This window comes from Serratia sp. JUb9, from assembly GCF_014298095.1.
Taxonomy (GTDB): Bacteria; Pseudomonadota; Gammaproteobacteria; order Enterobacterales; family Enterobacteriaceae; genus Serratia_B; species Serratia_B rhizosphaerae.
Genome location: NZ_CP060416.1, coordinates 2,182,862 through 2,240,532, shown reverse-complemented (window position 1 = coordinate 2,240,532; position 57,671 = coordinate 2,182,862). Strand labels below are relative to the sequence as shown.

52 protein-coding genes, 2 tRNA genes and 3 other RNA genes (2 of these 57 running past the window's edge) are annotated in these 57,671 nt (G+C 56.4%); 29 read left to right on the top strand and 28 right to left on the bottom strand.

All coding sequences use genetic code 11. From position 1 onward, the window contains the following. Both HF675_RS10615 and HF675_RS10610 read left to right on the top strand, forming a co-directional pair. Positions 1-1,610 carry the 3' portion of an AarF/ABC1/UbiB kinase family protein gene (locus HF675_RS10615; RefSeq protein ID WP_187044576.1) on the top strand. The gene continues 34 nt to the left of window position 1, outside the view, so only the last 1,610 of its 1,644 coding nucleotides appear in the window; the start codon falls outside the window, past its left edge; it ends in the stop codon at positions 1,608-1,610. 158 nt (positions 1,611-1,768) lie between these two features. Then, positions 1,769-2,332 (top strand): lipoprotein, encoded by a 564-nt coding sequence (locus HF675_RS10610; protein ID WP_105231422.1) that lies wholly within the window; start codon positions 1,769-1,771, stop codon positions 2,330-2,332. Between the two features lie 43 nt (positions 2,333-2,375). Here the strand turns inward: HF675_RS10610 and HF675_RS10605 are convergent, their stop codons facing one another. The 4 genes from HF675_RS10605 to HF675_RS10590 all read right to left on the bottom strand — a co-directional run bounded on the left by HF675_RS10605 (position 2,376) and on the right by HF675_RS10590 (position 6,372). After that, positions 2,376-2,957 carry a molecular chaperone gene (locus HF675_RS10605; RefSeq protein ID WP_105231423.1) on the bottom strand — a complete coding sequence of 194 codons (582 nt, stop codon included), beginning with the start codon at positions 2,955-2,957 and terminating at the stop codon, positions 2,376-2,378. 43 nt (positions 2,958-3,000) lie between these two features. Further along, complete coding sequence (locus HF675_RS10600) at positions 3,001-3,738, bottom strand: phosphatase (protein ID WP_105231424.1); 738 nt, start codon at positions 3,736-3,738, stop codon at positions 3,001-3,003. Positions 3,739-3,819: 81 nt separating this feature from the next. Beyond that, on the bottom strand, positions 3,820-4,761 hold the full coding sequence (ghrA, locus tag HF675_RS10595; RefSeq protein WP_105231425.1) for a glyoxylate/hydroxypyruvate reductase GhrA: 942 nt from the start codon (positions 4,759-4,761) through the stop codon (positions 3,820-3,822). A 141-nt stretch (positions 4,762-4,902) separates the two neighbouring features. Continuing rightward, on the bottom strand, positions 4,903-6,372 hold the full coding sequence (locus tag HF675_RS10590) for a peptide MFS transporter (RefSeq protein ID WP_105231426.1): 1,470 nt from the start codon (positions 6,370-6,372) through the stop codon (positions 4,903-4,905). A 491-nt stretch (positions 6,373-6,863) separates the two neighbouring features. Between HF675_RS10590 and HF675_RS10585 the strand changes: the two genes are divergently transcribed. The 5 genes from HF675_RS10585 to HF675_RS10565 all read left to right on the top strand — a co-directional run bounded on the left by HF675_RS10585 (position 6,864) and on the right by HF675_RS10565 (position 7,797). Then, positions 6,864-6,953: transfer RNA gene (locus tag HF675_RS10585), tRNA-Ser, on the top strand. A gap of 44 nt (positions 6,954-6,997) precedes the next feature. Next, a non-coding RNA gene (locus HF675_RS10580) (RtT sRNA) lies at positions 6,998-7,118 on the top strand. Between the two features lie 259 nt (positions 7,119-7,377). Then, positions 7,378-7,467, top strand: a tRNA-Ser gene (locus tag HF675_RS10575). A gap of 43 nt (positions 7,468-7,510) precedes the next feature. Next, a non-coding RNA gene (locus HF675_RS10570) (RtT sRNA) lies at positions 7,511-7,632 on the top strand. A 43-nt stretch (positions 7,633-7,675) separates the two neighbouring features. Beyond that, positions 7,676-7,797: non-coding RNA, RtT sRNA (locus HF675_RS10565), on the top strand. A 74-nt stretch (positions 7,798-7,871) separates the two neighbouring features. On the opposite strand, the gene HF675_RS10560 is transcribed toward HF675_RS10565, so the two are convergent. The 7 genes from HF675_RS10560 to hemA all read right to left on the bottom strand — a co-directional run bounded on the left by HF675_RS10560 (position 7,872) and on the right by hemA (position 15,469). After that, positions 7,872-9,890, bottom strand: coding sequence for an AAA family ATPase (locus HF675_RS10560; RefSeq protein ID WP_255427350.1), 2,019 nt, complete (start codon positions 9,888-9,890; stop codon positions 7,872-7,874). Between the two features lie 238 nt (positions 9,891-10,128). Next, entirely contained in the window at positions 10,129-10,983 is an 855-nt protein-coding gene (gene kdsA, locus HF675_RS10555; protein ID WP_015672646.1) for a 3-deoxy-8-phosphooctulonate synthase, read from the bottom strand. A gap of 33 nt (positions 10,984-11,016) precedes the next feature. Next, entirely contained in the window at positions 11,017-11,826 is an 810-nt protein-coding gene (sirB1, locus tag HF675_RS10550) for an invasion regulator SirB1 (protein ID WP_111736956.1), read from the bottom strand. Beyond that, positions 11,823-12,221, bottom strand: coding sequence for a SirB2 family protein (locus HF675_RS10545; protein WP_105233390.1), 399 nt, complete (start codon positions 12,219-12,221; stop codon positions 11,823-11,825). Before HF675_RS10545 ends, sirB1 begins: the two co-directional genes overlap by 4 nt. Positions 12,222-12,249: 28 nt before the next feature. After that, positions 12,250-13,089: a peptide chain release factor N(5)-glutamine methyltransferase gene (gene prmC / locus HF675_RS10540; RefSeq protein ID WP_187044575.1), complete on the bottom strand. Its 840-nt coding sequence runs from the start codon at positions 13,087-13,089 to the stop codon at positions 12,250-12,252. Further along, positions 13,089-14,174: a peptide chain release factor 1 gene (prfA, locus tag HF675_RS10535; RefSeq protein ID WP_105231431.1), complete on the bottom strand. Its 1,086-nt coding sequence runs from the start codon at positions 14,172-14,174 to the stop codon at positions 13,089-13,091. The genes prmC and prfA overlap by 1 nt, the downstream gene beginning before the upstream one ends. Before the next feature lie 32 nt (positions 14,175-14,206). After that, the gene (gene hemA / locus HF675_RS10530) at positions 14,207-15,469 is read right to left on the bottom strand and encodes a glutamyl-tRNA reductase (protein ID WP_105231432.1); all 1,263 of its coding nucleotides are present in this window, start codon (positions 15,467-15,469) and stop codon (positions 14,207-14,209) included. Positions 15,470-16,026: 557 nt separating this feature from the next. On the opposite strand from hemA, the gene HF675_RS10525 reads away from it, so the two are divergent. The 4 genes from HF675_RS10525 (at position 16,027) to prs (ending at position 20,019) form a co-directional block, all read left to right on the top strand. Then, on the top strand, positions 16,027-17,178 hold the full coding sequence (locus HF675_RS10525; RefSeq protein ID WP_187044574.1) for a porin: 1,152 nt from the start codon (positions 16,027-16,029) through the stop codon (positions 17,176-17,178). Positions 17,179-17,412: 234 nt separating this feature from the next. Then, positions 17,413-18,036, top strand: coding sequence for a lipoprotein insertase outer membrane protein LolB (gene lolB / locus HF675_RS10520; protein ID WP_187044573.1), 624 nt, complete (start codon positions 17,413-17,415; stop codon positions 18,034-18,036). Next, positions 18,033-18,893, top strand: a complete 861-nt coding sequence (ispE, locus tag HF675_RS10515; protein WP_187044572.1) for a 4-(cytidine 5'-diphospho)-2-C-methyl-D-erythritol kinase — start codon at positions 18,033-18,035, stop codon at positions 18,891-18,893. Before lolB ends, ispE begins: the two co-directional genes overlap by 4 nt. Before the next feature lie 178 nt (positions 18,894-19,071). Then, positions 19,072-20,019, top strand: a complete 948-nt coding sequence (gene prs, locus HF675_RS10510) for a ribose-phosphate diphosphokinase (protein WP_015672655.1) — start codon at positions 19,072-19,074, stop codon at positions 20,017-20,019. 171 nt (positions 20,020-20,190) lie between these two features. Here prs and ychH read toward each other — a convergent pair whose 3' ends face one another. Further along, positions 20,191-20,469 carry a stress-induced protein YchH gene (gene ychH / locus HF675_RS10505; RefSeq protein WP_105231435.1) on the bottom strand — a complete coding sequence of 93 codons (279 nt, stop codon included), beginning with the start codon at positions 20,467-20,469 and terminating at the stop codon, positions 20,191-20,193. 310 nt (positions 20,470-20,779) lie between these two features. Here ychH and pth point away from each other — a divergent pair, with 310 nt between their 5' ends. After that, positions 20,780-21,370, top strand: a complete 591-nt coding sequence (gene pth / locus HF675_RS10500) for an aminoacyl-tRNA hydrolase (RefSeq protein WP_105233394.1) — start codon at positions 20,780-20,782, stop codon at positions 21,368-21,370. A gap of 484 nt (positions 21,371-21,854) precedes the next feature. Here the strand turns inward: pth and HF675_RS10495 are convergent, their stop codons facing one another. After that, on the bottom strand, positions 21,855-23,330 hold the full coding sequence (locus HF675_RS10495; protein ID WP_105231436.1) for a SulP family inorganic anion transporter: 1,476 nt from the start codon (positions 23,328-23,330) through the stop codon (positions 21,855-21,857). Positions 23,331-23,684: 354 nt separating this feature from the next. On the opposite strand from HF675_RS10495, the gene ychF reads away from it, so the two are divergent. Continuing rightward, on the top strand, positions 23,685-24,776 hold the full coding sequence (gene ychF / locus HF675_RS10490) for a redox-regulated ATPase YchF (RefSeq protein WP_105231437.1): 1,092 nt from the start codon (positions 23,685-23,687) through the stop codon (positions 24,774-24,776). 68 nt (positions 24,777-24,844) lie between these two features. Here the strand turns inward: ychF and HF675_RS10485 are convergent, their stop codons facing one another. The 11 genes from HF675_RS10485 to kbaZ form a co-directional block, all read right to left on the bottom strand. Then, a complete protein-coding gene (locus HF675_RS10485; protein ID WP_187044571.1) occupies positions 24,845-26,197 on the bottom strand; it encodes a cytochrome c in 1,353 nt (450 codons plus the stop codon). A 26-nt stretch (positions 26,198-26,223) separates the two neighbouring features. Further along, positions 26,224-28,461, bottom strand: a complete 2,238-nt coding sequence (locus HF675_RS10480; protein ID WP_187044570.1) for a xanthine dehydrogenase family protein molybdopterin-binding subunit — start codon at positions 28,459-28,461, stop codon at positions 26,224-26,226. Next, entirely contained in the window at positions 28,458-28,916 is a 459-nt protein-coding gene (locus HF675_RS10475; protein ID WP_105231440.1) for a (2Fe-2S)-binding protein, read from the bottom strand. The genes HF675_RS10480 and HF675_RS10475 overlap by 4 nt, the downstream gene beginning before the upstream one ends. 480 nt (positions 28,917-29,396) lie before the next feature. Next, positions 29,397-31,286 carry an enterotoxin gene (locus HF675_RS10470; RefSeq protein WP_187044569.1) on the bottom strand — a complete coding sequence of 630 codons (1,890 nt, stop codon included), beginning with the start codon at positions 31,284-31,286 and terminating at the stop codon, positions 29,397-29,399. A gap of 49 nt (positions 31,287-31,335) precedes the next feature. Next, positions 31,336-32,214, bottom strand: a complete 879-nt coding sequence (gene kbaY / locus HF675_RS10465) for a tagatose-bisphosphate aldolase subunit KbaY (protein WP_187044568.1) — start codon at positions 32,212-32,214, stop codon at positions 31,336-31,338. Positions 32,215-32,222: 8 nt separating this feature from the next. Continuing rightward, positions 32,223-33,377 carry an SIS domain-containing protein gene (locus HF675_RS10460; protein ID WP_187044567.1) on the bottom strand — a complete coding sequence of 385 codons (1,155 nt, stop codon included), beginning with the start codon at positions 33,375-33,377 and terminating at the stop codon, positions 32,223-32,225. Between the two features lie 85 nt (positions 33,378-33,462). Then, positions 33,463-33,897, bottom strand: a complete 435-nt coding sequence (gene agaF / locus HF675_RS10455; protein ID WP_105231445.1) for a PTS galactosamine/N-acetylgalactosamine transporter subunit IIA — start codon at positions 33,895-33,897, stop codon at positions 33,463-33,465. A gap of 16 nt (positions 33,898-33,913) precedes the next feature. Further along, entirely contained in the window at positions 33,914-34,795 is an 882-nt protein-coding gene (agaE, locus tag HF675_RS10450; RefSeq protein WP_187044566.1) for a PTS N-acetylgalactosamine transporter subunit IID, read from the bottom strand. Beyond that, positions 34,785-35,564 (bottom strand): PTS N-acetylgalactosamine transporter subunit IIC, encoded by a 780-nt coding sequence (agaW, locus tag HF675_RS10445; protein WP_187044565.1) that lies wholly within the window; start codon positions 35,562-35,564, stop codon positions 34,785-34,787. Before agaW ends, agaE begins: the two co-directional genes overlap by 11 nt. 10 nt (positions 35,565-35,574) lie before the next feature. Further along, a complete protein-coding gene (gene agaV / locus HF675_RS10440; protein ID WP_105231448.1) occupies positions 35,575-36,048 on the bottom strand; it encodes a PTS N-acetylgalactosamine transporter subunit IIB in 474 nt (157 codons plus the stop codon). A 19-nt stretch (positions 36,049-36,067) separates the two neighbouring features. Beyond that, on the bottom strand, positions 36,068-37,363 hold the full coding sequence (gene kbaZ, locus HF675_RS10435; RefSeq protein WP_105231449.1) for a tagatose-bisphosphate aldolase subunit KbaZ: 1,296 nt from the start codon (positions 37,361-37,363) through the stop codon (positions 36,068-36,070). Between the two features lie 250 nt (positions 37,364-37,613). On the opposite strand from kbaZ, the gene HF675_RS10430 reads away from it, so the two are divergent. Next, complete coding sequence (locus tag HF675_RS10430; protein ID WP_105231450.1) at positions 37,614-38,426, top strand: DeoR family transcriptional regulator; 813 nt, start codon at positions 37,614-37,616, stop codon at positions 38,424-38,426. 15 nt (positions 38,427-38,441) lie between these two features. Here the strand turns inward: HF675_RS10430 and HF675_RS10425 are convergent, their stop codons facing one another. Next, the gene (locus HF675_RS10425) at positions 38,442-38,996 is read right to left on the bottom strand and encodes a hypothetical protein (protein ID WP_187044564.1); all 555 of its coding nucleotides are present in this window, start codon (positions 38,994-38,996) and stop codon (positions 38,442-38,444) included. 219 nt (positions 38,997-39,215) lie between these two features. Between HF675_RS10425 and HF675_RS10420 the strand changes: the two genes are divergently transcribed. From HF675_RS10420 to HF675_RS10395, 6 genes are all read left to right on the top strand, one after another. After that, on the top strand, positions 39,216-39,539 hold the full coding sequence (locus tag HF675_RS10420) for a cupin domain-containing protein (RefSeq protein ID WP_187044724.1): 324 nt from the start codon (positions 39,216-39,218) through the stop codon (positions 39,537-39,539). Positions 39,540-39,664: 125 nt separating this feature from the next. Then, on the top strand, positions 39,665-40,507 hold the full coding sequence (locus tag HF675_RS10415) for a class I fructose-bisphosphate aldolase (RefSeq protein ID WP_111736942.1): 843 nt from the start codon (positions 39,665-39,667) through the stop codon (positions 40,505-40,507). Between the two features lie 127 nt (positions 40,508-40,634). Next, positions 40,635-42,236 (top strand): sensor histidine kinase, encoded by a 1,602-nt coding sequence (locus HF675_RS10410; protein WP_105231454.1) that lies wholly within the window; start codon positions 40,635-40,637, stop codon positions 42,234-42,236. Positions 42,237-42,240: 4 nt separating this feature from the next. After that, positions 42,241-42,957 (top strand): two-component system response regulator DcuR, encoded by a 717-nt coding sequence (gene dcuR, locus HF675_RS10405; RefSeq protein WP_105231455.1) that lies wholly within the window; start codon positions 42,241-42,243, stop codon positions 42,955-42,957. A gap of 455 nt (positions 42,958-43,412) precedes the next feature. Continuing rightward, positions 43,413-43,988: a hypothetical protein gene (locus tag HF675_RS10400; RefSeq protein WP_105231456.1), complete on the top strand. Its 576-nt coding sequence runs from the start codon at positions 43,413-43,415 to the stop codon at positions 43,986-43,988. A 150-nt stretch (positions 43,989-44,138) separates the two neighbouring features. Further along, positions 44,139-44,978 (top strand): alpha/beta fold hydrolase, encoded by an 840-nt coding sequence (locus tag HF675_RS10395; protein WP_105231457.1) that lies wholly within the window; start codon positions 44,139-44,141, stop codon positions 44,976-44,978. 69 nt (positions 44,979-45,047) lie between these two features. Here HF675_RS10395 and HF675_RS10390 read toward each other — a convergent pair whose 3' ends face one another. Further along, positions 45,048-45,470: a hypothetical protein gene (locus tag HF675_RS10390; protein ID WP_187044563.1), complete on the bottom strand. Its 423-nt coding sequence runs from the start codon at positions 45,468-45,470 to the stop codon at positions 45,048-45,050. A gap of 249 nt (positions 45,471-45,719) precedes the next feature. Continuing rightward, on the bottom strand, positions 45,720-46,268 hold the full coding sequence (locus HF675_RS10385; protein ID WP_187044562.1) for a helix-turn-helix domain-containing protein: 549 nt from the start codon (positions 46,266-46,268) through the stop codon (positions 45,720-45,722). A 103-nt stretch (positions 46,269-46,371) separates the two neighbouring features. On the opposite strand from HF675_RS10385, the gene HF675_RS10380 reads away from it, so the two are divergent. From HF675_RS10380 to HF675_RS10365, 4 genes are all read left to right on the top strand, one after another. Next, the gene (locus HF675_RS10380) at positions 46,372-47,040 is read left to right on the top strand and encodes an AzlC family ABC transporter permease (protein WP_187044561.1); all 669 of its coding nucleotides are present in this window, start codon (positions 46,372-46,374) and stop codon (positions 47,038-47,040) included. Beyond that, positions 47,040-47,360 (top strand): AzlD domain-containing protein, encoded by a 321-nt coding sequence (locus HF675_RS10375; protein WP_187044560.1) that lies wholly within the window; start codon positions 47,040-47,042, stop codon positions 47,358-47,360. The genes HF675_RS10380 and HF675_RS10375 overlap by 1 nt, the downstream gene beginning before the upstream one ends. A 161-nt stretch (positions 47,361-47,521) precedes the next feature. Next, on the top strand, positions 47,522-48,655 hold the full coding sequence (gene ampC, locus HF675_RS10370) for a class C beta-lactamase (protein WP_187044559.1): 1,134 nt from the start codon (positions 47,522-47,524) through the stop codon (positions 48,653-48,655). Between the two features lie 331 nt (positions 48,656-48,986). Continuing rightward, positions 48,987-50,015, top strand: a complete 1,029-nt coding sequence (locus tag HF675_RS10365; protein ID WP_187044558.1) for a fatty acid desaturase — start codon at positions 48,987-48,989, stop codon at positions 50,013-50,015. A 74-nt stretch (positions 50,016-50,089) separates the two neighbouring features. Here HF675_RS10365 and HF675_RS10360 read toward each other — a convergent pair whose 3' ends face one another. Next, on the bottom strand, positions 50,090-50,611 hold the full coding sequence (locus HF675_RS10360; protein ID WP_105231463.1) for a hypothetical protein: 522 nt from the start codon (positions 50,609-50,611) through the stop codon (positions 50,090-50,092). Positions 50,612-50,785: 174 nt separating this feature from the next. Between HF675_RS10360 and HF675_RS10355 the strand changes: the two genes are divergently transcribed. From HF675_RS10355 to HF675_RS10335, 5 genes are all read left to right on the top strand, one after another. Further along, positions 50,786-51,160 carry a VOC family protein gene (locus HF675_RS10355; RefSeq protein ID WP_187044557.1) on the top strand — a complete coding sequence of 125 codons (375 nt, stop codon included), beginning with the start codon at positions 50,786-50,788 and terminating at the stop codon, positions 51,158-51,160. 1,257 nt (positions 51,161-52,417) lie between these two features. Further along, complete coding sequence (locus tag HF675_RS10350; protein WP_187044556.1) at positions 52,418-54,004, top strand: tryptophan halogenase family protein; 1,587 nt, start codon at positions 52,418-52,420, stop codon at positions 54,002-54,004. After that, positions 54,004-55,089 carry a monodechloroaminopyrrolnitrin synthase PrnB family protein gene (locus HF675_RS10345; protein WP_187044555.1) on the top strand — a complete coding sequence of 362 codons (1,086 nt, stop codon included), beginning with the start codon at positions 54,004-54,006 and terminating at the stop codon, positions 55,087-55,089. Before HF675_RS10350 ends, HF675_RS10345 begins: the two co-directional genes overlap by 1 nt. A 43-nt stretch (positions 55,090-55,132) precedes the next feature. Continuing rightward, the gene (locus HF675_RS10340) at positions 55,133-56,836 is read left to right on the top strand and encodes an NAD(P)/FAD-dependent oxidoreductase (protein ID WP_187044554.1); all 1,704 of its coding nucleotides are present in this window, start codon (positions 55,133-55,135) and stop codon (positions 56,834-56,836) included. A gap of 24 nt (positions 56,837-56,860) precedes the next feature. Further along, positions 56,861-57,671: the 5' portion of a Rieske 2Fe-2S domain-containing protein gene (locus HF675_RS10335; RefSeq protein ID WP_105231468.1), read on the top strand. The gene runs 281 nt beyond the window's last position; the window shows 811 of its 1,092 coding nt (coding positions 1-811); the start codon lies at positions 56,861-56,863; its stop codon lies beyond the right edge, outside the window.

The window sequence follows — 57,671 nt, the reverse complement described above, 5'->3', positions numbered from 1 at the left end:
GGGCGCGGCTGGCTGAAATTTCTGCGGTGCTGATCCGCTACGGTCTACAGGATGTGGTGCGTCTGCTGGGTTTAAGCCCGCTGCTAACCGCCGGCAAAGGCACCCCGCAGACGGATGACAGCCCGCTTTCACTGCCCGAACGTCTGCGCGCGGCGCTGGAAGCGCTGGGGCCGACCTTTGTCAAATTCGGCCAGATACTGGCGACCCGCTCCGATCTGCTCGACGCCGGCTGGACCAGCGAGCTGGACAAGCTGCACAGTCAGGCGTCCACACTGCCCTGGCAAACGCTGGCCGGTCAGGTGCATGCCGATCTGGGCGGCGACCCGCAGCAGATCTTTGCGCAGTTCGATACCCAACCGCTGGCGGCGGCATCCATGGCGCAAATTTATCGCGCCAGGCTGCACAGCGGCGAAGCGGTGATCGTCAAAGTATTGCGTCCGGGCCTGGCAAAAACCATTCAGGCCGATGTCCGTCTGCTGCGCTATCTGGCCGAAACGGTGGAACAGCAAAGCCCGGCGCTGGCGCGCTATCGCCCGGTGCAGATGGTGCAGACGCTGGCCACCGCGCTGAATAACGAGCTGGATCTGACCCACGAAGGGAATAACTGCGAACAGGTCGCGCAGCGCTTTAGCGATCGGCCAGAGGTGAAGATCCCGAAAATTTACTGGCAATGGTCAGGTAAACGGCTGCTGGTGCAGGAGTTTCTGCCCGGCATCGCGCCGGAAAACCCGCAGCAGTTGGCGGAGGCCGGCTTTAACGGCCCGCTGCTGGCACAGCGCGGCGCGCAGGCGTTTATGCGTATGGTGCTGGAACACCGCCTGTATCACGCCGACCCGCACCCCGGCAACGTGATGGCGCTTGACGGCGACCGCGTGGGTTTTATTGACTTCGGGATGGTCGGGCAACTGTCAGCAACGCGGCGCAATCAGCTGTTGCGCGTGCTGCAGGCAATTGCCGAGCGGCAGAGCGAAGGCATCGTCAACACGCTGCTCGCCTGGTCAGACAGCAATAACCCCGACGTGCAGGATCTGGAACTGGCGGCGCAGAACTATCTGGACAAACAGGGGTTCGGCACCTTAACGCTCGGCAAAGCGCTGACCGACCTGCTGGCGATGTCCCGCGAACACCAGCTGGCGCTGCCGCCCGATCTGGCGCTGCTGTTTAAAGCGCTGATCACCGCCGACGGCGTGCTGCACCGGCTGGATCCAGACTTTGACATTATCAGCACCTTGAAACCGATGCTGCAACAGCTCACGCTGCAGCGTTACGCGCCGGAAGCGCTGCGTCAGCGCATGTTTGCGCTGGGTGCCGACGCGCTGGATGCCAGTGATGAACTGCCGCAAAACCTGCGCCTGCTGCTGCGGCGTCTGACGCGCGGCCAGCTCAATGCCGACATCAACGTCAGCAATCTTTCACAGCTGAGTAAAGCATTGGAACGTGCGGCGGTGACGCTGGCTATCGCCATTGTCACCGCCGCCTTTGCGCTGGGCCTGGCGCCCTACCTGATGCACGTCTCCCCACGCTTATGGGGCGTGCCGCTGTTTCCGCTGCTCGGCGGTTTGGCTTGCATCGGCGGCATCGTCCTTCTGGTTCTGCGGCTGCGGCGATGAGAAGCAGGAGATTCGGCGTTATCCGATAGGCGCACCGCCGATTCCCGCGCACTATCAACGCGCGCGGGGTTTATCGCTTGGGTTGCGAATGCGCGCATGTTTATAATGATAATCAATTCATTATTGGCATTTTTATTAGCAGTAGTTATGAGGCACGTATGAAAAAGATGGTTATGGGCGCAGCCGCCCTGATGTTTGTCGGCGCGCTAGCCGGCTGCAACAAGCTGACCCAGTACACGCTCAGCGAACAGGAAGTTAATGACTACCTGCAGAAACATAATGATTACCAGAAGCAGATCGGCGTGCCAGGGCTGGTGGATGCGCATATCGTGCTGACGCAGCTGCAGAGCCAGATCGGCCGCAGCGAACCGGGCAAGGTTACCCTTTCCGGCAATGCCAAAGTGGACATCACCTCGATTCTGGGGCCACAGCAGGCGGACATGCAGCTGACGCTGAAGGCGCAGCCGACCTATGACCGTGAGAAAGGAGCCATTTTCCTGAAAGATATGGAGCTGACCGACTATAAAGTGCAGCCGGAAAAAATGGATACCGTGATGAAGGCGATTTCGCCTTATCTGAATCAGTCACTGAAAAGTTACTTCAACCAGAAACCGGCCTATGTGCTGGACCCGAACAAGAGCAAAACCGAAGCCATGGCGCGCAAACTGGCCAAAGGGCTGGAAGTGAAGCCGGGCGAACTGGTGATTCCGTTTACTGATTAAATTCAGCGCATGAAGGCGCAGCAACCGCTGCGCCTGACAGGTTTTACGCCTGCTCGTCGTCTTCAGAGCCTTCCTGCTCTTCATACTCCGCCAGTTCATCGCGCATCGCCTGCAATGCATCACGGGTAATCATCGCCAATGTGCGATAAAAACCGCTGGTTGCATGGGCTTCAACCTTGCCGAGGAAACGTCCGCACCACGGCAGCAAATATTCATCAAACAGCGTAATTTGCGCCTGCGCCTCATCTTCCTGCGACTGATCTTCCAGCCAGGATGCCGCCAGCAGCAGCGAGCCGAAGTGATCCGCCGGCGCCTCGCCGAGCGGCATACCGCGCTGCTGCAGGAAACTGCGCACTTCGCTTTCCGTCGCCCCCTCAACATAGGTTGAGCGCAGCGGCGATACGCTGCATTCAGCGCCAACGAACAACGCGTTAAAGTCGGCAGCCAGCAGGTGCGGCTCGCAGCCTTGCTGTAAACGCTGGAGCAATTCATCCTGCTCCAGCGGCCAGTGCTGCTGCAGTTTACCCTCTTGAATCAGGCTGAACAGCGGCACCAGCAGCGGGTCCTGCGGCTGACGGTAAAACAGCGTCCCCAGCACGCGGCAGACGATGGAAAACTCATTCATGATGAAATCCTATGCAAAGGCGGAAATTTTTTCCGTGACGATGTCACAGATCGGCCAATTCCGCAATCGCTGGTTTGCCGCGTTGCTCAAGAAAGTTCAGTAAACGACGCGGACTGACGTTGAGGATGCGATCCTGCGGGAATTCAACCTCGGCAAGGATGCGTTCACAGTGCTCAAAACCTCCCAGCGAAAAGGCAATATGCGAGTCTGAGCCCAGCGCCAGCCAGCCTCCGGCATCACGCACCGCAGCGGCGATCGCCCGGCAGTTGGCTTCACTGCCCTTACGTGAATGCGTAAACGATGAGTTGTTCAGCTCAAGCGCCACATTATAACGCGCAGCGGCGGCGGCAACCTCCGGGATATCAATCGGATAACGCGGATTGCCCGGATGACTGATGATGTGGACATCGCCCTGCGCCATCGCGGCAATCATCGCCTGCGTATGGGCAGCCCGATCCTGCGGTGCAAACACCGGCTCATGGAAACCGGCGATAATCACATCAATGGCATCCAGCATCGGGCCGGTGCAGTCAATATCGCCGTCCAAATTCTTAATGTTGGCTTCAATGCCGCGTAAAATGGCAACGCCGTCCACTAACCGCGGCCAGACGCGCATATTCATAAAGTGCCAGTAGTGCGGCGCATCGGCCATATCCGGGCCGTGGTCGGTAATGGCAAACAGCTGGATGCCCTTCTGCTTGGCTTCGGCGACATAATCATGCAGCGTGCTGTAGGCATGGGTGCTGGCAACGGTATGCATGTGTAAATCAACGGGGTACATTGCTTCTCCTTATTCGTGGGTCAGCCGCCATGCGCAAACGGCGGGCGCGGTTGCGCCTTAGCATAGCAGTTAACCGGCTCATTAATAACCTCTGCGAATATCCACAATTCCCGTCGGCGTCTCTCCGGCTTCGATCGCTAAAATATTCTGGGCAACCCGATCCATCGCCTGTTCAGGCAAGGTAATCGCGGCAATATGCGGCGTGATGGTAACGGCGGGATGACGCCAGAAGGCGTGCGCCGGCGGCAGCGGCTCTTGCACAAAGACATCCAGCGTCGCCGCTTTAATCTGCCCCAGCTCCAGCGCCGCCAGCAGATCCTCCTCAACCAGATGCGCGCCGCGCGCCAGGTTGAGCAGATAAGCCTGCGGCGCTAAATGGGCAAACATCTCACCGTTGAGGATCCCCTGGGTTTCCGGCGTATTGGGCAGCAGGTTAATCAACAGCTTGACGCCGTCCAGGAATGCCGGCCGCTGCGCCTCGCCGGCGAAACTGCTCACGCCGTCAATCTGCTTGGCGCTGCGGCTCCAGCAGCGGACGTTAAAGCCGAAGTCCACCAATTTTTGCGCCACCGCCCTGCCCAACACGCCGGCGCCGAGAATACCGATAGTGAAATCCTGTAGCTGATGCGGCTCCAGCGGCTGCCACTCTCCCTGTTGCTGCTGCCGCTGGTACTCATCGAAACGGCGGAAATAGCGCAGCACGTAACTCAGCGCATACTCCTGCATCTGCTGCGCCATACCGGTATCTTCCAGCCGTAACAGCGGTACCCCCGCCGGCAGCGTACCGGGATGTTGCCTCTCCTGCTGCAAAATGGCGTCAACGCCGGCTCCCAGGGCGAACACGCCTTTCAGCTGATGACGCCCGGCCAGCATTTCATACGGCGGCAGCCAGACCAGCGCATAGTCTGCCGGACGATCGTCCCCCGGCTGCCAGATGCGCAGCGTGGAACCGGGCAAACGCTGCTGCATGCCCGCCTGCCACTGCTGCGCATTAAACGTAGGATGGTAAAACATAATGTTCATGGTAAGAGAGGCTCCTGCTTGTTCGCTGTTATTGTCCCCTCAGGTTTCCGTGAATCGTCAGAAGATGCAAGAGTAAAACCGACAAATAAAAACAGCCCCGACCAGTGGGGCTGTTTCGCTCAGGCTAGTGCCGCTGCGCCGTCAGACGCGCTGGATCAGGCGGCGCAGCAGTGGTATCAGGATCAACAGCACCACGCCCACGCCGGCCGCTCCCCACCCCAGCATGCTGAAGACATGGCTGTAGCCGGGGTTGGTTAACAACGGCGTACTGCCGCTGTTTTCCGGCATCAGGCCGGATACATAGCCCGCCAGCACTGAGCCGACGCCGGTCACCATCATCCAGCAGCCCATCATGACGCCCTGGTAACGCGCCGGCGCCAACTTGCCGATCATGGCGTAACCGATGGGCGAAATCAGCAATTCGCCAATGCTCTGCAACACGTAACTGATAACGATCCATTTAAACGCCACCAGTCCGTCGCCGCCCGCCAGGCTGATGCCCAGCGGCAGCACCAGCATCCCCAGCCCCATACAGAACAAGGAGCCGGAAAACTGCAGGGGAATATCAATCTTGCAGCCGCGGGCGCGCAGGCGGTTAAACCACCAGGCCAGCAGTGGGCCGCCGATGACGATCACCAGCGTGTTGATGTTCTGGATCCACTGCGGGGCAACATGGATGCCATACGGGTTCAGATTGATATTGTGCTCCGAAAACAGCATCAGCCCCATCGGCGCCAGCTGATACAGCATCCAGAAGACCAGCGATCCCAAGGCCAGAATCAGGTAGGCGCTCATCCGCCGACGCTCATCGCGCGGATGATGGCGTAGCGTAACGAGACATAGCAGCAAGAAAATGGCGCATCCCAGGCCAATCACAAAGTAACCGCTGAATTCAGCATGGGTCAGCATCAGACGAATCACCGGCACCAGAATCACTAATACCGCCAGACCGGCCAACAACCGACGGCGATACTGCGACGGCGTCGTATCAAGCAATGGGGTATTGATATCGGCCAGCATGCGCCAGCGCAGCGCCGCAACGATAATCGCCCCGGCGTTGCCCAGCGTGGCGAACAGAAACAGCGTGCGGTAACTTTCCGTCAGTTGGAAATAGCCGGCGGCACTGTAGCCAACAAAAAAACCCAGGTTCATCGCGGCATAGTTCCACAAAAACGCCATCTCGCGCCGGTCATCCTCGGGCTTGAACCGCTGCGTCAGCATCATATTAATGCAGGTGACGTTCAGCCCGCTGCCGGTGAGGAACATCGCCAGCCCCCAATACAGCCCCCAGACGCCGGCCAGAGCAATCGTCGCGCACCCCGCCACCTGCAGCACCATCCCCAGGACAAACAGGTTGCGGTTGCTGAGATAGCGTCCGCCCAGGTAGCCGCCGAACAGGTGCAGGCCATAGTTGAACGCGCCGAATACGCCCATCATGGCGTTGGCGCTGCTTTCGCTGAACCCCAGACGCTTGGTGGCATACAGCACCAGCGTGGAGTACAGCACGGCAAAGCCTAGCGTAGCGAAGATTTGGATAAAGAACAGCGCTCCCGCGCCGGAAGGGGCAACATGGCGTGACGACGCCGCCAGTGTGGAATCTGAGTCAGTCAAAGCAAACCTCTACTGCATTATTATTTGATGGTTTTATCCCTGTCTGCGCTATCTGCCCTACGCCTTCGCTACACGCGGCGGAGAGCCGGTGCAACCGATAAGGAAATGGCATCAATAGCGCGGTAAGCGGCGCGGACGTTGATGTTTCCTTGCAAAAATCCCCACACGCTCGTCACTCCATTTAGCGGCATATTTGACTAATAATCCAGTATTAATGAATACATTGGCAATACGACATAACGAAACGGTGGAATATTAATCTACAAATGGATAATTTGCTCAAATAACAAACCAGACGACAGTTCCAAGTTTCTTATCGGCCATTCTCGGCGGCAGGTGAAGAATAAATAGCTGATTATTGTGCGTGAAATCAGCAAATTGCTGCAAGTTTAGCTAAACAAACTGAAAGCGTAAAAAGAGTGTTGACGCTGGGATCAGTTTCTCCTACATTAGCGCCCGTCGACAACGCAAGGCGCTGACGATGACAATATGGTGAGGTGTCCGAGTGGCTGAAGGAGCACGCCTGGAAAGTGTGTATACGCGAAAGTGTATCGAGGGTTCGAATCCCTCCCTCACCGCCATATTCCAAGAGAAAGCCTGAACTCATGTTCAGGCTTTTTTGCTTTATATTCCCCGTCCGGGAGGGTGAGACCCTCGACAGGGTTCGACAAAACGCAACGCGTTTTGCACAGCCGTCAGGCTGCCCGCAGGGTGAGCGCAGCGAATACATCCCTCCCTCACCGCCATATTCCAAGAGAGAGAGCCTGAACTCATGTTCAGGCTTTTTTGCTTTATATTCCCCGACCGGGAGGGTGAGAACCCTCGACAGGGTTCGATAAAACGAAGCTTTGGACGGTAACCCCCAATAACTTTGTCGGACTTTCAGCCAAAAAGAACACAACTTAACCACCCGTTACGAAACCAAAAAAATATGCTTGACCCACCCGCCCTCACTCCCTATAGTAGCGCCCCGTTGCCCTGACGCATTCAGCGCAACGACAATATGGTGAGGTGTCCGAGTGGCTGAAGGAGCACGCCTGGAAAGTGTGTATACGCGAAAGTGTATCGAGGGTTCGAATCCCTCCCTCACCGCCATATTCTAAGAGAAAGCCTGAACTCACGTTCAGGCTTTTTTGCTTATATTCCCCGTCCGGGAGGGTGAGAACCCTCGACAGGGTTCGACAAAACGCAACGCGTTTTGCACAGCCGTCAGGCTGCCCGCAGGGTGAGCGCAGCGAATACATCCCTCCCTCACCGCCATATTCTAAGAGAAAGCCTGAACTCACGTTCAGGCTTTTTTGCTTATATTCCCCGTCCGGGAGGGTGAGAACCCTCGACAGGGTTCGACAAAACGCAACGCGTTTTGCACAGCCGTCAGGCTGCCCGCAGGGTGAGCGCAGCGAATACATCCCTCCCTCACCGCCATATTCCAAGAGAAAGCCTGAACTTATGTTCAAGATTTTTTACTTTATATTTTTCTTCCTTGCACTAATAGCCAATTATGAGTTGACAAAAAAACATTTTATTTTATTCACCCATAAATCCTCACTTCTAATTACAACTTTTCCCGGGTCTCGATTGTACTCATCAGCAATAATTTTTTTCATTCTATCTGTCGTTATATATTCATGGAATTCTTTCATTCTTTCATAGGAGTCTTTGGTTTTTTTACTTAAGAATTCCATACCGTTACTTATGTTTGTAAATTTAACCCCCTTTTTAAATTCATACAACCTCATAAAACCCTGTAAAATACTATCATCTTTTGATATTTTTTCTAATGATGAATAAAATAACTCAGGATCTAACAAGTCTTCAATCTCGGTATTTGTTGCATCAGTTGATGCAATACTGATGAGATTAGATTCATCATTTCTAATCGACAGTCTGAAAAAACCAAGTTTTCTATTATACCGTCCGTGATTATACCCTTCCATTCTGATTAAATTCTTTGTATCTGTATCTATTAAGCATAGTACCTTCCCCTTTATTAATTTATTTTCTTGCTCATCGGAAAACGGAACATGCAGAAACTCAAAAATCTTCTTGATATTACCACAACCATTAAATGGAAGAATAAATAGATTAGGGATCGAGTCCTTTAAATAAGAATTTAAGTATAAACAATCTTCACTTCCTTCGCAAAATATCCAATTGTATTCATTTTTCTTCAATAAACTTAACATTGATGCCATCAAATCAAAATAGCTTTTAATTTCTATTGAATTGGGAAATGCCCTTCTACCTTCTTGGATGTTTTGCAATGGAAATGCATCTATCACAACATTATTATTAGCCTCCCCTCTAGAAATATAATGTAATGACGCATGCATAGGTCTTAACACCAACCCATACCAATGAGTTGTTATAAATATTTGTCTACCATACCTTTCAGATAAATTTATTAAACTACAAAATTGTTCAAATCTATGTGCTGGCTCCAATGACACTTCAGGTTCATCAATTGCAAGAATAACCTCTTTATTTTTAGGCGACTCGGTAGACAATAGAGCTGTCGCCACATCGATTAGCGCTATACGCTGCTCTCCAGAACTTAAGTTTTTAATGTTCTTTGAATCTTTTGATAATGGTCTAAACGTAAAATACCTCAAGAAGATAGAATCTAAAATATCAGTTGGCTTTATTGGCCGCTTAATTGCCCCTTTATATTCAAATTTATAACCCTCAGGTATTTTTTTATTAATTTCATCAATATATAAATCAAGCTTGCTATTAATAATATCAATCACACTATGCTTCTTTGTTTTTCCTTTCCCCTTATTTAAAGGATGATCTTCAGATAGATTATGCTCTTTGTTAGATAAAAGCATTCTGATTTCATCAGAAATCTCCCTATCCATCATACCCTGCATTTCATACGCCTGAAGAGACAATATATCACTTGTTTTATTCTCCACTGGAATATAGACAAATTTATAACGATCCAATATCCTCTTAAAGATACTGGTTATTTTGTCTTTCGAAACACCATCTTTCTTTGTCGCATCCGTTATTTTTTTATGAAAAGTACTTGTTAACAGCACTGCACCATCAAAGTTCTTACCAATAGATATTAAAAAATAATCATCCGGGGAATACCAATCTCTCAGACTATCTCGATATGTAATATATTTCTTTGTAAACTCAGTGTTTGACACTTCAAGAAAATTAAAGTTCCAAAAATAATGGGAAATCCTCTCCATCTGCTGAATATCATCACCAAGCCATTCTGATTTTTTAATAATGAATAATGGGAATATGTTGACGCGATCTTTTTTCTGTCCAATCGAGTATGCCCACTCCCTGCTATCAACATTATTCATTAAACAGTCGATACTTTCTAGTATCGCAGACTTACCGGCGCCATTATCGCCGGCAAAAATTGTCATGCGATCGCTTCCTGACGTTAAAAATGGTATGAAATTGATATTTTCATAATTTTTAAAGTTACGCAAAAAAAGGCCACAAATCATTACATAATCCTTTGCAATAAAAACCACAAAAAATAAAATATACATGATGTATCATTGGTTGGCATATTCCATTTGGTTATATTAATGGCAAAATTAATTGAGTGGGCGGAATAAAGATAACGACGTATAGAAATAAACCGATACTATACGTATGATAAAGTAGTAACAAATAGATAAACATTCTACTTTTTTATATCTTTTTAGCTGCGAACTAAAGCCGGCTCAACACCGCAATAAAAAAGCCCGACGTCATGTCGGGCTTTTTCCATTCAACAGCTGGGAATCAGTTGCTGGTATCGAGTTCCGGGAAACTTTTCACCAGATCGTCGATCGCCTTCATCTGTACCAGGAACGGCTCCAGCTTATCCAGCGGCAGCGCTGACGGGCCGTCGCACTTGGCGTTGTTCGGATCCGGGTGCGCCTCAATAAACAGGCCGGCCAGGCCCACCGCCATACCGGCGCGCGCCAGTTCAGTTACCTGAGCGCGACGACCGCCGGAAGCGGCGCCAAACGGATCGCGGGTTTGCAGCGCATGGGTCACGTCGAAAATCACCGGATGGCCGCCGGTGGCGTTCTTCATCACGTTGATGCCCAACATATCAACCACCAGGTTGTCATAGCCAAAGTTGCTGCCGCGGTCGCACAGAATAACCTGGTCGTTGCCGCCTTCTTTGAATTTCTCCACGATGTTGCCCATCTGGCCCGGGCTGACGAACTGTGGTTTTTTAACGTTGATCACCGCGCCGGTTTTCGCCATCGCTTCCACCAGATCGGTCTGACGCGCCAAAAACGCAGGCAGCTGAATAACATCAACCACTTCCGCCACTGGCTGAGCCTGAGCAGCCTCATGCACGTCGGTGATGGTTTTTACGCCGAAGGTTTGCTTCAACTCTTCAAAAATACGCATCCCCTCTTCCAGGCCCGGCCCGCGATAAGAGTGAATGGAAGAGCGGTTGGCTTTATCAAATGAAGCCTTGAAGACGTAAGGAATACCCAGTTTTTGCGTCACCGTGACGTAGTGTTCGCAGATGCGCATCGCCAAATCGCGCGATTCAAGCACGTTCATACCACCGAACAGCACAAACGGCAGGTCGTTCGCTACGTTGATGTCGCCAATGCTAATCACTTTCTGTTTCATGCTTTCGCCTTTATTGAGGGTAAGTCGCCAAAATTAGTGCAGCGTCACCTGTTTGGGTTCGATCGCGTGGATCTGTACTTTGATCACTTCGCTGACCGGATCTTCAGGACACTGCTCGATAAAATAGTTGAGGTCAGAAATCGCCACATGGTTGCACTCCAGCTGCGCATAGATTAAACCACGGTCACGAATTTCATACGGATCGTCCGGGTCAAAGCACAGCACCGTTTCACTGGCGCGCAGCGCCATTTCCATCTGCTTTTCTTCCATCAGGGCGGCTTTCAGCGTATCGAGCATCTTACGCACCACCATATTATTCTCCGCTTCATCCAGATCGTCATCTTCCAGTTCGGCGGATAAACCCAGATTGCCCCTGATCCAGGCCTCAAGCGTATGCTCATTCAGCGTTTCGCCGTTAAGCGGATTGATTAGCCACATCTCATCATCCATCCAGTCGGCCCGCAGGATTAACTGGGTCGGAAAAATTACCGGCATCAGCGGTAAACCGAGCTGATGGGCGATGTGCAAAAAGATAGTGCCCAGCGATACCGGCGTACCCTGGCGCCCTTCCAACACCTTATCCAGCCAGATGGCATCAGAAAGACGGTAGACGCCGCTCGCCCCGCCAAACCCCCAGGTACGGTAAAACAGCTCAATGAGTGCCTCTAATCGCTGTTCCTGACTGAGATCGTCCGGCACTGCCGCCCGCGCTTCTTCAGACAATCGCTGCAGTTGGCGCGCCACGTCGGCAGCAGGAAAATCTCGCCGCACGCGCTGAGACACCAGAATGACCCCTGCGCTCAGCGGTGAAGAATTAAATTCAAAATCAGCAATGCTACTCATAGGTATCCCATCAGAAACGGTATTTTCGTCGTGGCAAGTTTAATAATCAGGTAGAGACAGCCCAGAGCCAGAATAAACGCCGACGTGCGTAACCCCGCGCTGCGGACTTTCTTGCTCAGTGCAACGTAGCCCAGCAGGATATAGATAATAACGCCAAACAGCTTTTCGGTCAGCCAGGAGTCCATGCCCAGCAGCGGGTAAAGCTGGAACATCACCACCAGTGCAATGCCGCTCAGAAACAGCACGGTGTCATTAATATGCGGCGCTATCTTCACCCAGCGCCGGTTCATCATCGCCGAATCACGCCATTTCCAGAAAAAACGCAATACAAACAAAACAATACTGATGGTTACCGTCAACAGATGCAAATTTTTTAACGCGGCGTAGGCTGTCATGGTCATTCCCTTTGCTTTCCAGTAATTATTATTGGGCCGGCAGATACTGCCCCAGCGTTACCCGCTCGTTGCCGCCATAGTCACGGCGGCTCTCCACGGCGCCAAAGCCCGCCTCGGCCAGCAGTTCACGCACGCTGGCCGCCTGTTGCCAGCCGTGCTCCAGCAGCAGCCAGCCTTGCGGCAAAAGATACTCCGGCGCCTGGCGCACGATGGCGCGTAAGTCCGCCAGGCCGTTCTCCTCCGCCACCAGCGCGCTGTCCGGCTCAAAGCGGACATCCCCTTGCGACAGATGCGGATCGGCGGCGTCGATATAAGGCGGGTTACTGGCAATCAGCTGGAAACGCTGCCCGGCCAGCGGCGAAAACCAACTGCCCTGAACAAACTGCGCATTGGTAATCGCCAGTTTTTGCGCGTTATGGCGCGCCAGCGCCACCGCTTCAGGCTGGAAATCAACGCCGGTTACCGTACAGTCGGGACGTTCGCTGGCCAACGCCAACGCAATGGCGCCGGTGCCGGTACCCAGATCGAGAATGGCGCAGGCGCCGGCAGGCAGACGTGCCAGCGCCTGCTCGACCAGACATTCGGTGTCCGGCCGTGGAATCAGGGTTGCGGGGGAAACAGACAGCGGCAGCGACCAGAATTCACGCTCGCCCACCAGATAGGCAATCGGCTCGCCGCGCGCCCGGCGCGTCAGCAATATTTCCAGCCGGGCGATCTCCTGAGGGGTCAGGCAACGCTCGCCAAACGCCAGCAGATAGGTTCTGGCGCGCCCGGTGACAAACCCCAACAGGATTTCCGCGTCCCGCCGGGCGCTGTCGCTCTCCGTCAGCCGGGCCGTTGCCGCCTTCAGACAGCTTTGATAATCCATCACTCTTGCTCGGCGGACAACGCAGCCAGCTGATCCGCCTGGTATTCCTGCACGATAGGTTGGATCAGCATATCCAGCTTCCCTTCCATCACTTCGTCCAGCCGGTAGAGCGTCAGGTTAATGCGGTGATCGGTCACGCGGCCCTGCGGGAAATTATAGGTACGGTTACGATCGGAACGGTCACCGCTGCCCAGCAGGTTACGCCGCGTTGATGCCTCTTCCTGCTGGCGTTTGGCCACCTCGGCGGCACGGATGCGCGCGCCCAGAACCGACATCGCTTTCGCTTTGTTTTTATGCTGTGAGCGCTCGTCCTGACACTCCACCACAATGCCGGTCGGCAGGTGGGTAATACGGATCGCCGAATCGGTGGTGTTAACGTGCTGACCGCCGGCGCCGGAAGAACGGAAGGTGTCGATTTTCAGGTCACCGGGGTTGATATCCGGCAGTTCAGCCTCCGGCACCTCCGGCATCACCGCAACGGTGCAGGCCGAGGTGTGAATGCGCCCCTGAGATTCGGTTTCCGGCACGCGCTGCACGCGATGGCCGCCAGATTCAAACTTCAGCTGGCCGTATACGCCCTCGCCCGAGACTTTGGCGATCACTTCTTTAAAACCGCCGTGCTCGCCTTCGTTGGCGCTCATCACTTCTACCCGCCAGCGGCGCGTTTCGGCATAGCGGCTGTACATCCGGAACAGGTCGCCGGCGAACAGCGCCGCCTCGTCGCCGCCGGTGCCGGCGCGAACTTCGAGGAAGCAGCTGCGCTCATCGTCGGGGTCTTTCGGCAACAGTAACAGCTGCAGCTGTTGCTCCAGCTCTTCGATCACCGTTCTGGCCTGTTTAATCTCTTCCTGCGCCATCTCGCGCATTTCCGGGTCTTCCAGCATCATCTCGGCGGTCGCAAGATCGTCTTGCACCTGGCGCCACTGCAGGAAACAGTTGCTGACATCGGTCAGCTGCGCATATTCGCGCGACAATGCCCGGAACCGGTCCTGATCGGCAATAACGCCGGCATCGCCGAGCAGCGCCTGAACTTCTTCATGGCGCTCTTGTAACGCTTCCAGTTTGGCAACAATAGAAGGCTTCATGCGTGGTTTTAAACCCTGTAAATAGAGAGAAACTAGTGCTGATCCAGCCCGAGGCTGTCGCGTAATATTTGTAACCGCTCCACATCGCCGTCGCCGGCAGCCTGCTGGAGGGATTTGGTAGGGGCATGAATAAGACGATTGGTCAGATTATGGGCCAATTTATGGATCACCTGCTCCACATTGGCACCCTGCGCGATGGCCGCTAACGCTTTGGCTTCCATTTCGCTGCGGATCTGATCGGCCTGCGAGCGGTAGTCGCGAATGGTTTCCACCGCACCCTGCGAGCGCAGCCAGGCCATAAAATTGGTGCTTTCCTGTTGAACGATGGATTCCGCCTGCACTGCCGCCGCCTTACGCTGCGCCAGGTTGTTCTGAATAATCGCATGCAGGTCGTCAACGCTGTACAGATAGGCGTTCGCCAGCTTGCCGACCTCCGGCTCGATATCGCGCGGAACGGCGATGTCCACCAGCAGCATCGGCTGATTGCGGCGCGCCTTCAGCGCCCGCTCAACCATGCCTTTGCCGATGATCGGCAGAGGACTGGCCGTCGAACTGATAATGATGTCAGCATCGGCCAGGCGCGCGTCAATTTCCGGCAGCGTAATCACCTCGGCGCCGACTTCATCCGCCAGCAGTTGCGCCCGCTCGCGGGTACGGTTGGCGATGATCATATGCTTGACCTGATGTTCCCGCAGATGACGCGCAACCAGCTCAATGGTTTCGCCCGCGCCCACCAGCAACACGTTCAGATCCGCCAACGACTCGAAAATCTGGCGCGCCAGCGTACAGGCGGCAAACGCCACGGACACGGCGCTGGCGCCAATCTCGGTTTCGGTACGCACGCGCTTGGCGACGGAGAAGGACTTTTGGAACAGGCGCTCCAGCTCACCGGATAGCGACTGCTCACGTTGGGACTCGGCAAAGGCTTTTTTCACCTGGCCAAGAATCTGCGGTTCGCCCAGCACCAGTGAGTCCAGACCGCTGGCAACGCGCATCAGGTGGCTGACCGCATCATTACCGTGATGCCAGTACAGGCTCTTTTTCACCTCTTCCGGGCTCAGCTGATGGTATTCACACAGCCAGGCCACCAGTTGCTCGTGAATGTGCTCCTGCTGCTCCACGCTGAGGTACAGCTCGGTGCGGTTACAGGTGGACAACACGACGCCGCCCTGCACCAGCGGCTGCTGGAGCAGACTATTGAGCGCCTGGTCAATGCTCTCTGGAGAAAAGGTGACTTTTTCCCGCAAAGCAACCGGTGCGGTTTTGTGGTTAATGCCTAAGGCAAGCAGGGTCATTGCTTCAAGTAATACTTCTGTTGGTACGGGTTTCGTTGACGGCATTCTACTTGATGCGCGGCATCAATAAAAGCAACAAGCGCATCTTACGCCCAATCGCTGCCATCGTCGGCACACATCAAACAACCGCTTAAAAACAAACCATTAATTTATAATGACGATCAAAACTAAAGAACCGACGCCGCTGGCCGATTAAATCAGGTAACGATCGCGTGTTATGTGTAGTTTAGCGCTTTTTGCCGGCCAGATAAAACTCGCCGCGCCATGGCGCTCCTGCGCTGAACCTGTACGGATATTAATCAATAGTTAGTTATGATTATAACCACTGGCAACCTTCCCAATTGTTATTATTGAATTTCTGTCCGCCTGTTCGCATAATTCCGCGCCGTATAAATTCGTACATAGCGAATAATATCGGTTTATCCGTTCAGCCCCGATAACATCGGCGCCCGAAGTGATAATGCATTATATAAAGGACGCCGCGGGTGGTTTGAGCATCGGTGCGAACCATTCGTCGGAATTAAAAAATTGTATAAATATAAAAAGCAGGTATGGATATGGCACATAAAATTAGTCGTTTAGCCCGCGGCGTGGCCGTTGGTCTGATAGCTGGCTGCACCGCCTTTGCCGCGCAGGCAGAAATCACCTTACTGAAACAGGATCCGCAGGCCGGCGATCCGCTGAGCCGTCTCAACTTCACCGTCGGCGGCAGCATCCGTCCACAGTTCAATATGATGACCGGCGACGGCGATAAAGGCTCTTACAAACGCAACGGCTTTGACGGCGGCACCCGCTTCCGCTTTGCCGCTGACTACTACCTGTTCGATGACATCAGCTGGATCAGCTACTACGAACTGGGCGTCAACATCCCGGCGCTGTTTGACTGGGACAACCACTACGCCGACGGCGCCAACAACACCAGCCGCCGCATGCTGTACACCGGCCTGAAGAGCAATACCTGGGGCCAGTTGACTTTCGGCCAGCAAAACAGCGTTTACTATGATGTGGTCGGCGCCAAAACCGATATCTGGGATTACGACATGCTCGCCCAGGCACCGGGCAACGGCATCAACGGCGACTACGACGGCTCTTACCGTTCCCGCAAAATGCTGAAGTACAAGAAGACCTTCGGCGATGCCGACGTCTACGCCTCTTACCTGTTCAACGACAGCGACTACCTGCCGGGCAACGGCCTGCGTTATAAGCGCAAAGGCGGCGGCTCACTGGGCGTCGATTACCATCTGACCCGCGACCTGACCTGGGGCACCGCGTGGAACTACACCCGTGCGGAAATGCGCGATCCGACCGGCGGAGACAGCAAAACCTACGACCAGAACATCCTGGGTACGGCGCTGAGCTGGAAGCCTGACAACTGGACCTTCAGCTTCGGCGGCGGCTGGTACAATAACTTCCTGACCACCAAGCAGACCGACGTGCACAATTACTTCGCCGGCGACGCCTGGGGTATTGAATACTACGCCGGCTACACCGCACCGGTCGGCCAGTATGCGCTGAAATCCGTCACCCCTTATGTGATGGGCGACCGCCTGGAATACGTCAGCGGCCGCAACTATCAGCGTATCGATAACGGTCTGGGCGTCACCTTCCAGTTCGACTACGGCTTCCGTACCGATGTGGAACACGTGTTCACCTCCAGCACCGACAACCTTGGCGATATGACCGTCGTACGTCTGCGTTACGACTTCTGATCGTACGGGCGCCCGCCTTGCCGGCGCGGCGCCCCGTTTTCTGAGAAAAAACCGCATTTTTCATCTTCTTGCTACATCCTTCCCCCTATCTCCGCGTACACTATGAACATTCGTCCGCCCTGACGCCGACGCGCTGAATCATAATATTGACGCTGCGCGCCTGTGCCGTTAGCGTGGTGGCAAAAATGGGTGGCGTCACGTCAGCCCGCCAGGACAAAAGGACAAAAAATCGTTATGCCTATCCGCAAAGTCAGTTTGCTACGCCTTATCCCGCTGGCCAGCCTGGTGCTGGCGGCCTGTACCACCACCAGACCGACCGGCCCGGCCACCAGCCCGACGTCTCCTGAGTGGCGAGCCCATGAGCAAGCGGTGCAGCAGTTAAACCAGTATCAGACCCGCGGCGCTTTCGCCTATCTTTCCGACAGCAAAAAAGTCTACGCCCGCTTCTTCTGGCAGCAATATTCGCCGGATCGCTACCGTCTGCTGCTGACCAACCCGCTCGGCAGCACCGAGCTGGAGCTGAACGTGCAGAAAAACGTGGTGCAGCTGACCGATAATCAGGGCAAACGCTACGTCAGCGACAATGCCGAGGAGATGATCCGTAAGATGACCGGCATGGCGATTCCGATGAATAATCTGCGTCAGTGGATGCTCGGCCTGCCCGGAGAAGCGACCGACTTTACCCTGGATGACCGCTACCGCCTGAGCAAACTGAATTACCAGCAGGAAGGCCTGAGCTGGAAAGTCAGCTATCAGGACTATAACAGCGATATTCAGCCCCAGTTGCCGAGCCGTCTGGAGCTGCAGCAGGGCGACCAACGCATCAAGCTGAAAATGGATAACTGGACGCTCAAATGATTCAGCAGTGGCCCTCGCCGGCAAAGTTAAACCTGTTTTTATATATCACCGGCCGTCGCGCAGACGGCTACCATCAGCTGCAGACACTGTTTCAATTCCTTGATTACGGCGACACGCTGACCATCACTCCGCGTCAGGATGATAAAATCTGCCTGCTGACGCCGGTTGACGGCGTTGAGGATGAGCACAACCTGATCGTACGCGCCGCCCGCCTGCTGCAGCGTTACTGTGATGAACAGCAGATCGCCACCCCGCCGCGCGGCGCCGACATCCGGGTTGAGAAAGTGCTGCCGATGGGCGGCGGCCTGGGCGGCGGCTCATCAAACGCGGCGACGGTGCTGGTGGCGCTGAACAGCCTGTGGCAGTGCGGCCTTAGCGACGAACGGCTGGCCGAACTGGGTCTGAGCCTCGGCGCCGACGTGCCGGTGTTCGTGCGCGGCCACGCCGCGTTCGCCGAGGGCATCGGCGAACGGCTGCAGCCTGCCGATCCGCAGGAAAAATGGTACCTGGTCGCCCACCCCGGCGTCAGTATTCCTACACCGCTGATTTTCGGCGATGCCGAACTGAAAAGGGATACGCCGGTGCGCACGCTAAATGAACTGTTTCAATTACCGTACGCCAATGATTGCGAACCGATCGCAAGAAAACGTTTTCGCGAGGTTGAACAGCTTCTTTCTTGGCTGTTACAATACGCGCCGTCACGCCTGACCGGCACAGGTGCTTGTGTGTTTGCAGAGTTCAACACCGAGTCCGAAGCCCGCCAGGTGTTAAATCAAGCCCCGGCGTGGTTGCGTGGTTTTGTAGCGCGTGGCGTTAACATTTCACCACTACATCGTACCCGTTCCGGGCAAATTTGAGTCGTAGCTCGACGTTTCGTTGCGCAGGGCCCGTTTTATTCGGCCCTGTATCCCTGCGCTACTACGCCTCATAGTTTTACATACCCGTATGTCTATTGCGTCAGCCATGCTCAACAGCCCCCTGTGCTGGCCGACTGTCAATAGCATCTTCTCTGGACGCAAGCCTGAGGTTCTTCTCGTGCCTGATATGAAGCTTTTTGCTGGTAACGCCACCCCGGAACTAGCACAACGTATTGCCAACCGTTTGTACACCAGCCTTGGTGACGCCGCTGTAGGTCGTTTTAGCGACGGCGAAGTGAGCGTGCAAATCAACGAAAATGTACGCGGTGGTGATATTTTCATCATCCAGTCCACCTGCGCTCCCACCAATGACAACCTGATGGAACTGGTTGTCATGGTCGATGCCCTGCGGCGCGCTTCTGCAGGCCGCATCACCGCCGTTATCCCCTACTTCGGCTATGCCCGTCAGGACCGTCGCGTTCGCTCCGCGCGTGTGCCAATCACCGCTAAAGTGGTTGCCGACTTCCTGTCCAGCGTCGGGGTTGACCGCGTGCTGACCGTGGATTTGCATGCTGAACAGATCCAAGGCTTCTTCGATGTACCGGTTGATAACGTCTTCGGCAGCCCGATTCTGCTTGAAGATATGCTGCAGCAGAACCTGGAAAACCCGATCGTTGTTTCTCCGGATATCGGCGGCGTCGTGCGCGCACGTGCAATTGCCAAGCTGCTCAACGATACCGATATGGCCATTATTGATAAACGTCGCCCACGCGCCAACGTTTCTCAGGTGATGCACATCATCGGTGACGTTGCCGGCCGCGACTGCATTCTGGTCGATGACATGATCGATACCGGCGGCACCTTGTGTAAAGCGGCTGAAGCGTTGAAAGAACGCGGTGCCAAGCGCGTATTCGCCTACGCGACGCACCCGATCTTCTCCGGCAACGCCGTAGACAACATCAAGAATTCCGTGATTGATGAAGTGATCGTCTGCGACACCATCCCGCTGTCACCAGAAATCAAGGCACTGAAAAACGTACGTACTCTGACCCTGTCCGGCATGATGGCTGAAGCTATCCGCCGTATCAGCAATGAAGAGTCAATCTCTGCGATGTTCGAACATTAATTCTCCGTCGGCGCGGGCATTCCGCGCCGCCGTTGAACATGGTCAGACGCAGTAAAAGAAAAACCCGTTGGCGCCTCGGCAACAACGGGTTTTCTATTTTAAAGCGCTCATAGCGTTAAACCTGGTTACGCGTCACAGTACCTGTGCCCCTCTGTCTCCCTGACGTAATGACTAATGCGATGAACGATGATGGCTATTGCGGCAACGCTTATCAAAATGTTTTACCCACCAATAGCGATCCGCAACCTGTTCACGTCCGCCGATACGCGCGCCGGCCAGCCACAGCAAGGCGCCGATAAAGATACTGAATATCGCTCCGTGGGAGAAAAACTGCGGTAAATTGAACTGAGAGACCTCGGCGACAATGGAATAGCCAACGCCGCCAATCATCACCAACAGCCCAAGCCCCATCAGAGCGTTACCCATCACATCCGCGTTTTTACGTTTCATATGTCACCTCCATAGCGCTAAATGCCAGCGGGATGAATAAGTCATTGTTAACTCCCTGCGATGAATTAATTATAGACACTCCCGGGGCAAGGGTATTGCGTTGGCGATCACAGATGTGTAATTAACACTGACAAATCTTTACTTTAGAAGCAGCAACTAGCTATAAAGTTGAACTATAACCCGTGTGCATTATTCACTTTTCAAAGTAAAGGGCTGTCGTTTATTACCGAACACGACGTGTTTTGTCATTCGGCGCAACGGAAGGTAGACTAATGCCCTTTCCATTATTTTGAGCATAGTGAATCTCTCCGTGAGCAGTATCAAATTGATTGTCGGCCTGGCCAACCCCGGCGCCGAATATGCGCAAACGCGCCACAATGCAGGCGCCTGGTATGTAGATCAACTGGCGCAACGCCATAACCAGGCGTTGAAAGAAGAAGGCAAATTCTTCGGCTATACCGCACGCCTGAACCTGGCCGGAAACGACGTCCGGCTGTTGGTGCCAACCACGTTTATGAATTTGAGCGGTAAGGCCGTGGCGGCCATGGCGTCGTTCTATCGCATCCAGCCAGATGAAATCCTGGTCGCTCATGATGAGCTTGATTTGCCGCCGGGCGTCGCCAAGTTAAAACTGGGTGGCAGCAACGGCGGTCATAACGGCTTAAAAGATATTCAGAGCAAGATGGCGAACAACCCGAACTTTTATCGTCTGCGTATTGGCATCGGTCATCCGGGCGACCGCAACAAAGTCGTGGGATTCGTACTGGGCAAACCGCCGGCCAGCGAACAGAACCTGATCGATGAAGCAATAGACGAGTCGCTGCGCTGCACCGAAGTGCTGTTAAAAGACGGTATGACCAAGGCCATGAACCGTCTGCATGCATTTAAAGCTGGCAACTGAAGTCAGTCTCAGGCTGCATGGTTAACCATGCAGCCTCACTTTATTTCTCACAAAACAAGACGCCGACTTGACGCTTCGCCGCAATTAACGGCCGTCTGACATTGCCTAGGACTCAATGTCAGTCAGGCAATGCCTAGACGTCGGCGGATGGAGCGGCGTTTTTTCCTGATTGAGTGACGTAGTACAGGCTTTTCCCTTAGCATATTACGGCTATGCAGTGAAAAAGAAAGTAAAGATAACATTAATAATGTTGGCGTTATATAAATAAACATTCCATTCATTTAACCTATCCTCCTTGACATCCTCCAAACGCAAAAAAAATGCCGAGCCGGAGTAACCAGCCTCATTCAATGCAACAATAAAACACATCTAAAAAATTACAAAAAAAATTAATAATACCAAAGAGATAAATGGAACATTCTTGTTATTTATCAGCTTTAATTCAGAAAAACCCCAATAATCTTTATTATTGGGGTTTGGTATTTTAGTCTGCGGCAACGCGATAGGTGGGATCGTCCAATTCATGAAGACAGAACGGACCAGCCTGCTTCAGCAGACTGACGCAGTCAGCGCTTAGATGACGCAGACGCACCGTCTTGCCGGCGGCCAGGTAGCGCGCCGTGAGCTTATCAATCGCCTCTACGCCGCTGGAATCCATCACCCGGGTCTGTGCAAAGTCTAAAATAACCAACGCCGGATCGTGTGCAGGGTCAAAGAGCTCGGCAAAGTCCGTCGTGGATCCGAAAAAGAGCGGCCCCGCTAAAGAATAAACAACGGTGTTGTTTTCTTCTTTTTTATCACGGATAGATATTTTTGCCTGTTTCCAGGCAAAGACCAACGCCGAAATAATGACACCGCTGATAACCGCCACGGCCAAATCTGCAAATACCGTAATAACGGTGACGGTCAGCAGAATAAAGGCGTCTTCTTTCGGCATTCTTTTTAAGCGGCGCAGCGAACTCCACTCGAAGGTGTTATAGCACACCACCAGCATAATGCCGGCCAGCGCGGCAACGGGAATATAACCGATGTAGGATGACAGGCTGACCACAAACAGAATCAGCAAAATAGCGCCAACCGCTGCAGAGATGCGGCCACGGCCGCCGGAGGTGAAGTTGATGATCGACTGGCCGATCATCGCACAACCGGCAAAGCAGCCAAACAGCCCGCAAATAGTATTCCCTGCCCCCTGGGCGATGCTTTCACGGTTGCCGTTGCCTTTACTGTTGCCCATTTCATCCAGCACCGTCATGGTCAACAGCGATTCAATCAAACCGACCAGCGCGATAATCACGGCGTATGGCAGCACCACCTTCAGCATATCGAGCGTAAACGGCGCCATCGGCAGGCTAAAGTGCGGCAGACTGCCGGAGATATCCGCCAAATCCCCCACCCGCAGCGTATTCAGTCCAAACCCGATCGCCAGCGCCGACACCACGATCAGCGCCGCCAAAGATGCCGGGATCGCCTTGGTCAGACGCGGGAAGAATACCACCACCAGAATCGCCAGCAGCACCAGGCCGTACATCAGCGGCCCCTGCCCGGCGACCATATGCAGCTGCGCCAACATAATAACGATCGCCAGGCCGTTGACGAAGCCATGAATCGCCGGCAGCGGTACCAGACGAATAAATTTCCCCAGGCGGAAAATGCCGATCAGGATTTGAATCACGCCGGCAAAAATGGTCGCCCACAGCACGTAATCCATCCCGTGCTGGGCCGCCAGGCTCATTAACACCACCACGATGGAGCCGGCCGCGCCGGACACCATGCCGGGTTTACCGCCGAACAGCGCCGTGGTCAGGCCGATAATAAATGCGGTATGCAGGCCGACGATGGGCGACAGCCCGGCGACCAGAGAGAAGCCGACGGCTTCCGGGATCATGGATACCGCGACAACAAAGCCGGCCAGGACTTCATTCTTGACGTCCGCCAGCCTGAAGTTGCTCAGGTTAAGCATAAATTTTCCAGATAGTCTGAGATTGCAAAAACAGTGCATGCCTGATGCAGGCAGCAAAAAACATCAGCGCCGGCGCAAGGCCAATGCTGTTACAGAGAGAGTAAGCGGGCGGGAAAACTCAGGGTGGAGTAGGCAAGAAGTACATCCGCGCGTTTCCTGTTGGTTAAAGATAGTAAACAGTATGTTGAAACGTGAGCAAGATCTCAACACAAACTTCGTAAGCAAAGCTCTCCGCCCTCACGCCGGGATCGTGATAGATGCGCATTACGTGTATAATGACGCAATTATTCTGCCCTTTATGCGGCCAGTTAATGCTAACTGGTTGTTAGTTAAGATATTTAAGGTGATAACAACATGGGATTCAAATGCGGTATCGTCGGCCTGCCAAACGTAGGCAAATCCACCCTGTTCAACGCGTTGACCAAAGCGGGTATCGAAGCAGCCAACTTCCCGTTCTGCACCATTGAACCGAACACCGGTGTGGTTCCGATGCCCGATCCGCGTCTGGACCAGTTAGCCGAGATCGTCAAACCCCAGCGCATCCTGCCGACCACCATGGAATTCGTCGATATCGCGGGCCTGGTGAAAGGCGCCTCCAAAGGCGAAGGCCTGGGTAACCAGTTCCTGACCAACATCCGCGAAACCGAAGCGATCGGCCACGTGGTGCGCTGCTTTGAAAACGACAACATCATTCACGTTTCCGGTCAGGTCGATCCGGCATCGGATATTGATGTGATCAACACCGAGCTGGCGCTGTCCGACCTGGATACCTGTGAACGCGCCATGCACCGCATCCAGAAGAAAGCCAAAGGCGGCGATAAAGACGCCAAGGCAGAGTTGGCCGCATTGGAAAAATGCCTGCCGCACCTGGAAAACGCCGGCATGCTGCGCGCGCTGGATCTGAGCGCGGAAGAGAAAGCGGCCATCCGCTACCTGAGCTTCCTGACGCTGAAGCCGACCATGTACATCGCCAACGTGAACGAAGACGGCTTTGAAAACAACCCGTACCTCGACAAAGTGCGTGAAATCGCCGCCGGCGAAGGCTCCGTGGTGGTCGCCGTCTGTGCCGCCGTCGAATCCGACATTGCCGAACTGGATGACGAAGAGCGCGACGAGTTTATGGCCGAACTGGGTCTGGAAGAGCCAGGCCTGAACCGCGTGATCCGTGCCGGTTACCAGTTGCTGAACCTGCAGACCTACTTCACCGCCGGCGTCAAAGAAGTGCGCGCCTGGACCATCCCGGTCGGCGCTACCGCACCGCAGGCAGCCGGCAAGATCCACACCGACTTCGAGAAGGGCTTTATCCGCGCGCAGACCATCGCCTTTGACGACTTCATTACCTACAAGGGCGAGCAAGGCGCGAAAGAAGCCGGAAAGATGCGCTCTGAAGGTAAAGAGTACATCGTCAAAGACGGCGACGTAATGAACTTCCTGTTTAACGTCTGATAGATAACCTCTCCCCATAAAAAACCACGCTAACGCGTGGTTTTTTTATTCATCATCACCGCTCGTCCTTAACGCATCTGCAGGATAATAACGTTGCTGCTGGCGGGATCGGTTTTCTCGCGTAGCTCCCCAACCGCCTTGGCATCCGTCTCCGCGCCCTGATTCCCCCATGAGGTACGAATAAAGTTCAGCACGTCGGCGGTCTGCTGGTCGGTAAGCTGTTTACGGTACGGCGGCATACGGTAGGCATCCGGCACGCCGTCGGCCACAATACGCGCGGAGCCGTTCAGCACCACGTTGATGGAAGACGACGCATCAACCTGCATTGACGTCGCGCCGGCCAGCGGCGGGATCCACGGCGCCTGACCACGACCATCCGCACCGTGGCAGCTGCTGCAGCGCGCCATATAGGTCTGCCTGCCGGGATGACTCCCGCTGCCGCCCGGCGCAGCAGCTGAGGCTTCTCCTTGCGGATATCGCCAGGCGTTGCCGCTGTTATTACTGCCGGCCGGCAACGCCTTCAGATAGTGGGCGATCGCGCGCAGATCGTCATCGCTCATAAACTGGGTTGAGTTGTTGAACGCATCAGTCATTGAGCCGAACACCACGGCGTGCTGGTTGCGCCCCTGCTTAAGGAATGTCACAACGTCCTCTTCGCTCCAGCGGCTGATGCCGGTATTGGCATCGTTACGCAGACTTGGCGCATACCAGCCGTCCAGCAGCGCGCCGGCCAGATACTCCTGGCTGCCGGCGTCCAGCGCCTTCTCATTAAAGGCCAGCCCGCGCGGCGTATGGCAACTGCCGCAATGCCCCGGCCCCTCCACCAGATACGCGCCACGGTTCCACTGTTCGTCCTGGCTCTCCTGCGCCTGATAAGGCCCGCCGCGGGAAAACGCCGCGCTCCACAGCGCCAGCGGCCAGCGCATATTCAGCGGCCACGGAATTTCTGTCGGGCTATTCTGGCGGGATACCGGTTTAACGCCCTGCATCATAAAGGCATACAGCGCCGCCACGTCCTCATCGCTCAGCTTCTGGTAAGAAGGAAACGGCATGGCTGGGTACAGGCGATGGCCGTCACGTGCGACGCCGTGGCGCACCGCGCGATCGAAATCGGCCAGCGTGTAGCGCCCGATGCCGGTCTCGTCATCAGGCGTAATGTTGGTGGTGTAGATTTTCCCTACCGGCGTCGCCATCGCCAGGCCACCGCTGAAAGGCGCGCCGTCCGGCGTGCTGTGGCATGCCACACAGTCGCCGAGCCGGGCGACATACTCCCCCTGGCGAATCAGATCGGCGGAGATTGCCGACGTGTCCGTCGGCTCATGATCAAACGTTGAAGCAGGCGTACGCAGCAGCCACACGGTCGCCACCGCGGCGACGCCCACCAAACCGGCCACTATCAGGCCGAGCCTTTTCAGTTTCATGATTCTTTCCCTTAAGCGCCTGCGGCTCAGCTGAAGTTAAAACGTGACAGCGGCATGGAGCGGATCCGCTCGCCGGTCAAGCGGGAGACGGCGTTCGCCACGGCCGGCGGTATGGCGGGCAGTGGCGGCTCACCAATGCCGCCCATTTTGGCGCCGCTCTCCACAATGCGTACCTGCACCGGCGCCATGCGCGAGGGCGGCAGAATCGGGTACATATCGTAATTGCGCGCGACCGGCTGGCCTTTTTCATACACGCTCTCTTCTAGCAGCACCTGAGATAGCCCAAGGGCAACAGCACTATTGACCTGCGCCTCAATGATTGCCGGATTAACAATGCTGCCGGGATCGATCGCCTCCCAGACCTGATGCACCTTAACCTGACCATTCTCGATGGAAACCTCGGCAATGGCCGCCGCCTCAGAGCCAAACGGCGAGGCCATCGCCACCCCACGCGCCCGGCGGCTGCCGTCAGGCGCGGTATAAGGGCCGGCCTGCCAGCCGCCGGACATCTCCGCCACTTTGTTGAGCAACGTCGTCAGCCGTTGATTCCCCTTCAACAAATGCAGTCGCAAGGCGAAAGGATCCAGCTTGCTCTTATCGGCGATCTCATCGAGGAAACACTCATAGAGAAAATCATTCATTGAGTTGCCCACCGAGCGCCAGTAACCCAGCTTGACCGGCCCCTTTTTATAGATCTGCGCGATACGCACGTTGGGAATGGCATACGCTTTACCCGTCAAGCCTTCCAATGCCGTGGGATCCAGCTGCTCGCCGTGTTTGCCTGCCTGCCCTTCCGTCGGCCCTTCGCAGATGCTGACCGCCTCCAGCGCCACGGGGTAGCCCTGCGCATCCAGCCCGGCACGGAAACGCACCGCGGCCATCGGCCGGTGGGTGTCGCGCAGAAACTCCTCCTCCCGGCTCCAGATCAGCTTGATAGGCCGGCCAACCGCTTTGGCCAGCGCAATGGCCTGCGGATACACCATCGCGGTGTCATAGACAAAGTGGCGGCCAAAGAAACCGCCGAGCAGCGGTGAATGGATAATGATTTTTTCAGGGGCGAGTCCGGTGCGTTTAGCCACGTCGGCCTGAAACATTTCCGGCGCCTGATTCGGTATCCACAGCTCCAGGGTGCCGTCGTTATTAAAGCGCGCCAGCGCGGAAGGCGGCTCAAGCTGGGCATGATTGAGATACTGGCTGTGATAGGTCGCGCTCAGCGTGGTTTCCGCCGCTGACATTCCCTGCGCGATATCACCCTTCACTTCCGCGTCTTCGCCCTTGCCCGGCTCCTGCGCCAGCACGGCGGCAAACGCTTCAGAGGAGAAATCGGCAGGCATATAGTTACCGTCCGGCGTGTCAGGCTCCAGCCACTCAACCTGCAGCGCTTCGGCGGCGCGTTTCGCCTGCCACCAGCGCTCCGCCACCACGGCCACCGCCCCCGGCAGTACATGTACCGAGTGCACGCCTTTCATCGCCTTGACCTTATCTTCATTACGCAACTTGCCGGCATGCAAGCCAAGCCGTGGCGCATGCTGGACGGCGGCATGCAACATGTCGTCAACGCGGCAGTCGATGGTATAGACGGCCTTGCCCGTCGACTTTTCATGCATATCGAGGCGCTGAACCGGTTTGCCGATCCAACGGAAGCGGGCAGGATCTTTAAGCGTCACTGAATCCGGCGACGGAACGGATAAATCGCGGGCGCGGGCGGCGAGTTCGCCATAGCTCAGCGAACGACCGGAAGCCGCATGAATAACCCGTCCCGGCTCGGTCTGCAGCTGTTCAACCGGCACGGAAAGCTCCGCCGCTGCTGCCTGCAGCAGCATCTGCCGCGCCAGAGCGCCGAGACGACGCATGGTGGTGTAGCTGGCCCGCACCGACTGGCTGCCGCCGGTGATGCGCATCCCGCCCTCCATCACCTGATATTGTGAACCGGCCGGCGCATTCTCGACGATAAAGGTCGCCGGATCGGCATCCAGCTCCTCACCAACTATCTGCGCCATCGCGGTAAATATCCCCTGTCCGCCCTCGATAAACGGCGAAAGGAATTTCACCGAGCTGTCGGGGCGGATTTCTAGGAATGCCGGCACCCGCGTCCCCGGCGCTAAAACGGCTTCAGCCGCCTGAGCGCGGCTCTGCCCAATCGGCAAACCGACGCCCAGCACCAAAGCGCCGGCAAGGCTGCCGCCGGCCAGCAGAAAACGACGCCGTGAAAGGTTAACCGGTTGCTCATCCAGAGCTGTCAGATCGTGATCGCGTCGTTTCATGCGTTGTCTCCCTCCCCCGCAACCTCATGAATGGCGGCGCTGATAGCGTTGTAGGTACCGCAGCGGCATAAATTCACCATCGCCGCAGCAATCTCCTCGTCCGAAGGATGAGCGTTATGCTTTAACAAGGCGGTTGCCGCCATCACCTGGCCAGACTGGCAATAACCGCATTGCGGCACCTGATGCCGAACCCACGCCGCCACCACGCGCTTGCCGACGTCATCACTTTCGATCGCCTCAATGGTGGTGATTTTTTTCCCGGCGACGGTCTCCAGCGGCGTCACGCAGGAACGCACGGCCTGGCCGTCCACCATAACCGCACAGGCGCCGCACTGCGCCAGGCCGCAGCCATATTTCGTGCCGGTCATGGCCAGATCGTCGCGGATAACCCATAACAGCGGCGTATCCGCGTCCGCATCGGTCTGATAAATCTTGTTGTTGATATCGAGTTCCATCGCTAACCGCTCCAGATAAAATAGTGCTCACAATGACGGCTGTTCAGCTTGCAGGCTCAGGCAATGGCTACCCCGCAATGCTGATAAGGGTGGGTACGTCAGAAAAATGACGGAGATGAAGAAGACTTTTTATATTTACAAATATTAGACAAATAATTAACAGTTTCCTGCTCAATGTGGTTATGAAAAAAATTCACAAATCGCTACGTCGGATGCGTCAGCGCGCCAGGCCGTTTCCCGTGGCCGAAGCGCAGCCCGCGCTGTTTAAGGCGCGGACATCATGAAATGGAGGTCGGGGATAAGGGACGGGAAAATTAGCCTGTGCCGGTGAACAAGCGTTACCGGCCACTTTGCATTGGAAACCCACGTGGCGCACATCGCCAAACGCATCCGCGAGGTGATTGGCGGCGAACGGGTCTGAGCCGATAGTAAAAATCCACGCCGCAGCGTGGATTTTTACTAGTCGGAATTAAGCTGCGCCTATTTGACCGGCGTCGTCTCAAACACCAGCGTTTCCAGCGGCTGCAGGGTAACCACCAGCGCCTGCTGATACGCCTGCGGGAAGGTGGCATTGTTGCCGTAAACCGGCTTCAGGCTAAAGCGGGTGGCGGCGCCCTGCGGGATTTCAAAGTCTTTACTCAGGTTCAGGTAATAGGCCTGCGGCTTATCCAGCGGGTTACGCAGGCCGAAAATCGCCTTCTCCGGTTGCCACGACGCCCAACCGTATACCTCCAGCCGCGTCGGGTCACCGCCGATCCAGTGGGTATCGACCAGCACATCGGCATTATCCCGCGACCACGTCGCCGCCTGCGCCAACGTATCCCACTTATGGTCGTTCAGCATCGACGGGGTGATATACAGCTCCTGCAGCTGCGTACCGGTGGCGAAGAAGCTCCACACCTGGTCGTCAAAGTCGTCGTCGCTCTGTACTTTCTCCAGGCCGTAGTAGGCATTTGCCGCGCTGATAATGCCGTGATACATCAGTGAATTCAGCGGGAACAGCGGCCCTTTTCTGACGATCGAGCGATAGGTTTCCGCATCGCGGTAGGTCATCCACCGCTGCACCGGCGAACCTTTGCCGTACAGATTGATATCATCCCCCTGCCGCCAGATGGAATCGGCATAAAACAGCCAGGACGGGCTGGCGTTGGTGCCGGTGGTCAGGTTGATAAACTGATTCGGATTGGCGGCGCGCATAGAGTCCAGCAGCGCGATCGAAGCATCAAAATCCGAGGCGAACGGACTGCCGGCAAGATGCGCGTTGGCGTTGCCCATGCCGTCCAGCTTGAACGAGGTGATATGCTCGTTCTTGATCAGCTTGACGATCTGCTGATTAAAATTCTTAAAGTAGTTCGGGCCGGACAGAGCCAGCTTGCCGTCAACGGTTTCAAAGCCGTACTCTTTGGCGTGGGAGACGCGTATATCGCGCGGTGTGTTATAGCCGCCCCACGGCGACAGCCACAGGCCGACCGAACTGTGCAGACTTTCCGCTTTCTTTTTCACCGTGCCAAAGCCGTGGCGGAAGGCCGGGCCGAACAGCCAGCGTCCGGTGCGGTCATCCCAGCCGTCGTCCAGCAAGAACGCGTCCAGCTTCACGCCGCGCCCGCTGATAAAGGCTTTGTCCCACTCGTCCATCCGTTTCAGCACATCCTGTTCGGTATAGGTGGTGAAAAAGCCGATATCCATCCAGCTGTTGTAGTGCAGATAAGGCTGATACGGCCGCGCGCGCACCGTATTAATGAACTGGTTGACGCTGCGGCGCAGCTGGCCGACCTGCGGGAAGGTGCCGAAATAGATACGATAGCTGACCGGCGTTTCCGGCTGTATCGGCGTCGCCAGTTCCACATTCAGGTTGGTGGTGGCCTCGTAGGCGTAGGTATTGACGATCGGTTTTTCCGGCATGATAAAGAATGAGTCGGCGATAATCGGCGAACTGTTAATCGCACCGTCAACATACGGGGCCTGGGACTGCTTCTTCGTCGGGAAGAACGTGATCTTCGCCACGCTGCGCGCCTGCTTCAGCGCCGTAATCTTATAATCGATGCGGGCATACTTGCCGTGCAGCGTGTTGAGCGTCACGCTGACGTTGAAGTCCGGGCGCGTATACGCCAGCACGATCGCATCGCCCTGCTGGCTGACGCTCTTCAGCGTGAAATCCGCAGCATGAATTACCGTTTCATCCGGCAACGTCAGAAAAAACAGCTCCTGCGGCGCCAGCCGGCTTCCGCCGGCCTTATCTTTAATCGCCAGCGCCGATTTGCCCTCGTCAAAGGTTACGGCAATCTTCTCATTGTCGAGCGCATATTGCGCGGCGGTCGCGCCGTTGGCAACCAGCAGCGCCAACAGCGCCACGCGGGTGACTTTCTTCATTCCAGAGGTCCTTATTGTTGTTATCGAAGGTAACGGTAATAACGGCGCATTACGCCGTCAGCGCCGTCTCCGCGCCGATGCGACCCGCCGAGCCGCACAGGCTGATTTTATTGCTGACCACCTCTTTCATTGCATCCATGCCCACGCGCAGGTAATAACGGGGATCGTTGCCCTGCGGGTTATCGGCAAACCACTGCTTCACCGCCCCGGCGAAGGCGATCTTCAGCTCGGTGGCAATGTTGACTTTGCAGACACCGAGTTCAATCGCCCGGCGCACGAAGTCGTCCGGCACATCGCTGGCGCCGTGCAGCACCAGCGGCACGCTGACCACATCGCGAATGGCCGCCAGCCGCTGAAAATCAATCTTCGGCCGCTTGGTGTATAAGCCGTGCGCGGTGCCGATGGCGACGGCCAGGCTGTCGACGCCGGTCTGCGCCACAAAGCGCCGCGCCTCCTGTGGATCGGTCATAAACGCCTGCTCTGCGTCGGTGGCCATATCATCCTCCACGCCGCCCAGGCGGCCCAGCTCGGCCTCCACGCTGCAGTCATGACGGTGACAATACGCCACCACCGACGCCACCAGCCGGACGTTATCGTCAAACGGCAAATGGCTGCCGTCGATCATCGCGCTGCGTACCCCGGTCTGCACCTTGCGGCGGATATCATCCAGCGATTCATGGTGGTCGAGATGCAGCGCCAGCGGCATCCGATAGCTGTCGGAATAGGCGCGGCACAGCGCATAGATCTCGTCAAAAGCGATATGTCTGAAGGTGCCGGGCGTACCCGCCAAGATCACCGGCGAGCGCAGTTCGGCGCACACTTCCAAAATCGCCTGAATAGTCTCGGCATTATGAATATTGAACGCCGGCACGGCGTAGCCGTTGGCCTGCGCGTCCAGTAACAGATACTTGGTGGAAATAATGCTCATGGTGCCTCCTACGCTTGCCATGCATGAATAACCACGCCCTGCACCACCCGGTTTACCGCGCCGCTGGCGGAAGGCGTATCCGGCGTGATGCCCGCTTTCAGCGATTCGCTCAGTGCGAACATCTGCGCATACATCAGGAAACAGAACGCCAGCTCCACATCGTTGAACCCGCGTGAAGGCGGCAGCAGGATATGCGGGCCTTGCTCAACCATCGCGTCCGGCTCCGCCGCGATCGCCAGCACGCGCATCGCCTGGTTATCACGCCGCAGCTCGGCCAGCAGATCCAGGTCGTAACGCCGCGTATAGGGATGACTGGAAATAAACACCACCACCAGCGTCTCGTCATCCACCAGCGATTTCGGGCCGTGACGGAAGCCGGCCGGCGAATCGTAAAACGCCGCCAGCCGGCCGGCGGTCAGCTCCAGCACTTTCAGCGCGGCTTCGCGCGCCGCCCCCTGCAGGCCGCCGCTGCCGAGGTAGGCGACGCGCTTCCACGGCAGGCTGCCGAACACGCCCTCGCGGACATCGTCCAGCGACGCCAGAATGCTGCGGCAGCGCTCGGCTACGTCGCGGAACGCCCCGACGTTAAATACCGCCGGCACAAACGCCGCCAGACAGCTGAGCATCATGGTGGTGATGCTGCTGGTCATGGCAAAACCGCGATCGTGCGTTTCTGCCGGCATCAGCAGTGCGAAGGCATTGCCGTCGTCACGCGCGTTTTGATACAGGCTGCCGCCCTCATTACAGGTAATCACCAGGTGATGGCATTCCGGCACAAGCTGATTCGCCAGCTCAATGGCCGCCAGGCTTTCCGGACTGTTACCAGAGCGGCCAAAGGAGACCAGCAGCAGCGGGTGGGCGGCGTTCAGGTAGTCCATCGGGTTGGTGACCAGATCGGTGGTGGGCAACGCGCTGAAATTCTTGCCCGTGTAGCACGTCAGCCAGGGGGCGATAATCTCGCCGATAAACGCCGAGGTGCCGGCGCCGGTCAGCACAATGCGTAAATCCTCATTCAATAGCAGCGGCGCAAGAAACTGCTCAAGCGACTGGCGCAGGTTATCGATAGCATTTAACGCCCGTAGCCAACTGGCCGGCTGCTGGCGGATCTCGGCTTCTGTCCAGGTGCCCGTAGCAACGGTCGGGCAAGTCTCGGTTTGTGGCATAACTTCATCCTTAGTCGTGTGACATCAATATCGGGCGTGGCGGCATTTCGCCTGATGACGTTTTGGGCTATTCGCATGCAGTGGGTTATATGCCCTCTTCCAGCGGCTTTTCCTCTCGGCAGCGCCCCAGCTCATCCGCCAGGCTGGTCAACCCGCGGCGTCCGCACGCCAGCGCCTGCCGGCGAAATGCTTCGCTGCTCAGCCCCTCACGCTCCAGCACCATCTCCAACAAAAGTTGCAGATTGGTGCCGGTAATCACTTCCCGCCCCGGCTGCTGCATCGCCAGCGTCGACGCGACGCGGAACGGCGTGCCCCCCAGCAGGTCGGTCAGAAACACCAGATCCTCGTGCGCATCGAGTGCCGCAACCGCCTGCTCCAACTGTGCGGTCAGCAGCGATGTGCTCGAACTTTCGGTAAAATCGATCGCCATAAACTGCGGCTGCTCGCCCAGTATCTGCGTCATCGCCCGCGCCAGCCCGCTGGCGAAGCCGCCGTGGCCGCAAAGAATAATGCCTATCATCGTGAACGCCTCCGGCTTACAGAAAGTGAGCGAACTTACCGACTATCGCCAACACCACGGTGATCGCGATTAGCCGCAGCGGACTCCAGCCGCGCCGCACCAGGTAGTACATCAGCAAGGTATACATCAGCGGCAGGAAGGCCGGCATCAGCTTGTCGATCACGTCGCTCTGCAGCTTGACCACCGCGTCACCGGCGGTGATCTCCAGCGTCGTCGACAAACGTACGTAGGTCGCCACCAGCGCGCCAATCACCGTCATGCCGACGATCGACGCCGCATGGCCGACCCGCCGGGTATTGGCTTTCAGCAGCGGGATCGCCGCCACGCCCATGCGATAGGCATAGTGAGCCAGCCCAAAGCGCAGCCCCAGGTGCACCACGTTAAACAGCAGCAGGAAGATCACCGCGCCGAGGATCGAACCCTGCAGTGCCAGGCTGGCGCCGATACCGCCGCAAATCGGCAGCAGCGTCAGCCAGAACATGGCGTCGCCGATGCCGCCGAGCGGCGCGCCGACGGCGATTTTGGTGCTTTGGATGCTGTTCACGTCCTGCTTGGAGCGCTCCATCGCCAGAATAATGCCGATGACAAAGGTCACCAGAAACGGGTGGGTGTTAAAGAACCCCATATGTCCTTTCATCGCCCGCGCCAGATCGCGCGGGTTGGTATGGATTTTTTTCAGCGCCGGCAGCAGACCGTACAGCCAGCCGGCGGCCTGCATGCGTTCGTAGTTGAACGAGGCCTGCAGCAGCATGGAGCGCCAGGCGACGCGGTTGATGTCCTTGCGGCTCAGCTCCGCGCCGACGCGCTGGTCTTCATACCGGTTCTCATTAGCGCCGGTCAGCAGCGTCTCCTCTCCGTCTGAAACGTTGTTCGGCAGCGTGGTCGGGTTAGATGCCATCTTCGAATTCCTCCTGCTTTGGGGCCGGCGCATTGGGTTCAGGGCCTTTGCGGTACAAATCAATCAGCGCCATCGCCAGCGCCGCCGCGGCAATCGCCAGCACCGGCAGCTTCAGCCAGGCCGCCGCCACAAAGCCGATGATAAAATAGGGGATATAGACATTTTTCATCATGATCTTCAGCAGCACGGCGAAGCCGATGGCCGGCATAATGCCGCCCGCCACGCCAAGGCCGTCAATCAGCCGCGCCGGCAGCACATCGATCGCGGTTTTGGCGTGTTCCGCGCCAAAGTAAATCGGCAGGAACGCGCACAGAAAGTAGAAGCATCCCAACGCCAGCATCGCCAGGTAGTTCACCCGCTCAATGCCTTTGGTATCGGCGTTGGCCGCCATCCTGTCGCAGCGTGACATCACGCCGGACATCACCGAGAACAGGAAGGTGATTCCCATCTGCACCGCCACGGCGAACGGCACCGCGACGCCGACGGCGACGTCCGGTTTTACCCCGGTGGTGATGGCAAAGGTGGTGCCGACGATGGTGCCGATAATCACATTGGGCGGCTGCGCGCCCGCCAGCGGCGCCAGCCCCATCCACACCAGCTCCAGCGTGCCGCCGGTCAGAATGCCGGTATGCAGGTCGCCGAGGATCAGCCCCACCAGCGGACCAAGCACCACCGGGCGGTGCATATGGGTTAAACCGTCAAACATATCCAGGCCGGCGATAAAGGCGAGAATGCCCAGCGCGCAGGCCTGCAGCAGAGTGATTTCCATTACCTGTCCCTCACAGTTGTTTGAACAGATCCAACGCGGGTTCCGTCGGTACGCCCTGCACAAAGCACTCAACCCCGGCGGTTTGCAGGCCGTGAAACGCGGCGATATCGCCGGCGTCGACGGAGACCGTTTTGGCGATTTGCCGTTTACCTTCGACGTAATGCATATTGCCCACGTTGATGCGCGTCACGGGCACCCCGCCCTGCACCAGCGTGAGAAAATCCGCCGGCGTCTTGCAGACCAGCAGGATTTTTTGCCGATCGGCGGCGCGGTGAATGTTGTCGATCACCTTCTGCAGCGACCAGAAGCGCACCGCAATGCCCTCCGCTAACACCATCTCCATCAGGTTTTGCTGCACCGGATCCGCAGCCACCTCGTCGTTGGCCACCAGCACCAGATTCGCACCGGCGAACCCGACCCACTGAACGCCCACCTGACCATGAATCAAACGTTCGTCGATACGGCTTAATACAATGTTCGGCATAGCGTTTTCCTCGTTGTTGTTATGCGGAACGCAGGGCCTCGCCCTGACAGGCGGCGTGGTACTGGCCCAAAACGTTCTGGATATGGTCGATAATCAGCGCACGCGGCGCGGCAGCCAGCGTTCCCGCCCGCACCTTGGGGTACTGCAGCGGTAAATACTGGCTGAGCAGCGGCTGCGGGATTGGCGTGTCCGTCAGGTTGCGCAGCAGCTGTGTAAATGCCTGCTCAATCTGTTCATCCGGCCAGTAATAGCGTATGCGGTCGGAGTAGCTGTAGCCGCGCGCCAGCCGACGGGCGGACTCATCGCCGTGATAGTGGCTGCGCCAGTATTCCGGCCGTTTGAGCATCACCTGTTCCAGCACCTGACGCAGGCCGGAGCAGGCGTTCGCCGGCAGCAGTTCCTGCTCGATCGCCGCCAGCGCAAACAGCGCCTCGCGCAGGGCGAAGGTCAGCGCCGGCCCGACTTTCAGTATCGCGAAATGGTCTTTCACCAGTTGACGCAGCGCCTGCGGCGTCTGGTAATCGGTGGAATGCGCTTCAAACACCAGCGTATCGCAGGACTCCACCATGGCGCTGAGCGCCACGGCCTGTTGCGGCTGGTAATCAATTACCTGCGTATGGTCGAACTCGACGCCGGGCTGCACCACCAACGCGATAATCCTCGGCCAGACGTCGCCCAGCCCCTGCCGTTCAAACGCCTGACGATGTGCGGCCAGCGTCGCCCGCGCGGCGTCCGGGGCGGTAACCGCCAGCGTCGTCAGGGTTTCATGCGCGCCGCCGGGAACCGGCACCTCGGTGCCGATCACATACGCCAGATCGGAAACGCCAAACTGCGTGCGGCAGGTACGCTCGGCCACCTGCGCCAGCCGCGCGGCGCGTTCGGCGACGATCGCATCGCTCAGCGGCTGCGGATCATCCGCGCAGGGCATGCTGCAATCCAGGTGAATCTTTTTAAAGCCGGCGGCGACGTAGCTTTCGATCAGCGTTTCCGCCTGCGTCATCGCCTGCTCGGCAGGCTGGCTCTGCCAGCGGTTGGGGCCGAGGTGGTCGCCGCCGAAAATAATCTGCGATGCGGGGAAATCCAGCTTCTGCGCCAGCTGGCAGACAAAGCCGCGAAAGTCCGCCGGCGTCATGCCGGTATAACCGCCAAACTGGTCGACCTGATTGGACGTCGCCTCAATCAGTAAAGGCGTCTGCCGCTGCCGGGCGTAGCGCAATGCCGCTTCCAGCACCAGCGGATGCGCAGAGCACACGGCATAAATGCCGTTCGTCTGCCCTTGTTTGTGCCTGTTTACCATCTCGGTTAGCTGCTTCACTTTCCTCCCCCTCTCCGGCTGACGCGCGGCGATGCATTTCGTTTCGTTTCTTTTATCCTGCTGCAGGGTGTTTAAAAAACAAAACGAAAGATATTAATTTTCCGATCTGTTTCACAAAAGAAAGCAAATGAAAGAGTGCAGACGTGAGGAAGCGCACTGAAGGCGGCATTTTTACGCTTGCATTCTGTCAAAGGAAAGGGGTTAATAGGCGAATCGAAATGAAACGAAAGATTTAATGAAAGGAGCTCATATGAGCAGCAGCAGCGACTTTTCCGCCGACAAGCGCGCCACCGGCACCAGCGAACGGCGTGAACAGATTATCCAGCGGTTGCGGCAGCAAGGAAGCGTGCAGGTTAACGATCTTTCCGCCTGGTTTGGCGTCTCAACGGTGACCATTCGCAACGATCTGGCATTCCTGGAAAAACAGGGCATTGCCGTGCGCGCCTACGGCGGCGCGCTGATCTGCGACGGTACGCTCCCCGCAGCCGAACCCAGTGTCGCAGCGAAAAGTTCGCTGAATACGGCGTTAAAACACGGCATCGCCCAGGTAGCGGCCGATATGATCCTGCCCGGCAGTCGGGTGATACTCGACTCCGGCACCACCACCTGCGAAATAGCCCGGCTGATGCGTCACCACCATGAGGTGATCGCGATGACCAACGGCATGAACGTCGGCAACGCGTTGCTGGAGGCGGAAGGCGTAGAGCTGTTAATGACCGGCGGCCACCTGCGCCGCCAGTCGCTCTCGTTTTACGGCGACCAGGCGGAGCAGGCGCTGCTGAATTACCACTTCGATATGCTGTTTCTCGGCGTCGACGCTATCGATCCGGAGCGCGGTATCAGCACCCACAATGAAGACGAAGCGCGCCTGAACCGCCGGATGTGCGAAGTGGCGGAACGTATCATCGTGGTGACCGACTCCAGCAAGTTCAACCGTTCCAGCCTGCACAAAATCATCGATACCCAGCGTATCGATACCATTATCACCGATGAGGGCATTCCCGCAGACAGCCTCGGCGAGCTGCAAAAAAGTGGGATCGAGGTAGTGCGGGTGAAGGTCTGACGCCAGCGTCAGCATTTAGCGCTGACGCTGGGCCTCAAAGTACTGGTTGCACATTGAGAAGATCAGCGTGTCCGGGTTCTTGATCAGCACCGTCGCGCCGGGGAATTCGTCGTCATCCGGCGTATTGGAGGCTGAGTCTTTCGCTGTATGCATGATGGCGATCCGCTCCACCGCTGGCGCAATGATGCCAAGCATGGCGAAATCGACGGCCGGCGTCTCGGAATCGGCATCCGAGTTATCCTCAACAAACTCCTGCTCCTCAACCGTACTGCTTACCACGCCCAGACTGCGCCGCTGCTGGTTGTTCCAGCTAAAACCGTCCGGCTGATAGCTGATCTGCGTATTCAGCACGCTGTCGATCTGCTGCCGATCCCAGCAGACGGCGGCCTGTGTCAGCAGCGTCTTCGTCACGCGCCACCGGCCAAGCAGCAGGCTGGGGATTCGCGCTTTGCTTTGCGACGCAGACGCGGCATGGCTCTTCAGCAGCGGCTCCTGCTGCGCTATCGCCAGTAACGGCGCCGACAGCGGTATAAGCATCATCAGTGGTAATAACCGACGTGTAACTTGCATAACGGATTCCCTTATTTCCTGGCGATAATCGAGCGCCCCATAAAATCGGGCAGGATTAGCATACTGTCGCCGGGTCCGCGCGCGCAACTGCCAACGCGCCCCCGGTTGCTGCCTGGTTCAATATTCCATGCTCCGCCAGCGGCGCGCGCAGCCCTTGCAAAAATTAAAACATCGTTTTAATTTACCCTCAGCGGACTCATCCGTTATCAGGAGCGCATGATGTTTGTATTTAAACAAGATACCCGGCTGGAAACGCTGGGCGATGGCGTATCGCGCCGTATTCTGGCTCACGGCGGCGGCATGATGGCCGTGGAGGTGCACTTTCTCGCCGGCGCGGTGGGGCCGTTGCACAGCCACCCCCATGAGCAGCTGACCTACGTGTTGTCCGGACGTTTTGAATTCACCATCGGCGGGGAGACGCATCAGGTCAGCGCCGGCGATACGCTGTATAAGCGGCCTCACGTGGTGCACGGCTGCGTCTGTCTGGAAGCCGGCGTCCTGCTGGATACTTTTACCCCGCAGCGGGAGGATTTCCTGACCTGAGCCGCGTCCTCCCTGTTCTCCCCGGTTAAAAATTGCGAGCCGCAGCGCAATTTAAGCGATTGTTCGCTCAGCGCGGCGCATCCTCGCCAATACTGTGTAGACGGTAAACCGGGCGGAGACAGGGTATGCAAATCGGTAATCAAGCAAGGATGAACCGGCTGTTTAATCAGGGTAAATGTCTGGATGTGGCGATCGACCACGGTATCGCCAACGAGCCGGATTTTTTGTCCGGCCTGGAGAATATCGAACGGGTGATGAGCAGCCTGATCGACGCCCGCCCGGACGCCATTCAGGTCAATTACGGCCAGGCCGACCTGCTGCAGGCTGCCCCGCAGCGCAACAAGCCGGCGCTGGTAATGCGCACCGACGTCGGCAATGCCTATAACGCCGCCCGCCATCGTGAAATGTGGGCGGTGCTGCATAATCCGGAGCAGCCGATCCTCGCCGCCCTGCAAATGGATGCCGCCGCGGTGGTGGTCAACCTGTATATGATCCCGGATGAGCCCGGCATTTTCCGCCAGTGCGTGGAGAACATCGGCCGTTTGCGTCACGCCTGCGAGCGTTACGCCATGCCGCTGATGATCGAGCCGCTGGTGATGGCGCCGGCCGGCCAGGGTGCTGCCTACGGCTCGATCGGTGATGTGGAGAAAATGGTGCCGCTGGTGCGGCTGGCGCGCGAACTGGGCGCCGATATCATCAAGGCCGACCCGACCGAACGGGTGGAAGATTTTCACCGCATCGTCGAAGCGGCCCGCTGCCCGACGCTGGTGCGCGGCGGCGGCAAAGGCGAGCTGCGCGCGGTGCTGGACAAGTCCGCCGCGCTGATGGCGCAAGGCGCCAGCGGAATGGTGTATGGCCGCAACGTTTATCAGCACGATAACCCGGCGCAGGTGGTGCGCGCATTGATGGCGATTATCCACCAGGGCGCCGGCGGCGAGCAGGCGCTGGAGATTTACCATCAGGCATAGCGCATCGTTATGTAACTAAAATAACTCCCGTTCTCCGCTGCCGGCCGTGGTAATCTGCAGCCGGTAACTGCACCCGTCCCCTTTCCCCGTTAGAATAGCGCGTCACAACCTGCTCCGGAGAATTCTTATGTCACAGCCAAGGCTTCCGCTGAAGCTCAGCACCTCGGTTACGCTGATGGTGTCCGCCATTATCGCCTCGGTGCTGATGGTGGTTTACGCGCTGTTTTTTGTCCAGATGGACCATGAAGGACAAAGCCAGCTGCAGCGTAAAGCCATGGCTATCGCCGAAACGCTGGCGCTGTCCGACACCATCGTCGACGGGCTGCAGAACCGGCGGCAGGACGGCGCTATTCAGCGCTTCGCCGAGCAGGTGCGTCAGCATAATGAACTGCTGTTCGTGGTGGTGCTGGATATGGACGGCATCCGCTATTCGCACCCCAAACCGGCGCTGATCGGCCATCATTTTATCGGCAACGACCTGGCGCCGGCGCTGCGCGGCCAGTTAAACAGCGCCATTAACCGCGGCGCGCTGGCTCCGGCGCTGCGCGTGTTTGTGCCGGTTTATAACGCCCGCCACCAGCAGATCGGCGTGGTAGCGCTGGGCATTGCGCTGGATACCGTCGAGCGGGTTATCGACGAGAGCCGCTGGATCATCTACTGGACGCTGGCCTTCGCCGCACTGGTCGGCTCGCTGGGCACGTTCTGTCTGGTAAAAGCGCTGAAACGCATTATGCTCGGTTTTGAGCCTTACGAAATTTCCAACCTGTTCGAACAGCGCAATGCGATGCTGCAATCGATTAAAGAAGGCGTGATTGCCGTCGATAATCAATCACGCATCAGTATCGTCAATGATGAGGCTAAGCGGCTGCTGCGGCAGAGCGGGCCGGTTGAAAACCTGCTGCTCAGCGCCGCCAGCAAACACTGGCCGGCGCAATTGCATCTGGCAGAGGTACTGGCCAGCGGTAAACCACGACGCGACCGGCAGATCGCCTTTAACGGCAGTGAACTGCTGGTCAATACCGTGCCGGTGATCGTTCAGGGACAGGTGGTCGGCGCGATTGCGACCTTTCGTGACAAAACCGAGGTCAGCCAACTGCTGCAGCGCCTCAGCGGCATGACGCAATATGCCGATGCGCTGCGGGTGCAGTCGCATGAGTTTATGAACAAGCTGCACGTGATCCTCGGCATGCTGCATATGAAGGCGTATCAGCAGTTGGAAAACTATGTGATCAATACCGCCAGCACCTATCAGGAAGAGATCGGCACCCTGCTGCGCCGGATAAAATCGCCTGAAGTCGCAGGCTTTTTTATCGCCAAAATCAACCGTGCGCAGGAGGCCGGCATCGATCTGGTGATTGATGAGGACAGCCTGCTGCCGGAAGCGGCAGAGGCGGAAACCACCCATGTGCTGATCAGCGTGCTGGGTAATTTAATCGAAAACGCCATTGAGGCCATCGACGGTGAGGAAGGACATGAAATTACCCTGAGCTTCCATCACAATGGCAATCATTTACACTGTACCGTCAGTGACGACGGTCCGGGCATCGATCCGATCGTCGGCTCGCGCATTTTTGAACAGGGATTTTCAACCAAAGGGTCAGGACGCGGCATCGGCCTGGCATTAATTCTCAGCCACCTGCAAAAGCTGGGCGGCAGTATTGATTTTGACTCTGAACCGGGTGAACTGACCCAGTTTTATGTGCATATTCCCTATCAGGCCAAGAGCTGAAAACATGATTAACGTACTGATTGTCGATGACGATCCCATGGTGGCGGAACTCAATAAATATTACCTGAGCCAGGTCAAGGGCTTTCACTGCCAGGCCACGGTGGCAACGCTGGCGCAGGCACATGCCCTGCTCACCGACGCCAGCGCCCGTATCGACCTGGTGCTGCTGGATATTTATATGAAGCAGGAGAATGGGTTAGACCTGCTGCCGGCGCTGCGCGAACTGGGGGAGAAAACTGACGTCATCGTCATCTCTTCCGCCAGCGACGTCGACACGGTGCAAAAAGCGCTGCATTACGGCGTGGTGGATTATCTGATCAAGCCCTTTCAGTTCACCCGTTTCAAACAGGCGCTGAGCCACTATCAGCAGCAGTCACAGCTGTTGGCGCAGCGTACATTTTGCGCGCAGTCTGACGTGGATAATCTGCTGCGCCGCCAGCCGAACGGCAGCGAAAACAAGAAACTGCCGAAAGGGTTAACCAGCATTACGCTGCGCACGGTATGTGAGTGGATTGAACAGCAGCGTGATGAGGAGTTTTCCACCGACAACCTGGCCAACGCCATCGGCATATCACGGGTCTCATGCCGTAAATATTTAATTTATCTGGCTGACAGCGAGATCCTCAGCACCCGCATTATGTACGGCACCACCGGCCGGCCGGTGTATCTCTATCAGCTCAACGCCGATGCGCTGGGCCTGTTGCAATCGTATTGCCGCTGACCCTCTTCGCCGCCCCGCGCGCCGGCATAACACATGCGCGCTTCCCCCCTTCTTCTGCCCGTCGCCGGCATCGGGCGTTTATTGCACTGCCAGCGGATAAAGCCGGCAAAGTTCAGCGCTAAACGTAAATTTTATTAACAAATTCAGAACATATCGCTACGGTAATGTTTGCGTCACAATTAATTAATAAAACAACAGTAATAAAACTGTGTGAATAGAATTATTCCTAAAAATTTCACTTATCCGATGAGCGAACCAGAATTTCAATCCATTGATATTTAATTATTTTATAAAAAATCACACGATTTATAACTTTTTAACATGGGTTTAATACTTAATTAAACTTTGATCATCAGCGTGATCTGGTTCTAACTTTATAGGCGAATGGATGAATAACTCTCGCTTGGATGCTTACCCTGTTAATGCAAAACCCTGCAAGGTTTTTAGGAGGATTTATGGCTGATAATATCGTGAAAGACGTCGCTGACACCGCAAGCGATCTGGTTGGTTCCGTTACCGGTACTGCGGGCGATCTGGTTGGCGGCGTGTCTGGCACCGTAGGCGATCTGGTCGACTCTACCGTTGACAACGCTACCGGCGCTATCGGCGGTGTCGTTGACGCTGTAACTTCAGGCAGCGGCGGCCTGTGGGGTGTGATTAGCGGCGTAGCCGGCAGCGTTGGCGGCCTGCTTTCCGGCGTAGCAGGCTCTCTGCTGGGTCTGGTGGGTGATGTGGCTGGCACCGTAGGCGACCTGGCCGGCAATGTGACTGATTTTGTTGGCGGCGTACTGGATAAAATCAGCGACCTGGGCGGCGATGTCGGCAAAGTTGTTGACCACGTCACCGACGGCGTATCTGGTGTGGTTGACCACGTCACCGACGGCGTATCCGGTGCGACTGACGCAACCGACGCGCTGATCTCTGCACTGGAGCAGACCGGTGGCGACGTTGCCGCTGCTGCTACTCCTGCTGCTGTAGAAGTTAACGGCGTGACTGACGCCGCAGACGCTGCCGTACACCACGCAGCGTAAGCCATACCCGGATTCATAATATCGCTCTGCGGTCGTTCTGGCCGCAGAAACAAAATAACCGGAACGCAATAATTTTCACATATTTGCCAGGGTTTGCTGCGCCATTCTGAGGGGCCGGCATCATTTTATTGTTATTCATGGGGGTGGGAAATGAAACCAGAAACAGAAATTGTTCGCGTCGGTGACTGGCAGGTCTATGTAGAGCGATATATGTACCCCGGCGTCACGGATTCCGTCATCTGCGTTAATGGATCTTTTTCAACCACGCTGGCTTTTCGCAGCTGCGTACGAAACTTCAAGAACCGGGTTAACGTCATTCTCTTCGATTTACCGTTCCTTGGTCAGTCCCGTCAGCACAATGATTTAACCAAACCGCTGGCGAAAAGCGATGAGGTTTTCATTCTGCAGAGTTTGATTAACCATTATGAACCGTCTTATCTGCTCTCTATCTCCTGGGGCGGACTGGCAGCACTGATGGCGCTCTCCTCCCGCCCGCGCTCCATCCGCAAAGCCGTCGTTGCTTCGTTCTCCACCAAGGTTAACGACGCGATGAATTACTACGTCAGCCAGGGTAAAAAACTACTGGATGAAGGCAAAGGCGATGAAGCGGCTATGCTGCTGAACACCGAGGTCGGCAAATATCTGCCGAATCTGTTAAAGCAGGTGAACTACGAACATTTGCGGCAGTTTGATGAGTCAGCGCAAAAGCAGGTTCGTTACCACGTTGCGCAGATTACCGAGTTTAATCAGGCGGATTATATCGATACCTTCCGACAAATCGATACGCCGATACTGTTCATTAACGGCGAGCAGGACGAATACACTACAGCGCAAGATATTAAGGAACTCAGTAATTATATCAATAACTGCGAATTTATTACCGTACCGCAGGCTGGCCACTTTATTTATATGGAAAGCCGCTTTGCGGCAGATTATTTCAACGACGTGATGAACGGTTTTCTGTTGGTTGAAGAGGCGATGGCATCCTGAAAACGTGTCGCCGCACGCTGAAAGGCCGGACGTCAACAGCGACCGGCCTTTTGTTTTTCTTGCGAATGTTCAGTCCCAGCTGATGCGCCCGCACAGGCTCGGGTCGCGTCCTTCATCATCCCATTTCAGGCTGCCGCGGTCCCCCGGCGGCATACAGTTCACCAGATAGTCTCTGGCCGCCGGTCGCGTGCTGTTCGGGTACCGTCGAATCCGCTCCCGCTGCTCCCCCAGAATATGCGCGCGTTGCCGCTGGCGCTGGTAATCCGCCAGTGCTTGAGCCTGCTCTTCACTCTCCGCCCGCTGATTGTCCTGCGCCAGTTTTTCCGCATTCCATATTTGGTGGCGCGGCACAGGCTTGAGGGGCTGCTGCGCATTACCCGCTTTCCGATCGGCCGCTTCCGGCGGGTGATATTGTAAATCAAAGGTCGCGCCTGCGGCCGCAGACGCCGCGCCCATCAGCACCGCCGTCAGTAGCGGTAAGCTCCGTTTCATCAACATTCTCCTGAAATCCCTGTTTATGCGAATGCCATTCCGAGGGGGACGCTTGCCGTAAAGATCTCCCCCTGGCCCCACCGCTGCGGCGCTGAGCGCCGAAAGCTTGGGACAGAGTTAATTAGCATTCTTATTAATGGCTATAAAAACGGCAGGCCGCAGGATTATAAATGACGGCCAAATGAGAATGAAAGTGATTACGCTAATTACAATAGTTAATTAATCTGGCGGATAACCGGCGCCATCGACTCAATTCTGCTCCGAAACCAGCACCGCCAGCGTATCAGGCTCCAGCGCCTTGAAGATATGCGCCCTATCGCCGGGATAACAGATATAGTCGCCGGCATACAGCTCGACCGGCGTATCAATCAGCCCGACCAGCGCCCGGCCTTGAGTGATGATGATATGTTCCACCGAACCGGGCGAGTGCGGCTGCGAAATGCGGTCGGCGCCGGGCTGGGTCGTCAGCAAATAGATATCACGCCGCGCCCCCGGCGGACAGGTCGCCAACAGCGCAGCGGTGTAGTCGGCCATTTCCGCCACCACCGTCGGCCCTTCGCCGCGACGGATCACCTGCGTGCTGTTTTGCTGTGGCTCCATCAGCCTGGCAAACGGAATATCCAGGGCGACGCACAACGACCACAGCGTTTCCAGACTGGGGTTGCCGTTAGCCGCCTCCAACTGCGACAACGTCGATTTAGCGATGCCCGCACGCCGGGCGACCTCAGCCAGAGAGAGGCCCGCACGCTGGCGTTCACGCACCAGCGCATCGGCAATAATGGTTATCGGTTGCGTCATAAATTACGGCACCTTAATCCTATAACGAACGATCGTTCGACTTGTAAAACACTTCAGCGTTGTTCATTATAACAAAACTTTCGTTCGTTATAAGGTCATGGAGATGAAGTTCAACCGCTTGAGCGTGCTAAACAGTGGGGTGGTCAAAGGCATCGTGCTGGTCTGCCTCGCCGATGGGATCGTGGGCGTCTCTTACGGCTCGCTGGCTACCGGCTACGGCTTCCCGCTGTGGGTGCCGCTGGCGCTGTCAGTCCTGGTGCTGGCCGGCGCGTCCGAGTTTCTGTTTATTGGCATCGTCGCCGGCGGCGGCAGCCCATTTGCCGCAGCGACCGCCGGGCTGTTGGTCAACGCGCGCCATATGCCTTTCGGCATGGCGGTGAAGGATTTGATCGGCCACGGCCCGGCGCGCTTTCTCGGCTGCCATATTATGAACGATGAAAGCGTGGTGTTCGGCGTATCGCAACCGACGCTGCCAGCGCGCAAGGCGGCTTACTGGCTGTGCGGTCTCGGTATCGCGCTGTGCTGGCCGCTGGGGGTGATTGTCGGCGGTTCGATCGGCAATTTAATCCCGGACGTGCACAGCATTGGTCTGGATGCCGTCTTCCCGACGATTTTGCTGGCGCTGATCGTCTCAGCGTTGAAAAACCGCCGCACCCTGCTCTCCGCCGTTTCCGGCACGGCGTTCGCGCTGGCGGCCGTACCCTGGGCGCCCATTGGCATGCCGGTGCTGTTTGCCCTGTTAGGGCTGCTGATCAGAAAGAGGACGCGTTGATGTCACTGCACACCATTGTTACCGGCATGATTATCCTGGCCGCCGGCACCTACCTGCTGCGCCTGAGCGGCGCCCTGCTCGGCCAAAAAATGGCCTTTTCCACCACCACCCGCGACCTGCTTGCGGATGCCGCCACCACGCTGTTGCTGGCGGTCGCCGTTATCGCCACGCTGTTCGAAGATCAGCATTTCGCCGGCGCGGCGCGGGTGGTCGGCGTCTTGACCGGCTTACTGCTCACCTGGCGTAAAGTACCGTTAATTATCGTGCTGGTCGCCGCGGCCGCAGTGACCGCACTGCTGCGCTGGCTTGGCCTGCCCTGAGCGGAATGATTCGCATAACCAAAATAATGATAATAACCAAGCGTAACTGTTCTATGATGTAATTTCAGCGCAACGGGATAAATTGCGCATTAACCATCGGTGCCGGACTGACAGTTCGGCACTTCCAAGACATGTGATGCATCGCTTCGGTTAACTTTATTATGCTGAAAAAAACGCTTCCCCTGCTTCCCCTGTGCCTGGCTTTACTGCCGGCGTTCGGTCACGCCGTCGATAAGGCAGAGATCGATAAAGTCGTACAACCATTAATGGAAAAATACGCGGTGCCGGGTATGACCATCGCCGTTTCCGTTGACGGCAAACCGCAATTCTACAATTACGGCGTGGCATCCAAACAGAGCAAGCTGCCGGTTACGCAGAACACGCTGTTTGAGATCGGCTCGCTGAGCAAAACCTTTACCGCCACGCTGGCCGCCTATGCGCAACACGCCGGCAAGCTTGACTGGGCGCAACCGGCCAGCCATTACCTGCCGCAACTGCAAGGCAGCGCCTTTGACCGCGTCAGCCTGCTGAACCTGGCGACCCATACCTCCGGTCTGCCGCTGTTTGTGCCGGATGAGATCACCAATGAACAACAGCTGATGGACTATTACCGCCAGTGGCAGCCCTCGCACCCAATAGGCAGCTACCGGGTATATTCCAACCTGGGAATTGGTCTGCTGGGCATGATCACCGCCAAAAGCCTGGCGCAGCCGTTTACCATCGCGATGGAGCAACGTTTGCTGCCAGCTCTGGGCATGACGCACAGCTATGTCAATGTGCCGCCGGCCGCTCAGAAAGATTATGCTCAGGGCTACAATAAAGAAGATAAACCGGTGCGCGTTACCCCCGGCCCGCTGGATGCTGAATCTTACGGCCTGAAATCCAGCAGCAGCGATCTGATCCGTTACCTGAACGCCAATATGGGGCTGGTCAAGGTAGCGCCTGACTGGCGGCAGGCGCTGGATGGCGTTCATCGCGGCTACTACCACGCCAGCGAGTTCACGCAGGACCTGATGTGGGAAAGCTACCCTTACCCGGTCACACTGGATACGCTGCTGGCGGGCAATGATGCGAAAGTGATCATGAATGGCGTGCCGGCACAGGCAATAACCCCGCCGCAGGCTCCTCAGCAGCAGGCCTGGTACAACAAAACCGGCTCGACCAACGGTTTTGCCACCTACGCGGTATTTATCCCCGCGCAGAAAACCGCCGTTGTGATGCTGGCAAATAAAAACTTCCCTAATGATGAGCGTGTAAAAGCGGTATACCAGATTGTACAGAGCCTGACGCGCTGAGCATCATCGCCTTTCGGGGGGGCATGCGTCCCCCGGTTTTCCTCTGGTAATGCTGAGTCATAATGCGACAGTTTTTTTGCGTAAAAGTCTGAAACAAGCGTCTAAAAAAACAGGCGGAATTAATCATTATCCGTTGAATAATTGGTACATTAATCATTTCCTGGCAAATCTATCGCACACGCCAAACTTAAGCGCTACTTGTTAATCACCTCATTGTTTCTACCTTTACTTATTACAAGGAAATCATCTCAGCTACCGTGGCCGAAGATAACCACTCAGGGAATGTGGTGAGTAGTATCCGCCGATTTACTTGGATAGTGAAGAGATGAAAATGGTCGACGAGGCCCCACCGCTCAGCCTGCCCGCCAGGGTAAAATACATCCGCCAACAGATTATCGCGGCAGGTAATGACGTTAAGCTGCGCTTCCCCGTGTTGAAATATCAGAACGCCATCGGCTTAGGCATCTTGCTCTTCTCGATATTTTCACTGGTTGCCGTCTCGACGCTCTATATTCATCAGCAGATTTCCTGGTGGTTATGCCTGCTGCTGAATGCACTGTGTCTCTCTTTAGCCCATGAAATAGAACACGATTTAATTCATAACCTCTATTTTAAAAAAAATCGCTTTATGTATCACCTGATGATGACCTTAGTGTGGATCGTCAGGCCAAGCAGCGCTAACCCGTGGGCGCGTAAAACGCTGCACCTTAAACACCACCAGTATTCCGGCTCAGAGCAGGATCTTGAAGAACGTGCGCTCAGCAACGGCACTCGATGGGGAGTGCTCCGGCTGCTGATGACGGCGGATCTGATGGTGGCACTGGCCGTCGTCGCCTGGCAGGACAAAGGCAAAGGCGACCTGCGAGGGGTATTACTGACCGGCCTCAAAGCGTTCTTCCCCGTCGCTTTTCTTACCTGGGGGCTGTGGTATCTGTTCCTGATCGTACACGGCATAGATTTTGCTGCTACGCTGAGCGGCATGCCGATTACCTGGTCCGGCGCAGCACAAGCGCCGATCGGCTATCTCGACATGTTGGTGGTGGTACTGATTGGCCCCAATATTCTCTGGAGCTTTTGCCTGCACTTCGTCAGTTCAAATATGCATTATCATGGCGATATAGAGCACAACAATATCCTGCAGCAGACGCAGGTGATGAACCCTTGGTGGCTATGGCCGCTGCAGCTGTTTTGTTTTAATTTCGGCAGCACGCACAGCATTCACCACTTCGTGGTTAATGAGCCGTTCTATATCCGCCAGTTGACTGCGGCAAAGGCGCACCGCGTAATGAGAGAGATGGGCGTCAGGTTTAACGACTATGGCTCATTCGGCCGGGCCAACCGTTGGGGAGCCGCGGAGTAAACGGTAAAAACGCGAGAACTGCGCGCCCCTGCACCACCTGAGTCAGGGCCGGGCCGGGCGATTCTCGCGCCTGCTTACATCACTGAATGCATATCCGCATGAGACGTTGCAATGCCGTTAACGTCGATAGCGCTGTGCGCCGGTGCCGCATGATCGTGTCCATCAAGGTACAAATTAAATTCCGCAGCGCTGGTTTTTTCCTGCTTATCCCCCAGCAGGCCGTCGAACCAATGTTTGATCCCCTCGAAAATATGGCTGGGTTTATCCGTCAGCTGATCATACTTTTCCTTAATCTCATGGAAAGAATTCCCCACTTTATCAGCAAGGTTCTTAGCGCCTTCCAAGGTATCCTTGAAAAACGTGAGCGGTTTGCTAAATAAATCTGAAAGATGACTGGCACGAATGTGAATAAACTCCCCTACCTCATGGGATAATGATTTCATTTGTTTCAGCGTGGATTGGAAAAGCTCAGAGGATTCAGGCGATAAACTATCGATTGTTTCTTTAATAGCGGTATGAAATTTAACAATGGGATCGCGCAAATATTTCGGTAACGAACTCAGGAAATCATCTTCATTTTCGAACTTGTCGAACATAGTACCCCCAGATAAACCATCAATTGTGATACTCAGGTCTTATTTTTATAGTTGTAAAGCCTCACCCCGTCAAAAACACGCTGGATGAATAAGAAAAGTCACAGCATGGCGGCACGCACACCGCCGGTGTGGCTATACTGGAGTGGCACGCACTGCCCACTTTTAGGGGAACTTATGTTTGACCACGTTAAATTCGGCGTTAGCGACTATGCCGCCAGCAAGACCTTCTTTCTCAACGCATTGGCGCCATTGGGTGTAAGCGTGGTTGCTGAAGGAACGCCGGACTACGGCGTAGAGTTAAGTTCTCCCAGCAACGCATCACTGTGTCTGTACCAAACCGCAGAACGGCCGGCGCACCTACACCTGGCGTTTGTCGCCGACAGCCGTCGGCAGGTGGATGATTTCTACCGCGCGGCGCTGACGGCCGGCGGTACAGATAACGGCGCACCGGGCCTGCGCCCCAATTATCACGCCAATTACTACGCCGCCTTTGTGATTGCGCCGGACGGCCATAATATTGAAATGGTCTGCCATCGGCCTGATGAATGAAAATAGCGATAAGGAAATGGAGGCTGCCTGTACGGCAGTGAACCGGGACTGGAAACCCGTAGTTGGTGGCTATTTTTTCTAAGCTGCCTGTACGGCAGTGAACTTATTTCAACTAGCTGTATCCGATGGATGGGATTTCTAAGCTGCCTGTACGGCAGTGAACTGTTGCAGATTAGCACTAGCCCGTTGTTTTTAAAAGCACTGCCGGCGATGGCGCACAAAAAGGTTATTTTTCACCGCCCAGAAAACCAATTGCATATCAATAAGTTATCGGAGGTGTAAAAAAAGGGTCTGCGTGCCTCCGGCTCGTAAAGCAGTTTCCTAACGACTTGGCACAAACAGACAGCGACACGCTGGTTATAGATATCAGTCCTGTTTTACGTCCGTTGTCTCACCGTTTTACCTCCCTGCTCCCAACCTTTGCCTGTTCTGGCTATACTGGATTGCCAATGATTCATAAGGTAAATAAGTTTGTTTTGCTCACGCGCCTGCCCGCGAGCAAATCATGCAACAGATAACTAAACAACCGGAAGGTAGCATTATGAGATTAGCGGTAATAGTGATAGTCGGCGTACTGGTTTGCCTCGGTATGATGAGCTTCTTACAATATATCAGCGAGCAGCCCTGGGGGCAGTAAATACAGTAGGCCAAGCAGAATTCAACACGCCAGCGTCTGTGATGATTGTTGAGCAACATCAACAATGGCGTGCAATCGCGCATTCTTACATAACCGGGATTTTATCTATAACTGCCATCCAGTCCCTCCCTACCCCTTTCGTCTATTCGTTTTTATATTAAAAATTTTCTGCTGCCTCATGTTTTTTCGGTTGAAAACCATCATCACTGGGCGATATTGCCATGTAATAAAAGAATTTTACTTATCAAAATAAATAAATCCATTTAGGGGATTATTAATAACAAGAACAATTCACAATGCCAACCATTATTTTCTTTAAGCTATTAGTTACTCCTCTAAAAATATAAAGTGAATGGCTTCCCATTCAGATTTATATTCGACGCATTGCTCAAGCACCATTCTGACGGCCCGTTCACGTAGCTCAAGGGATCACAATCAGCTGATTTCTCTATCATTTAGAAGCGCTTTTCACTGAGCGTTTGATCTCGCGGCAATCCGCTGTAATTCATTTCATTCGGCAGCGGCATTTGCACTTTTTAGACCAGAGTCTAATCTGGTTAGAATCCGACCTAAATTAGACTCCAGTCTAAAATACCCATAAACTCCCATGGGAGAGTGTCATGAGCAAACCGATCAAGAATATCGTCATCGTGGGCGGCGGCACTGCGGGCTGGATGTCCGCTTCGTACCTCATCCGAGCGCTCCAGCAGCAGGCGAACATTACGCTCATCGAGTCTGCAGCGATCCCTCGGATCGGCGTAGGCGAAGCGACCATCCCGAGTTTGCAGAAGGTGTTCTTCGACTTTCTCGGGATACCGGAGCGGGAATGGATGCCCCAGGTGAACGGCGCGTTCAAGGCCGGCATCAAGTTCGTGAACTGGAGAGAGTCTCCTGATCGCTCGCACAACGATTACTTCTACCATTTGTTCGGCAATGTGCCGAACTGCGACGGCGTGCCGCTTACCCACTACTGGCTACGCAAACGCGAGCAGGGTTTTCAACAGTCGATGGCGTACGCCTGCTATCCGCAGCCCGGAGCGCTTGATGGCAATCTGGCTCCGTGCCTGCACGACGGCAGCCGCCAGATGTCCCACGCGTGGCACTTCGACGCGCATTTGGTGGCCGACTTCCTGAAACGCTGGGCCGTCGACCGCGGGGTGAACCGCGTGGTCGACGAGGTCGTGGAGGTTAACCTGAACGACCACGGCTTCATCTCCAGTCTATCCACCAAGGAGGGCCGGAAGCTGGAGGCGGATCTGTTTATCGACTGCTCCGGCATGCGCGGGCTCTTGATCAACCAGGCCCTGAAAGAGCCCTTTATTGACATGTCCGACTACCTGCTGTGCGACAGCGCGGTCGCCACCGCCGTACCCAACGACGACGCTCAAGCGGGGGTCGAACCCTACACCTCCTCGATCGCCATGAACGCGGGCTGGACCTGGAAGATTCCGATGCTGGGCCGGTTTGGCAGCGGCTACGTCTTTTCCAGCAAGTTCACCTCTCGCGATCGGGCCACCGCCGACTTCCTCAAGCTCTGGGACCTTTCGGACAATCAGCCGCTCAACCAGATCTCGTTCCGGGTCGGGCGCAACAAGCGATCGTGGGTCAACAACTGCGTCTCTATCGGGCTGGCGTCGTGCTTTTTGGAGCCTCTGGAATCGACGGGTATCTACTTCATCTATGCGGCGCTGTACCAACTCGTGAAGCATTTCCCCGACACCGCGTTCGACCCGCGGTTGGCCGACGCGTTCAACGCCGAGATCGTCTACATGTTCGACGACTGCCGAGACTTTGTCCAAGCGCACTACTTCACCACGTCGCGAGAAGACACATCGTTCTGGCTCGCGAACCGGCACGACCTGCGGCTATCTGACGCCATCCAGGAGAAGATTGAACGCTACAAGGCGGGGCTGCCGTTGACCACCACGTCGTTCGACGATGCCACGTACTATGATACCTTCGACTACGAATTCAAGAACTTCTGGCTGAACGGCAACTACTACTGCATCTTTGCCGGCCTGGACATGCTGCCCGACCGATCGCTGCCGCTCTTGCAACTGCGGCCGGAGTCTGTCGAAAAAGCCGAGGCAATGTTCGCCCGCATTCAGCGCGAGGCCGAGCGCCTGCGGGCAAGCCTGCCGACAAACTATGACTACCTGCGGTCGCTGCACCAAGGCAACAGGCCCGCATCGACGGAGAGCCTGTAGTGGAACGCACTCTGGAGCGGGCACGTGCATTCGCGGCCACGCACACGGCCGTGGCGGCCTGCGATCCTCTACAGGCCAGCTCGCTTGTTCTGCAACTGCCAGGATTGAACCGTAATCAGGACGTGCCCGGCATCGTCGGCCTGCTGCGCGATCTCCTGCCGGTGCGCGGCGTGCCCTCCGGCTGGGGCTTCACCGAAGCTGCCGCCGCGATGCGGGACATCGGGTTCTTTCTGGGGTCGCTCAAGCGGCACGGACACGAACCTGCGGACGTGGTGCCCGGGCTTGAGCCGCTGCTGCTCGACCTGGCGCGCATAACCGACCTGCCGCCGCGGGAGACGCTCCTGCATGTGACGGTCTGGAACCCTGCAGAAGCCGACGCGCAGCGGAGCTATACCGGGCTCAGCGACGAAATGCACCTGCTTGAGAGCGTGCGTATCTCGATGGCGGCTCTCGAGGCCGCCATCGCGGTGACCGTCGAGCTGTCCGACGTGCCTCTACGCTCGCCCGCGTTCGCACAAGAATGCGACGAGTTGGCAGCCTATCTGCAAAAAATGGTTGAATCGATCGTCTACGCGTACCGCTTTATCTCGCCGCAGGTCTTCTACGATGAGCTCCGCCCCTTCTACGAACCGATTCAAGTCGGGGGCCAGAGCTACCTTGGCCCCGGCGCCGTAGAAATGCCCCTCTTCGTGCTGGAGCATGTCCTGTGGGGATCGCAATCGGATCATCCCGCCTATCTGGAATTCAAAGAGACCTATCTGCCCTATGTACTTCCCGCGTACCGGGCTGTCTACGCCCGTTTTGCCGGGAAGCCGGCGCTCGTCGACCGCGCGATCGGCGAAGCGCGAGCGGCCGCTACGCAGGACGAGCACGTCCGGGCCGGGCTGGCGGCTCTCAACCGGGTCTTCGTGATTCTGCTGCGCTTCCGGGCGCCGCATCATCAATTGGCGGAGCGGGTGTACGAAGCCGGGCGCAGCGGCCCCGCTGTCGGCAGTGGCGGATACGCGCCCAGCATGCTCGGCGATCTGCTCACGCTCACGCTTGCCGCACGCACCCGCATCCGCGCCGCCCTCAACCCGTCCTGACGCGCGCGGCCATCTGTTTCCTCTCATTAGGAGATTTGCCCTCATGACTCAGAAGAGCCCCGCAGACGGGCGCGATAACAACCACTTTGACGTGATCATCATCGGTTCGGGCATGTCCGGCACCCAAATGGGAGCGATTCTGGCCAAACAGCAGTTTCGCGTGCTGATTATCGAGGCGTCGTCGCACCCGCGCTTCACGATCGGCGAATCGTCGATTCCCGAGACGTCGCTGATGAACCGCATCATTGCCGATCGCTACGGCATTCCAGAACTCGATCACATCACGTCGTTCTACTCAACGCAGCGTTATGTGGCGTCGAGCACCGGCATCAAACGCAACTTCGGCTTCGTGTTCCACAGGCCGGGTCAAGAACACAACCCGAAGGAGTTCACGCAGTGCGTCATTCCCGAGCTGCCCTGGGGGCCGGAGAGCCACTATTACCGGCAGGACGTCGACGCCTATTTGTTGCAAGTCGCCATTAAATACGGCTGCACGGTCCTCCAGAATACGAAAGTGACCGAATTCCACGCCGATAAAGACGGCGTCGCGGTAACCACCACGCAGGACGAACGCTTCACCGGCCGCTACATGATCGACTGCGGAGGGCCTCGCGCGCCGCTCGCGGTCAAGTTCAATCTCCGCGAAGAGCCGTGTCGCTTCAAGACGCACTCACGCAGCCTCTACACGCACATGCTCGGGGTCAAACCGTTCGACGACATCTTTAAAGTCAAAGGACAGCGCTGGCGCTGGCACGAGGGGACCTTACACCACATGTTCAAGGGCGGCTGGCTCTGGGTGATTCCGTTCAACAACCACCCGCGCTCGACCAACAACCTGGTGAGCGTCGGCCTGCAGCTAGACCCGCGTGTCTACCCGAAAACGGACATCTCCGCGCAGCAAGAATTCGACGAGTTCCTCGCACGCTTCCCGAGCATCGGGGCGCAGTTCCGCGACGCCGTGCCGGTGCGCGACTGGATCAGGACCGACCGCCTGCAGTTCTCATCAAGCAGCTGCGTCGGCGACCGCTACTGCCTGATGCTGCACGCGAACGGCTTCATCGACCCGCTCTTCTCCCGTGGGCTAGAGAACACCGCGGTGACTATCCATGCGCTCGCGGCTCGCCTCATCAAGGCACTGAACGACGACGACTTCTCCCCGGAACGCTTCGAATACATCGAACGCCTGCAGCAAAAACTTTTGGACCACAACGACGACTTCGTCAGCTGCTGCTACACGGCGTTTTCGGACTTCCGCCTGTGGGACGCGTTCCACCGGCTATGGGCCGTCGGCACGATCCTCGGGCAGTTCCGGCTCGTGCAGGCGCACGCAAGGTTCCGCGCGTCGCGCAACGAAGGCGATCTCGATCACCTTGACAACGATCCCCCGTACCTCGGGTACCTGTGCGCAGACATGGAGGGCTACTATCAGCTGTTCAACGACGCCAAAGCCGAGATCGAGGCCGTAAGCGCCGGGCATAAGCCGCCCAAGGAGGCCGCAGCGCGGATCCACGCCCTCATCGACGAACGGGACTTCGCCAAGCATATGTTCGGCTTCGGCTACTGCATCACCGGGGAAAAACCGCAGCTCAACAACTCGAAGCACAGCCTGCTGCCGGCGATGAAGCTGATGTACTGGACACAGACCAGCGCGCCGGCAGAGGTGAAAAAGTACTTCGACTACAACCCGATGTTTGCGCTACTCAAGGCGTACATCACCACCCGCATCGGCTTGATGCAGAAGAAGTAGCCGGCCGTCGAGGAGCCAAAAACGATGAACGATATTCAATTGAATCAGGCAAGCGTCAAGGCGCATCCCCCGAAGGCATACGACGCAACAACATCCGTGGCCGCAAGCTGGTACGTTGCGATACGCTCAAGCGACCTCAAGGACAAACCGAAGGCGCTGACGCTCTTCGGCCGTCCGTGCGTGGCGTGGCGCGGCGCGACAGGACAGGCCGTGGTGATGGATCGCCATTGCTCGCACCTCGGCGCGAACCTGGCCGACGGGCAGGTCAAGGACGGCTGCATCCAGTGCCCGTTTCATCATTGGCAGTACGACGAGCAAGGCCAGTGCGTTCACATTCCCGGCCACAGTCAGACGGTGCGCAGCCTGGAACCTGTGCCACGCTCGGTGCGTCAGCCGACGCTGGTCACCGCCGAACGATACGGCTACGTGTGGGTCTGGTACGGCTCCCCCGAGCCGCAGCATCCACTGCCCGACATCGCCGCCGCCGACGTCGACAACGATGATTTTATGCACCTGCATTTCGCGTTCGAAACCACGACGGCGGTCTTGCGCATCGTCGAGAACTTCTACGACGCGCAGCACGCGGCCCCGGTGCACGAGCTCCCGATCTCGGCCTTCGAACTCCGGCTGTTCGACGATTGGCGCCAATGGCCGGAGGTCGGGCCGCTGGCCCAGTCAGGCGCGTGGTTCGGCGCCGGGATCGACTTCACCGTGGACCGCTACTTCGGGCCCTTCGGCATGCTGGCGCGTGCGCTCGGTCTGAACATGTCGCAGATGAACCTGCACTTCGATGGCTACCCCGGCGGATGTGTCATGACCGTCTCTCTGGACGGAG

Coding starts and splice junctions, on each gene's coding strand:
- hemA (WP_105231432.1), bottom strand. CDS start 15,469: ATGACCCTGCTTGCCTTAGGCATTAACCACAAAACCGCACCGGTTGCT.
- HF675_RS10610 (WP_105231422.1), top strand. CDS start 1,769: ATGAAAAAGATGGTTATGGGCGCAGCCGCCCTGATGTTTGTCGGCGCG.
- HF675_RS10475 (WP_105231440.1), bottom strand. CDS start 28,916: ATGGAACTCGATATCAACAACAAGATTTATCAGACCGATGCGGACGCG.
- HF675_RS10600 (WP_105231424.1), bottom strand. CDS start 3,738: ATGTACCCCGTTGATTTACACATGCATACCGTTGCCAGCACCCATGCC.
- ispE (WP_187044572.1), top strand. CDS start 18,033: ATGATTCAGCAGTGGCCCTCGCCGGCAAAGTTAAACCTGTTTTTATAT.
- agaF (WP_105231445.1), bottom strand. CDS start 33,897: ATGATAGGCATTATTCTTTGCGGCCACGGCGGCTTCGCCAGCGGGCTG.
- agaV (WP_105231448.1), bottom strand. CDS start 36,048: ATGCCGAACATTGTATTAAGCCGTATCGACGAACGTTTGATTCATGGT.
- dcuR (WP_105231455.1), top strand. CDS start 42,241: ATGATTAACGTACTGATTGTCGATGACGATCCCATGGTGGCGGAACTC.
- HF675_RS10395 (WP_105231457.1), top strand. CDS start 44,139: ATGAAACCAGAAACAGAAATTGTTCGCGTCGGTGACTGGCAGGTCTAT.
- prmC (WP_187044575.1), bottom strand. CDS start 13,089: ATGGATTATCAAAGCTGTCTGAAGGCGGCAACGGCCCGGCTGACGGAG.
- HF675_RS10605 (WP_105231423.1), bottom strand. CDS start 2,957: ATGAATGAGTTTTCCATCGTCTGCCGCGTGCTGGGGACGCTGTTTTAC.
- ychH (WP_105231435.1), bottom strand. CDS start 20,469: ATGAAACGTAAAAACGCGGATGTGATGGGTAACGCTCTGATGGGGCTT.
- ampC (WP_187044559.1), top strand. CDS start 47,522: ATGCTGAAAAAAACGCTTCCCCTGCTTCCCCTGTGCCTGGCTTTACTG.
- kbaY (WP_187044568.1), bottom strand. CDS start 32,214: ATGAGCATTATTTCCACCAAGTATCTGTTACTGGACGCGCAGGCCAAC.
- HF675_RS10360 (WP_105231463.1), bottom strand. CDS start 50,611: ATGTTCGACAAGTTCGAAAATGAAGATGATTTCCTGAGTTCGTTACCG.
- ychF (WP_105231437.1), top strand. CDS start 23,685: ATGGGATTCAAATGCGGTATCGTCGGCCTGCCAAACGTAGGCAAATCC.
- HF675_RS10460 (WP_187044567.1), bottom strand. CDS start 33,377: ATGCCACAAACCGAGACTTGCCCGACCGTTGCTACGGGCACCTGGACA.
- HF675_RS10470 (WP_187044569.1), bottom strand. CDS start 31,286: ATGAAGAAAGTCACCCGCGTGGCGCTGTTGGCGCTGCTGGTTGCCAAC.
- agaE (WP_187044566.1), bottom strand. CDS start 34,795: ATGGCATCTAACCCGACCACGCTGCCGAACAACGTTTCAGACGGAGAG.
- HF675_RS10380 (WP_187044561.1), top strand. CDS start 46,372: ATGAAGTTCAACCGCTTGAGCGTGCTAAACAGTGGGGTGGTCAAAGGC.
- HF675_RS10425 (WP_187044564.1), bottom strand. CDS start 38,996: ATGCAAGTTACACGTCGGTTATTACCACTGATGATGCTTATACCGCTG.
- HF675_RS10560 (WP_255427350.1), bottom strand. CDS start 9,890: ATGTATATTTTATTTTTTGTGGTTTTTATTGCAAAGGATTATGTAATG.
- HF675_RS10385 (WP_187044562.1), bottom strand. CDS start 46,268: ATGACGCAACCGATAACCATTATTGCCGATGCGCTGGTGCGTGAACGC.
- HF675_RS10375 (WP_187044560.1), top strand. CDS start 47,040: ATGTCACTGCACACCATTGTTACCGGCATGATTATCCTGGCCGCCGGC.
- lolB (WP_187044573.1), top strand. CDS start 17,413: ATGCCTATCCGCAAAGTCAGTTTGCTACGCCTTATCCCGCTGGCCAGC.
- HF675_RS10350 (WP_187044556.1), top strand. CDS start 52,418: ATGAGCAAACCGATCAAGAATATCGTCATCGTGGGCGGCGGCACTGCG.
- HF675_RS10545 (WP_105233390.1), bottom strand. CDS start 12,221: ATGACAGCCTACGCCGCGTTAAAAAATTTGCATCTGTTGACGGTAACC.
- HF675_RS10485 (WP_187044571.1), bottom strand. CDS start 26,197: ATGAAACTGAAAAGGCTCGGCCTGATAGTGGCCGGTTTGGTGGGCGTC.
- HF675_RS10365 (WP_187044558.1), top strand. CDS start 48,987: ATGGTCGACGAGGCCCCACCGCTCAGCCTGCCCGCCAGGGTAAAATAC.
- HF675_RS10400 (WP_105231456.1), top strand. CDS start 43,413: ATGGCTGATAATATCGTGAAAGACGTCGCTGACACCGCAAGCGATCTG.
- HF675_RS10480 (WP_187044570.1), bottom strand. CDS start 28,461: ATGAAACGACGCGATCACGATCTGACAGCTCTGGATGAGCAACCGGTT.
- prfA (WP_105231431.1), bottom strand. CDS start 14,174: ATGAAGCCTTCTATTGTTGCCAAACTGGAAGCGTTACAAGAGCGCCAT.
- HF675_RS10420 (WP_187044724.1), top strand. CDS start 39,216: ATGTTTGTATTTAAACAAGATACCCGGCTGGAAACGCTGGGCGATGGC.
- HF675_RS10390 (WP_187044563.1), bottom strand. CDS start 45,470: ATGAAACGGAGCTTACCGCTACTGACGGCGGTGCTGATGGGCGCGGCG.
- HF675_RS10495 (WP_105231436.1), bottom strand. CDS start 23,330: ATGCTTAACCTGAGCAACTTCAGGCTGGCGGACGTCAAGAATGAAGTC.
- HF675_RS10525 (WP_187044574.1), top strand. CDS start 16,027: ATGGCACATAAAATTAGTCGTTTAGCCCGCGGCGTGGCCGTTGGTCTG.
- sirB1 (WP_111736956.1), bottom strand. CDS start 11,826: ATGAGTAGCATTGCTGATTTTGAATTTAATTCTTCACCGCTGAGCGCA.
- HF675_RS10410 (WP_105231454.1), top strand. CDS start 40,635: ATGTCACAGCCAAGGCTTCCGCTGAAGCTCAGCACCTCGGTTACGCTG.
- HF675_RS10415 (WP_111736942.1), top strand. CDS start 39,665: ATGCAAATCGGTAATCAAGCAAGGATGAACCGGCTGTTTAATCAGGGT.
- agaW (WP_187044565.1), bottom strand. CDS start 35,564: ATGGAAATCACTCTGCTGCAGGCCTGCGCGCTGGGCATTCTCGCCTTT.
- HF675_RS10355 (WP_187044557.1), top strand. CDS start 50,786: ATGTTTGACCACGTTAAATTCGGCGTTAGCGACTATGCCGCCAGCAAG.
- HF675_RS10340 (WP_187044554.1), top strand. CDS start 55,133: ATGACTCAGAAGAGCCCCGCAGACGGGCGCGATAACAACCACTTTGAC.
- ghrA (WP_105231425.1), bottom strand. CDS start 4,761: ATGAACATTATGTTTTACCATCCTACGTTTAATGCGCAGCAGTGGCAG.
- HF675_RS10430 (WP_105231450.1), top strand. CDS start 37,614: ATGAGCAGCAGCAGCGACTTTTCCGCCGACAAGCGCGCCACCGGCACC.
- kdsA (WP_015672646.1), bottom strand. CDS start 10,983: ATGAAACAGAAAGTGATTAGCATTGGCGACATCAACGTAGCGAACGAC.